The sequence below is a fragment of the Mycobacterium sp. NGS19 genome, from assembly GCF_059813155.1.
This window is the reverse complement of the sequence record NZ_JCALEB010000004.1, coordinates 224,573-282,243: the sequence shown is the minus strand read 5'-3', so window position 1 is coordinate 282,243 and position 57,671 is coordinate 224,573. Positions and strand designations below refer to the sequence as shown.

Here is a 57,671-nt window from a genome sequence, read left to right as displayed (position 1 = left end):
GCAGGATCTCGGGCGGCCGGTACGTGTCGCGGCCCGAGAGCAAGCCGACCAGCTTCACCCGGGTCGGCAGACCACCTGGCACCCAGAACACGCGCACCGGCACCACCGTCCGGTCCTCGTCGGCGCTGAGCTGCTCGACGAGTTGAGCAACCACCCCAGGGTCGGGCTCGTCCTCAGCGGGCAGCCGCAGCACCTCCACCTTGGCCTCCGGATGCTCGCGGCGCTGCTGGGCGAGCCAGTTGTTGAGCAACTCCACCTCGGCCGCCGACGACACGGAAGCAAGCACCAACGCGTCGTCGGTCGCGGTGAAACTGTCCAGGTCGTCGGTGCGGGCGCTCATCGCTGCCTTTCCGCCCTGTCACCGACCTGTGAATTACCCCCTGCCACAGTCTTTTTCACCGCAGCTTTCTTAGCCGCAGCCTTCTTCGCCGGCGCCTTCTTCGCTTGCGCTTTCTTCGCCGGCTTCTTTGGCTTGCCTCGCAAATTTTCAGGTAGTTCCGGAACCTTGTCGTGCGGCCAGTTCTTCAGCGTGTCCAGATAGAGTTGGCGCACCTCGGCGATGTGTTGGTTGAGATTGTCGTGCGTCCAGTCGTCGATCGGTATCGGTGGGTAGACGACGACGTCGACGGTGCCGGGGTTGAAGGTGCTCGAATCGCGCGCGGCGATGACTTCGGCGTTGCGAATGACGATCGGCACGATCGGGATCTTCGCCGCCATCGCGATCCGGAACGGGCCCTTTTTGAACGGCCCCACCTCCGTGGTGTCCAGCCGGGTGCCCTCCGGGGCGATGACGATCGACAAGCCTTTGCGCGCGAGTTCCTCGACTTTGTGAAGCTCTTCGACGGCGGCCTGAGTGTTTTCGCGGTCGATGAACACCGCATCCATGACCTTGCCGATCGGGCCCATCAGCGGGTTTTTCTCCAGCTCCTTCTTGCCCACCGAAGTGAAGTTGTCGCGGACCAGATAGCCCGCGATGATCGGGTCCACCTGGTTGCGGTGGTTGAAGATGAACACCGCCGGCCGCTGCGCGGTGAGGTTCTCCTCGCCGAGCACGTTGAGGCTGACGCCGGTGGTGGCCAGAAGCAGCCTGCCCCAGTTCGTGGTGAAGAAGTTGACGCCCCGGCGCTTGCTGCCGGCGAGCAGGCCCACGCCGACGGCACCGGCGGCGACAGGCGCCAGTGACGCCACGCCGGCCAGTGTGCGCAGCGCCGAAACAGGGCTGCTGCCGCTGCGGCTGGAGAACCGCAGCACCGGCCAGCCACGCTTGGCCGCCACCGCCGCGAGCTTGCCTTCGGGGTTGGTGGGCCGCGGGTTGCCGACCAGGTACATCAGCGCGACGTCCTCGTCGCCGTCGGCGTAGAAGTAGCTCTTCGTCAGGTCGATGTCATGGTCAGCGGCGAACTTCTGCACTGCATTCGCCTTACCCGGACCCCACAGGATCGGCTTGAGCACACGGCCGGTGAGGATGCCGTTTTCGTCCACCTCGAAGCGGTTGCTCAGGATGTTGTCGATGCCAAGAAATCGAGCCACGGGTTCCACCTGGACGGTGAGCGCCGACGAGCTGAGTACCACGGTGTGCCCGCGGGCCTGGTGCGCCCGAACCAGCTCTCGCATCTCGGGATAGATCCGCGACACGATGTGCTGGACGAACAGTCGCTCGCCGAGCTCGTCGATGTCGTCGATCGAGCGCCCCTTCATCATCGCCGCGCCGCGGTAGATGAGTTGTTCGAAGTCAGCGCGGCCGAGACGGTGGTTCAGTGCCGCCTGGACGACTCCGAGGAACTCACCGATCCCAATCTCTCTGCGCCGGAATCGTTCCCGCGTCATGATCACGCCGGTGAAGCCGGCCACCAACGTGCCGTCGAGGTCGAAGAACGCACCGATGTGCGGGCCCGGCGGGCTGGCTTCCACTTCTGCCACAGAGCCGGGCAGCCTCATGTCCCGGCGATCGAGGGACCGATTGTCGGACGGGCTCATGACGGTGAACTCCCGTTGGGTGACGGCGCCTCGGCGCTGGACTTGGCAGACTCGGTGAATGAGGCGGGCGTGGCGCGGCCTGAGCCACCGAGGGCGAGCACCTCATTGAACCCCGCCAGCAGGCACCGCGCCCAGAGTTCGTCGTCGACGAATGACGCCCGGTCATAGCGGGTGGTGACAGTACAGATGCCGCCACGCGAAATCAGCACCGCCATCATCGCGACACCGGGCAGGGGCCCAATACCGTACTGACGCAACACTTTTGCTCCAGCGATGTAGGTGTCGCCGCCGTACACCGGCAGGTTGCTGGCTTGCACGTCTGCCGAAACCACTGATCCCGCCACCGATTCCAGCAGCGGGTCGGGCAACAGGCTGAGCAGGGGCGCGACGGCGCCGATCATGTCGATCGCGGGTTCTTCGCGCCGCTTGCACATTTGAGTGCGGACGTTGTGGATGCGTGCGGTTGGGTCTGAAATTCCCAGCGGCGCGGAGATCATCACGCCGGCGAAGCGGTTGCCCCCGGCGGGATCGGCTTCGGCTCGCAGATTGACCGGGATCGCCATCGGCAGCGAGTCGATGGGCACGCCGAACTCCAGGTGGTAGAGCCGCAGCGCGCCGCACAGCGCAGCCAGGTACGCATCGTTGATGGAGCCCTCGGCGGCTTTGGCGGCGGCGCGGATGTCGCCGAGCTCCATGTCGATGGCCTCGCTGCGGGAAGTGAGGCTGCGACGGCGAAGCAGCGGGGAATGGTCGGCGCCGGGCGACATCACCCGGGCGCCGGAGCGGGCGTACTCGACGACGCCCTCGACCGCCGACACCGGGTTGCTGAGCACGCGGCCGACCACCTGGGCGGCGCCGGTGACGGCCTCACGGACGCCGCCGAGGATGGCAAACGGCAACCGGTTGAGACCCTCGCGGGCGAGGTCGTTGCCGGTGAGGTCTTGGGGAATGGGCAGCGGCACCGGCTCGCGAGGCGGCGGATCGCGTTCCAAGTCGTAGATGTGGGCGAACATCTCCACTGCACCGACACCGTCGGTGACCGCGTGGCTCATATGCAGCAGCAGCGCGGCGCGGCCGTCGGGCAAACCTTCGACCAGCGTGACGGTCCACAGCGGACGTGAAATATCAAGCGGCGATTGAAGAATCACCTCGGCCAGGTCGAATACTTCGCGCAGCGTGCCGGGGTCGGGCACGCGGATCCGTCGTACGTGGAAGTTCAGGTTGAAGTCGGGGTCCACCACCCATCTGGGCGCGGCCGTCGGGACCGTCGGCACGACCACCTTCTGGCGCAGCCGCAGCACGCGGCGCGACGCATACTCGAAAACGTTCAGGAAGCGATTCCAGTCGGGCGTGGTGTCCAAGATCTCGACGGCCATGATGCCGGAGCGGGTCCGTGGGTTGGCCTCGCCGCGGTGCAGCAACATGTCGAACGCACCGAGTTCTTGAGGAAGCCCCGCCGCGTCTACTGCCTCAGCCACCGTCTCGTTCACTCCTCCCCGGTAAATCGCGTTCGAGGACAACGCTAGTCCGCTCGACTACCTCGTGGGAGAGGGATTGACGTGGCGCCGCGATCGGCCGGGAGGACCGTCGCTGTTGGATAGACTGCCCGCGCTGCCCCCGTAGCTCAGCGGACAGAGCAGCCGCCTTCTAAGCGGTAGGTCGCAGGTTCGAGTCCTGCCGGGGGCGCATAGGGGGGCCACAGGGGCGTGCCGAGCCCGATATGCAGTACGCAGGTCCTCTCCCCGAATCAGTGCACATCACCCGGCTTTGGCCGTGCGACGATTCTCGTGGAGGTACTGATGTCACAACGGATAGAAGTTCGTCCTGACCAGCTTGCCCGCGCGTCCAGTCGGGTGATGCAGTGTGCCGACGAAATCGCCGCCGGGTATGCCTCGGCGGACGCGCGGATCGCAGATGCGCAGAGCGGATGGGTCGGGCGGTCAGCTGGTGCACTGAGCGCCCGAGTGGGTTCATGGAAACAGACGAGTGCGGTCCTGCTCGAGCGTCTCGACGGGCACGGCACCGCGTTCTACGCCAGCAATCTGAGTTTCGCCACGACCGAAGACGACAACGCCCAAGCCGTCGCTGAGATCGGCGCCCTGGGTGCGGTTGCGACCGTCGACTGAGATATGGGCGGTTTGTCGGTAGCCGATATCGACCGGTGGAGTTCCGATGCGGTCCGCGACGTATTCAGTGCTGCGAGAGCACGCGCCGAAATCACGGTCGGCGCTTCAGAGCAATTGGAGTCGTTGACAGTGTTCGACGATTGGGGCGGCGACGCCGCGGACGCGGCGCGGGACGCGGTCGGCCAGACACGACGAGACCTCGACTCCCACGGCCGGGAGGCGCTCGCAGTCGCCCGCGCGGCCGATGCCGCCGCCGAGGGCATTGACAAGGTGAAGGAGCGACTGCGTCAACTCAGGGACAAGGCACCCACGATGGGTTGTCGGGTGAATACTGCTACCAACATGGTCGAGATTGACCCGAACACCAGGCTTTTGCCGTTCGAGGCGATGCTCAACGCAATCCAGTTAGACCGTGAGCTGAAACTCATCCTCGCCGCGGCGGACGAGGTAGACGATCAATTGGCGCATGCAATCGAAATGGCTGACGGCACCGATCCGATACCGGTCATGCCAGGGCCGCCGGAACAGGCGCCGGCCCGGTTGCAGAACCAGATCGAAGCCTTCAAGCAGGTTTTCGGTCGCGAACCTGAGTCATTGGCCGATTGGCATACGGCCGGCGTCCTCGACCCCCACACCTACGACCCCAAGAACCGTGGCGCCGTGTCGAACGTGGTCGTCGGTCGGATCAACCCCGTTCCCGGCCAGGGCATCGTTCGCGGCAATCTGTTCATACCGAGCGACTCTGTCTTGGCACCGAACTTCACAATCCCCAATCTGGTCGACCGCAACGTTGGCGACAACCGCGGCTTCGATCCGGGCGCCCTTCCGGAGAATTCGCGTGTGTCCTTTTTAATCGACTACGAGAACGGACTCGTGGTGGCACGGCAGAACCCGTCAATCAATCTCGACACTGGTGAGATCCAAGCCGGCTCACCACAAGTCAATGTTGCGCAATTGCGGGATGGGACGGTGTACCTCCGGTATGCGGCCGCGGATCCATTCTCGCCGGGCGGCGAGAACCTTGCCAAGGCGACCGTCGCCGTGAAAGGCATACTCGCGGTGCAGCCCGGCTCGTCAGGGCCGACAATCGGCGGCACTGCGACGGCATTTCCGGCCTTGGAGGTTTACAACGAACGCATGCAACTCAGGGACTCAATGACCATAAGCACGACAACGACGATGGCACAGGTATATCCAGACATAGACGACGAGTGGGGACCGATGTTGGGACTAATCCGCGACCAGCAAGTCGGTGACCAAGCGTTGGTCCCCCGCTTCTATGGCTACGACACCCAATTCCCCCTCATTCCGCCGACGACCCAACTGGGCTCACCGGTTAAACCGCCGACTGTGGCCATTCTCGGTAGGTAGCTTCCGTGACGCATCACAGAGGCGAAATCGTCTGGCTGCCCGCAACTTTCGCTGGTGCGGCGCTTGGCGGAATTATGTGGGCTATCGTTGTTCGTCTGACAATATTCGCCAAGTCGGGACCGCCCTCGCCGTTCGTTGCGTGGTCCATGATCGCTATCGCCTGGCTGTTGTTCACCGCAATCGGCGCGATTACCGCCGCATTCGCGCGCCGCTCCCTGTTCCGTAGCGCGGGGATTGCGCTGGCGATTGCCCCCAACACAGGTGTGGCGGTCTTGCTACTGGCCGGCCTGCTTACGCTCGTGAACTGGATTTTCTGATGTCATTTTCAGCTGCCGACGGCTCGAAACGCCCACATAGTCCGGTCTTTCTACTTCTCGGACTTCTAGTCGGCACCTGGTCGCTGGCCGTGTTCGGATTGGCGTTTTTGCCGCTCGCACCGTTTATCCCGGCGGTACTTGCAGGTGCAACGATTTGGTTTGAACGCCTTCGGACCTTCGCACTCGGCTGCTCGGCTGCGGCGTTCGGAGCATTCGTCGCGCTGCTAACCGAGTGGCTCCTGCTGGGTTTCTAAGTCATGACGCCATCTCGGCGATCTCCGCCCCGGTCTCCCATATCCATACAGAAGCGGGAGCGGCCGCTTCTCCTCGGATTGTTGGTGGGCACGTGGTCGCTGATCCTGTGCGGCATCTGGTTCTGGCCATATGCGTGGGTGTTCCCATCACTTCTGGCGCTCGCGACGGCCTGGTCGAAACGTACGAGAACGTTCGGCATCGGAGCGTCAGCCGCAGCATTCGGAGCCTTCGTCGCTGTGGTCACCGAGTGGCTGCTCATGGTCTTGTGAGCGATACGAGCGCATGAGCCCCAGTCACCCGACGATCCGCCCGCTCGTCGAAACATCTCCAGACTCCCGGCTAATCGGCCATAGCTCACCTCGCTTAGTCCCTCCCGACCGGCGCCCCGCGATGGTCCGGCACATCGGCGCCTGATGTGGGTGTCACCCCCGCCGCATTATTCTCAGCGGTCCCCCGCTCAACCCCCACTGCGCCGCAATTAAGCAAAAGAAGCAAAAAAGTTGTGGCGGCTAACTTTTCGGGGCCACAAAGAGCTGATTCGGACTTCCGAATTCGGCATACGGACCACGCATCATCGGAGGACACTTTGGCCTGTGCAGAACGGCACGATTTGGCGGCTCCTGCACAACCTTTACTAGTTCAGCCAAGTGCTAGGAGAATTCTGATGAAGTACGCCATGACGTGGACATCGCGGCTCGGCGCGTCCGGTAAAGACAACGAAGAGGCCTTGCGCCGCGCTCTTGAACTGTTTTCCAAGTGGCAGCCTCCGGCGGGCACGACCTTCCACCAATTCGTCGGACGGATCGATGGTGAAGGCGGTTTCGCAATCGTCGAAACGGACTCCGCCACAGAATTGCTCACCGAAACGTCAAAGTTCCTTCCCTTCAACTCATTTCATATCCATCCCGTGGTTGACATGAATGAATGGGCAGATGCGGCGCAGACAGGTATCGACTTCAGAAACAAGATCGGCTGAGCCGCGCAGACGGGAGGGGGCCGCTCGTCACGGGTGGCCCCTTTCCGTTGCGTCGAGGCGTCCGATGTCCCTGCCGGTTCGCTATGGCGCGGGCGAGGCCAGCGGCGTCAGGGTGAAGTTTGCGGAAATCGGCCCCAGCACGTCACCGCATTCGCCACTATTCACGGCGCTGACCATGCCGTTGCCGTTCTCGTCCCAGTTGTACTGCGCAGCGGCGGCCACCTTCCTGCCGTCATCGCAGGTGATGAAATCCAGCCGGTTGACGAACATCGTCCAGTAGCCGTTCAACGCGTACGCGTCGGCCTCCCACGGCTCCGTTTGGCCGCCCGTCTCGGCAATGTGCAAACACTGGACCCCGCAGTGCGTGACCGCCCATGTGGTAGGGCTGGTCCCACCAACCCAGTTGAATTGGTAGAACTCCGCCGGCGGCGGCGCTGGAGCTACGTAGTCCGCGCCGTCGTCCGCGTGTGCCGGGCACGCGAACATCCCGGCGATTAGGCCAGCGCCCAGAACGGACGCCGATATCCACCGCTTGATCACCGCGCTCCTCCCCCTGCACCGTTCGAATTGACAGCCGGAGCATACGGGGATCGGCACGGTCAGCGCGCCGTTTCGGGCGCTACCTCGGCGGCGGCTCCTGGGTACCGTGTTCCCGGGCGTAACGAACCATGCGCTCACTGAGCCGAATGAGCGGGTCTTCTTGACCCCCGGGCATGGTGTACGCAAGCTTGCGCAACTCGATGGCAAACCCGTAGAGGTCCTGACTCAGCGACGCCACACTCATGAGCGACCCCCCGTTCGAGGAGTAGAAGCAATTTCCAGCTTTTGGGCGAGCACGGGACTCGCGGACGGCTTCACGAGCACCCGCGTCATAAGAAAGTTTGCTCCTGCGTATTGCTGATGTGAAGTCCAATTTGCTGTCTCCATCCCGCCGTCGACGCGATATGACGAATCCGTCCCGCCGCCCCGTCGTCGCACCCACCACCCTCTTCACGCTGGAGCCGCCGGTCTGTGAAATGTCACCGAATGGCGGGCCGAACCGCAGTCCTCCGGATGCGAATAGGGCCATTGGTCCTCTCAGACAAGGGCTTTGCGCACCGGTTCCCGACGCCGCAGAACTCATACGCTGTGGGCATGACCTACGTGATCGGCAGAGAATGCGTCGACGTGATGCACAAAGACTGTGTCATGGAGTGTCCGGTCGACTGCATCTACGAAGGCGACCGCAGCATGTACATTAATCCGTACGAGTGCGTCGACTGCGGCGCCTGCCGAATGGTGTGCGAGGTTGGCGCAATTTACTACGAGACCGACCTTCCCGAGGACCAGCTGCAGCACCTGGCCGACAACGCGCGTTTCTTCGACGAGCCGCTGCCCGGTCGCGGCACCCCACTCGGTTCACCCGGCGGCGCAACCGCGCTCGGGTGCGTCGGCGTCGACACCTCGTATGTCGCCTCCCTGCCTTACCGGGAGTAGGACTTGTCTGCCGAGGCCATCGCCGTCATCGCCGAACCGGAATGCTGGCAGCTGCTGGCTAGCAAGACGCTGGGGCGACTGGCGACCAGCGTGTCGGGTCAGCCCGAGATCTTCCCGGTGAACTTCGTCGTACAGCGCCACACCGTGTTGTTCCGCACGGCGGAAGGAACCAAGCTGGCCTCCACGGTGGCCAACAGTCGGGTGGCGTTCGAAGTCGACGATCACACCTTCGAAGAAGGCTGGAGCGTGATCGTGAAGGGCCAGGCGCACCTACTGCGCACTGAAGCCGAGATCGCGGAAGCCGAACGCGCGCAACTGCTCCCGTGGACAGCGACGGTGAAGCGGCACTACGTGAGGATCGTCCCGTCGGCAATCAGCGGGCGACGCTTCCGCTTCGGCGCAGAACCCGAGACAGACCACGGCTGGGCCTGACCCGCTATCGTTGCCCATCGTGACCGTCAGCGACACCCGCGAAATCGTCATCGAAGCCACCCCTGAGGAAATCATGGCGGTGCTCACGCAGCCCGAGTCGCTGCCGGAATGGTCGGACCTGCACTTGAGTTCGGAGGTGCTGGAGCGCGACGACGAGGGTCGTCCGGTGCGCACCAAAATGAAGGTCAAGACCGCCGGGATCACCGACGAACAGATTTTGGACTACACATGGCATGACGACGGGGTGTCCTGGACGCTGAACAGCGCCAAACAGCAACGAGCCCAAGACGCGCGCTACACGCTGACCCCGGACGGCGACAAGACCCGCGTCAGGTTCGAGCTGTCCGTCGATCCCGTGGTCCCGCTGCCCGGGTTCCTGATCAAGAAGGCCACCAAAGGCGTCATGGGTACGGCCACCGAGGGCTTGCGCAAACGCGTGCTGAGCCAGAAGAACGCCGGTTAGCGTCTGAGCCGAACCGTCCGATAACCGCCGTAAAGCGTTGCGGCCACAACTAACCCGACGAAATACGCGGTGTCGGCGCCGTGCCATGCCTGTGCCACCGGACCCACGATCAGTGACGTGTTCATGAACGGCACCGCAGCGCCATAAGCAACGACGAACGCCACCAAGGCCACCACAGCGTCGAGACGGTCCGTGTGCTCGCTGTCGGGGTCGAGCAGGTGGCGACGACGGGTGCGGATTATCCAGTCGACCCCCGTGACCGCGACGAAACCGGGAATCCAGTAGCTGACCAGCAGCAGCAGATCCTGGAAACGTTTCGACATGTCCCCGGAATGCAGCCAGAGGATCAGCACGAACGCGAGCACCGTGACGACAAGCGCTGACACCGGTCGGCGCACGCGAATGCCGACGGTCTGCAGTGCCAGCGACCCGCTGTAGTCGTTCATCGCCGCCGACCCGATCGCCGCTAAGGCGATCACCAGCAGTGCGACCGCTCCGAGCACACCGCCGCCCATCACCGAGCGCACACCCTCCGACGTCTGTTCCGACAGCACCGGTGCCGCCGCAATACCGATGCCCTGGACGAAGACGTAGGCCGACGCGATGCCGGCGAACGTGAAGCCGAAAACCGCTGACAGCGACGAGTCCGCAGGCAGATAGCGGCTGAAGTCTGCTGCGTAGCTGGCCCATGAAATGGCAAGGCTCAAAGCCACTGTCACTTCCAGGACGAACGCCCCGGCGAGGTCGTGCCCTTCGACAGCGGCGGGTGTGACGACCTGATGGCCGCTTGCAAGTTTGACCGCGAACGCCACGAACGTGATGAGCAGCACGAACGTAAGCACCGCTTGCACGCGATGGATGACTTCGTACCCGAAGAACCCGACCAGACCTTGCACCGCCAACAGGATCAACACGGCGATCCAGAACGGAAGGCCCAGCAGGACGGCGAGCGCGTCGGCGCCGAAAAGGCCGACCAGCCCGTCCCAGGCGATCGACGACAGCCACTGCAGCCCGGCGGGCAACACCACGCCGGCGCCGAACGCCATCCGGGAAATCGGCAGTTGCGCCGCACCGGTACGGGGTCCCCAGGTCGAAAGGTAGCCGACCACGAGAGAACCCAGCACTGTGCCGATGACCATGGCCAGCAGCCCCAGCCAGAAGCCGAGCCCCAGCGTGATCGCCAGCGTGCCGGTGAAGACGCCGGTCATGTTCACCTGCGGCGCAAACCAGACCGTGAACAGCCGCGCGGGCTTGCCGTACCGCTGATCGCGGCCAATGGGGGCGATGCCGTGCGTTTCAACCGCGAGGTCTCCCGAGCGGGTGGGCCGGCGGCCGTGAAAGGCCGATGCGCGCAACGGGCTAGCCGTGTCCGGGGAATCGGTCATCGCGGCGTGGCGAGAGTCAGGCTCGACGCTGCAGGCGCGGGTGGGCGCGGCCTGCGACGAGTGGCAGGTCCAGCGAGGTCACGATCCCCGGGGGCGCTGCGCACACATACGGCACCGCGTTGACGCAATGTGCCGCTGTCGCAACGATTCCCGGATTGCTCACCAGCCCGGCCTCCACGGTTTCCGGTTGCCAGCCCTTGATGGTGACGAACGTGTCGGGGTTGCCCTTCACCTCCACTTCGAAGCGCTCACCTTCACTGCCGAACGACCATGGCGGATCGAGGTTCTCCTCCCCCATCAGCCAGTTCACGCCGGCGCGCACCACCACGTCGCCGTCGACAACCGCCTCCCAGGAGAACCGCTGGGCGGCGACCTTGCCGGGTTCGATCGGTCCGATCGGCGAGTCGATGGGTGCGGTCGCGACGGCCGAGTCGTGCGCCGTGCGGATTTCCGCTCGGCCTGCGAGCCCGAGAGCCTGCAGCACCATGTGAATCGACTGCTTGAAGCCACCGGTCAACAGCGTGAGCATCGGTCCGTTTTCGGCCTCCTCGGGTGTGCCGCCGAAGCACATGATGTGCCGGACCACGTCTGCGGCGCCGTACGTTCTGATGTCCGAAAACTCTTCGGCGCGAACGAAGGTCACCGCTGACGACATGGCGGAGAATACAAGCGGCAAGATCTCGGTGACGCCGCCGGGATGGATGCCTGTGCCGTGCAGGCTCACCTTCGCTTCTTCGCACGCGACGGCCAGCGGCGCCGCCTCCTGGTCCGGTGGGTAGAACCACCCGACCGGGGTGACGACGTTCTTGCCGGACCGAAGCAACGCGACGACCTCGTCGGCGTCGGGGATGAGCGGCGCGTACACCACCGCGTCGGCGTCGGTGGCGAGGATGTCGTCGATGCTCGACGTGGCTGCTACTCCGAGGGGTGAAGCGCCGATGATCTCCCCAACGTCCTTGCCGTGCTTGTCTTTTGAGTGCACCCAGCACCCGGCCAGCTCGAGTTCGGGATGAGTGAGAATGCAGTCGATCGCGGCCTTGCCCACCGATCCGGTGGCCCACTGGATGACCCGCAACGCCATGTCCGCTCCTTTGCGCCTCGACGCGATGCGCACGAATCTAGCCCACCGCTAGTGTTGACCGGTGTCTGATTCCGTCCTGTTCGACGTTCGCGACCGCGTCGCGCTGATCACCGTCAACGACCCGGATCGCCGCAACGCGGTCACCGGCGAGATCTCCGATGCGTTGCGCGCGGCCGTGGCCCGCGCTGAAGGCGACGCCGACGTGAACGCGGTCGTGGTCACCGGAGCGGGCAGCGCGTTCTGCGCCGGCGCTGACCTGTCGGCGCTCGGTAGCGCCGGTGAAGAGCAGGGTCTACGGCGGCTATACGACGGATTCCTGGCCGTTGCCGAATGCGGGCTGCCCACCGTTGCGGCCGTCAACGGCCCAGCGGTCGGGGCCGGGCTGAACCTGGCGCTGGCCTGCGATGTGCGGATCGCCGGGCCGGGGGCGTTGTTCGACCCGCGGTTCCAGAAGCTGGGCATCCACCCCGGCGGCGGCATGACGTGGATGCTGCAGCGGGCGGCGGGGCCGGAGGTGGCGCGGGCCGCGCTGCTGTTCGGCATGCGGTTCGACGCCGACGCGGCGGTGCGTCACGGGGTCGCGCTGAAGGTTGCCGACGACCCCGTCGCGGCGGCGTTCGAGCTCGCGGCCGGTCCTGCGTCGGCACCTCGCGACGTGGTGATCGCCACCAAGGCGACGATGCGCGCGACGATAAGCCCAGGGTCCGTGGACACCGACCAGCATGCGTTCGCGGTGGAAGCCGAAGTGGGCCCGCAGGCGGAGTCGATTCGCTCGCCGGAGTTCGCCGCCCGGCTGGCGGGCGCCCGGCGCCGCTGAATTCCTGCCGCGAGCGTGCGCCGCGTGCCATGCCGCCCAGGCGTGTCGGCGGGCAGACGCGCACGCTCGCGGGAAACGGGCTAGAGGTCGAGCAGGGCGGCTTCAGGTGTCTCGACGAGTTGCCTTAGCTCGCAGAGGAACTGGGCGGCTTGGGCTCCGTCGGCGATGCGGTGGTCGAACGCACAAGTCAGCCTCACCGTGGGCCGCACCTCCACTGCGCCGTCGACGGCCACCGGCCGTGGCTTGAGCGAACCCATCCCGAGAATCGCGGCCTCGGGATAGTTGATCACCGGCACACCGTCGTCCAAGCCGAGAGCGCCGAAGTTAGAGACAGTGAACGTCGACCCGTGCAACTCCGCGGGTTTGATGCTGCTGTCGCGCGCGGCGCGCACCAATTCCGCCAGCCGCGTAGCCAATTCGCGGGTGCTTTTGGTCTGCGCATCGGCGATCACCGGCACCAACAGCCCGCGATCGGTGGCCACCGCGACACCGAGGTTCACGGTGCGGTGCGTGTGCACCTGCGGCTCGCCCTCACCGTCCACCCATGTCGAGTTCAGCACCGGATGCCGGGTCAGTGCGAGCGTGACGAACCGCAACATCACGGCAAATGGCGACACGTCGACACCCATCGCCGAGAACCGCTCGCATAACAGCACCAGCCGCGTGGCGTCGACGTCCACGCATGCGTGCGCATCGGGAATTCGACTGCGGGACAGCGTCATTCGCTCTGCCATCCGGGCGCGAACGCCCGAGACGCGGGTCACCTCATTCGCCGGACCCGCAGATGCCAGCACATCCTCGCGGGTGATCACGCCGTTGCGACCGGACCCGGGCGACAACGCGGAGAGGTCGATGTCGAGATCTTTGGCGAGCTTGCGGACGGCCGGCGCCGCGCGGGGCCGCGACGACCTCCTGCTGACGTCCATCGAGTCGTCGGCTCCGTAACCGACCAGCACCGGGTTACGCGACGGCGGCTCAACGCTTTCCGTCTCGATGCGCACCAGGACAGAGCCGACCGGCAGCACGTCGCCGGGCTCGCCGCAGCGCTCGATGACACGGCCCGCGTACGGGCTGGGAATCTCGACTTCTGCCTTGGCCGTCTCCAGCGTGCACAGCGTCTGATTGAGCTCGACGACGTCGCCCACCTCGACGCTCCAGCTGGTCAGCGTCGCGTCCTCCAACCCCTCGCCGAGATCGGGGACCCGAAACACGTTGTCCTTCATGGTGACGCGAGCACCTTTTCGACGCAGTCCAGCAGCCGGTCCGGCCCGGGCAGCCACAGCTTCTCCAGCCGGGCCGGCGGGTAGGGCGTGTCGAAACCGGTAGCACGCAATACGGGAGCTTCCAGGTCGTAGAACAGCTCCTCCTGGATGCGGGCGGCCAACTCGGCGCCGAAACCCAGGGTGCGTGGGCCCTCGTGCATCACCACCACACGTCCGGTTTTGGTGACCGATGCGGCGATGGTGTCGAAATCCAGTGGGCTCAGCGACCGCAAATCGATCACTTCGAGCTTCCAGTCGTGTCGCTCCGCAGCGATGTCGGCTGCGCTCAGCGCGGTCTGTACGACGGCTCCGTAGGTCAGCACCGTCACGTCCTCTCCGCTACGTCGCACCGCGGCGCGGCCGATCGGCGGTGTCGGTTCGGTGAGGTCGATGTCGCCTCGTGTCCAGTACCGGCGCTTCGGCTCGAGGTACATCACCGGGTCGCGGCTCGAGATCGCGTGACGCAGTAGCCAATACGCGTCGGCGGGTGTCGACGGCACCACCACCTTGAGGCCCGCCGTGTGGACCCAGTAGGTTTCGGTGGATTCCGAATGGTGTTCGACGGCTCCGATGCCGCCGAACGACGGCAGGCGAACGGTGACCGGCATGTCGACGTCGCCGTGAGTGCGCATACGGTACTTCGCCAGGTGGCTGACGATCTGATCGAACGCCGGATAGCTGAACCCGTCGAACTGGATCTCCGGCACCGGGATGAAGCCGCGCAGTGCGAATCCGACGGCGATGCCGACGATCGCAGACTCCGCGAGTGGCGTGTCGAAACACCGCTGCTCGCCGAATGTTTCAGCCAGACCATCGGTAACCCGGAAGACACCACCCAACCGCGCGACGTCCTCGCCGAAAACCACCACCCGTTCGTCGGCGGCCATCGCGTCGTGCAGCGCACGATTGATAGCGGCGACCATGGTGACGTTGGTGGCGGACCCCACCTCGGTGAGTTTCGGGCGCCTCGGTTCCGGTGTGGCCGTGGGCCGGTCGATCATCTGCGTCATGTCACACCTCCTTCGCCACCTCGCTCAGAAGCTGCCGTCGCTGCTCGGCGAGTTCGGGGGTGATGTCGGCGTAGGTGGTGTTGAACATGTCCGTGACGTCGAGGTCCGCCGCGTCTACAACCGCCGCACGCAGTTCGGCGCGCATCCGTGCCGAACGCGCCGCCACTCGCGAGTCCAGCCGCTCGGTCCAAATCCCCACATGGCAAAGGTATGTGCGGTAGCGCGCGATGGGATCCAACGTCTCCCACTGCCGCACCTCGTCGGCGGACCGGTAACGCGTCGGATCGTCGGAGGTCGTGTGCGGTCCGATTCGGTAGGTGATCGCCTCGATCAAGGTGGGTCCACCACCACCACGGGCGCGGTCGGCCGCCTCGGCCATCACGGCGAAGCAAGCCAGTGGGTCGTTGCCGTCGACGCGAACGCCGGCAATCCCGTAGGCCATCGCGCGGTGCGCGATCGACGGGCCGGCCACCTGGCGGCTCACCGGTACCGAGATCGCCCACTGGTTGTTCTGCACGAAGAAGATGCATGGCGCCGCGAATAGTGCTGCGACGTTGAGTGCTTCGTGGACGTCGCCGGTGCTCGTGGCGCCGTCACCCAGATAAGCGACGGTCACGGAGTCCTCGCCGAGGCGTTGCGCAGCCATCGCGGCACCGACGGCGTGCAGCCCATGCGTGCCGATTGGAATCGCGATTGGTGCGCAATGCTTGGCGGTGAATTCCAGTCCGCCGTGCCATGTTCCCCGCCAGACGGCGCCGATCTTGCCGGGTGCGATGCCACGCAGGAGGAATACGCCGAGTTCGCGGTATTGCGGAAATAGCCAGTCGGTCTTGCGAAGACAGGCCGCCGAACCGATCTGCGCCGCCTCTTGGCCGTGACACGAGGCGAAAAGCGCCAGCTCACCCTGTCGCTGCAGGTTCACGAACTCGGTGTCGAGGTCGCGGGTGACGACCATCATTTCGTAGAGCCACGCCAGCGTTTCCTCCGGCAGCGCCCGGCTGTACCTGGCTTCAGATGTCGGCAGCCCGTCCGGCTTGATCAGCCTGACCGGTTCGAGATCGACCGTTGCCGGCACGCCGCCTCCTCACGTTGCACCTTGAGTCGGCGTCACTGCCCCGGCGGGTTCAGCAAACCCGCCACACGCCTACGTGGGAACTTGGCAGTCGGTCCGCCGAAGCCCGCCGTAGCACTGGCGCTGCCGCCATTATGCGCTCAAGATCAACGACTTCGCCGGATGATGCGTGCCGGCCGACCGTGTCGTGACCAGCAGGCGGCTTCAACCTGGGCCGTTACCGCGGAGCAATCAATTCGTTACAGTCCGGCTTCTCGCGCGATCAGCAGCAGCTGCACTTCTGTGGTGCCTTCCCCGATTTCGAGGATCTTGCTGTCGCGGTAGTGCCGCGCTACAGCGAACTCGTTCATGAAGCCGTAGCCGCCGAAGATCTGAGTGGCGTCGCGGGCATTGTCCATCGCGGCTTCACTGGCCACCATCTTGGCGATGGCGGCCTGCTTCTTGAACGGCTTGCCCGCGAGCATGAGCGCGGCGGCGTCGTAGTAGGCGGTGCGCGCGGTGTGTGCACGCGCCTCCATGCGGGCGATCTTGAACGCGATCGCCTGATTGCGCCCGATCGGCTGGCCGAACGCCTCCCGCTCCTTGGCGTATTTCACCGACTCGTCGACGCAGCCCTGCGCGGCGCCAACCGACAAGGCGGCGATTGCGATTCGGCCCTCGTCGAGAATGCGCAAGAAGTTCGCGTATCCGCGGCCGCGCTCTCCCAGGAGGTTTTCTTGCGGCACGCGCACGTCGTCGAAGCTCAGCGGGTGGGTGTCGGATGCGTTCCACCCGACCTTGTTGTAGGCCGGCTCGGCGGTGAAGCCGGGAGTGGGGACCGGCACGAGGATCGACGAGATCTCTTTGCGCCCATCGGTGTTCCCCGTGACCGCGGTGACGGTGATCAGCTTGGTGATGTCGGTGCCCGAGTTCGTGATGAACTGCTTGCTGCCGTTGATCACCCAGTGCCCGTCGTCGAGCCGAGCAGTGGTTTTCGTTGCGCCCGCGTCGGTTCCGCCGCCCGGCTCGGTCAACCCGAAGGCCGCCAACGCCTGCCCGCTGGTGAGCTGCGGCAGCCACTGTTGCTTCTGCGCGTCGTTGCCGAAGCGGTACACCGGCATCGCGCCAAGCGACACGCCGGCCTCCAACGTGATCGCCACACTTTGGTCCACCTTGCCCAGTTCTTCGAGGGCCAGGCACAGCGCGAAGTAGTCGCCGCCCATCCCGCCGTACTCCTCGGGGAACGGCAGGCCGAACAGTCCCATGTCGGCCATGCCGGCAACCACCTCGTAGGGAAACGAATGCTCCGCGTCGTGGCGGGCAGCCACCGGTGCCACCACGCTTTGCGCGAAGTCGCGCACCGTCTTTGCGAGTTGCTGGTAATGGTCAGGCAGCGTGCCGGTGGACAGGAAGTCCGTCATGATTGCTCCTCTTCGGCCTTCGATTGTGCGGTTTCGTATGCGACACGCCGCTGACGGCGTCCAAATCCGCACAGTCGCGATCGGGCGGCCTCGTTGTCAGCTGTCGCCATGTCCGCGCTGAGTGATCCGGGCCAGCGCCTGACCCACCTTGACTTGGTCGCCGACGCCGACCAAAAGTTCAGCCACCCCGTCGATCGGCGCCGTCAGTGCATGCTCCATCTTCATCGCTTCCACCGTGACCACGACCGTCCCTGCGGCGACCGGCTGTGCGGTCTCGACGCCGACGGCGACGACGGTGCCGGGCATCGGGCTGCTGAGTTGGGCGTCGCCGCTGTGCTCGTCGTCGGGCCGCACCGCCGCCTCTTGCACTTCGGCGATCTCGACGGTGCCGCCGGGGCCGGCCAACCAGATATGCCCGTCGGTGCTGGCGACCGCGTACTCGCTGCGTACCCCGTCGAGCGTGACGGTCAGGTGCCGACCCGCCAAAGTCGCTGTCAGCGAATGGGTTTCGCCGTCCTCGACCCGAGCGGTGGCATGCTGGGGACGCCCGGTGAGGTGGACGTGATCGGTACGGTCGCCGGTGCGCAGTCGGATACTCGTGGGTGCTGTGTCGCCGACGCGCCACCCCGACGGCTGAGTCCACAGGTCATCGGTTGCGCTGCCCCATGCGGTGAGCCAGCGGTATGCGGCCGCGGCGATCAACTGGTCGTCCGACGGTGCGGCCGCGGCGAAGTCGCCGACCCGTCGGTCCAGCAGCCCCGTATCGAGCCGACCCGCGACCACGTCGGGATCGCTCAGCATGAACCGGAGGAACTCGACGTTGGTGACCACGCCGAGCACAGAGGTGTTGGCCAGCGCACGGTCGAGCAGCCGCAACGCAGCGGTCCTGTCAGCACTGAAGGCAATCACTTTGGCCAGCATGGGGTCGTAGTCGCTACCGATCTCCATGCCGGCGACCAGACCGGAGTCCACCCGCACGCCCGGCATCTGGGGTTCGACGACGTCGAGCACCGGCCCGCCCGTGGGAAGGAACCCCCGCGCCGGGTCTTCGGCGTACACGCGTGCCTCGATCGCATGCCCTTGCAGCGTGATGTCGTCTTGGGCGACGGGAAGCTTCTCCCCCGCGGCGATGCGGACCTGCCATTCGACGAGGTCGGTGCCGGTGACCATTTCGGTCACCGGGTGCTCGACTTGCAGGCGTGTGTTCATCTCCAGGAAGAAGAACTCGTCGGGGCGGTCGGCGGAGACGATGAATTCGACTGTGCCGGCACCGGTGTAATCCACGCTGCGGGCGGTGGCGCACGCTGCGGCGCCGATCCGGGCTCGGGTGGCGTCGTCGAGCAGCGCCGACGGCGCTTCTTCGATCACCTTCTGATGCCGACGCTGCAAGCTGCATTCCCGCTCGCCGAAGTGCACAACGTTGCCGTACTGGTCCGCCAAGACCTGGACCTCGATGTGCCTGGGCGACAGGACATATCGCTCCAGGAACAAGGTGTCGTCACCGAACGCGGCGGCCGATTCCCGGCGTGCAGAGACCAGTGCGGCTGGAAGGTCGTCGGGATTGCGCACCACGCGCATGCCCTTGCCGCCGCCGCCAGCCGACGGTTTGACCAGCACCGGAAATCCGATGTCCGCGGCGGCGGCAATCAGGTCATCGTCGGTCAGGCCCGGCCGCGCTACCCCGGGCACCACCGGCACCCCGAACTCCGACACCGTCGCCTTCGCGGCGATCTTGTCGCCCATCGTCTTGATCGCCGCGGTCGGCGGCCCGATGAACGCGATGCCCGCCGCGTCGAGAGCCGCGGCGAATTCCGCGTTTTCGGAGAGGAAGCCGTAACCCGGGTGAACCGCCTGTGCACCGGTGCGGCGTGCGGCGGTTACGACGGCGTCGATGTCGAGGTAGCTGTCGCGAGCGGGTGCCGGTCCGATCCGCACGGCGACGTCGGCTTCGGCGACGTGACGCGCGTGGGCGTCGGCGTCGCTGTAAACCGCGACTGAGCGGATGCCCATCTTGCGCAGTGTGCGGATGACTCGTACCGCGATCTCACCGCGGTTGGCCACCAGTACCGTGTCGAAGTCCATGATCACATCCGGAAGACGCCGTAGGAGACCGACTCGACCGGCGCTTGACCGACTACTGAAAGCGCCAGGCCCAGAACGGTTCTGGTGTCGGCCGGATCGATCACGCCGTCGTCCCACAGCCGGGCGGTGGAGTAGTACGGATTGCCTTGCTCTTCGTACTGCGCGCGGATCGGCGCCTTGAATGCCTCTTGCTCGTCCTCCGACCACGTCGTACCGGCCGCTTCCAGGGCGTCGGCGCGGACCGTGGCGAGCACCGATGCGGCTTGCTCGCCACCCATCACCGAGATGCGCGCGTTGGGCCACATCCAGAGGAACCGCGGCGAGTAGGCCCGGCCACACATCGAATAGTTGCCTGCGCCGTAGGAGCCGCCGATCACGACGGTCAGCTTGGGCACCCGCGCGCATGCCACCGCGGTGACCATCTTGGCGCCGTGCTTGGCGATGCCACCGGCCTCGTAGTCGCGGCCCACCATGAACCCGGAGATGTTCTGCAGAAACAGCAACGGCACCATGCGCTTGTCGCAGAGTTCGATGAAATGCGCTCCTTTCAACGCGGATTCACTGAACAGCACGCCGTTGTTCGCGATGACACCGACCGGATGGCCGTGTATCCGAGCGAAGCCGGTGACCAGCGTGGTCCCGTATTCCGCCTTGAACTCCGCGAATTCGCCGCCGTCGACGATGCGGGTGACGACGTCGTGGACGTCATAGGGCACTCGTGAGTCGATCGGCACGACGTCGTAGAGCTCGGTCTGGTCGGCGATCGGGTCGACGGTCGGCGCGACGTCCCACAGGTAAGGCTGGCGCGGACCCAGCGTCGACACGATCCGTCGCACGATGCGGAGCGCGTCGCGGTCGTCGTGCGCAAGATGGTCAGTGACGCCGGAGGTTTTGGAGTGCAGGTCGCCGCCGCCGAGATCTTCAGCGGTCACCACTTCGCCGGTCGCTGCCTTCACCAGCGGCGGGCCGCCCAGAAAGATCGTGCCTTGATTGCGGACGATCACCGCCTCGTCGCTCATCGCCGGCACGTAGGCACCGCCCGCGGTGCACGAGCCGAGCACCGCGGCAATCTGTGGGATGCCTTCGGCGCTCATGGTCGCCTGGTTGTAGAAGATCCGGCCGAAATGCTCGCGGTCCGGGAACACCTCATCTTGCCGGGGCAGAAACGCGCCGCCGGAGTCGACCAGGTAAATGCACGGCAGCCGGTTCTGCCGCGCGACTTCCTGGGCGCGCAGGTGCTTTTTGACCGTGATCGGGTAGTAGGTGCCGCCTTTGACGGTCGCGTCGTTGGCGACGATGACACATTCGCGGCCCGACACTCGGCCAATCCCGGTGATGATGCCGGCACCCGGGGATTCGTCGTCGTACATGCCGTTTGCCGCCAGCGGTGACAGCTCCAGGAACGGGCTTCCGGGGTCGAGCAGACCGTCGACACGCTCACGCGGCAAGAGCTTGCCGCGGCTGACGTGGCGCGCACGGGCGCGTTCGGGGCCGCCGAGTGCCGCCGCGGCCAGCTTCTCGCGCAGTTGAGCGACCAACGCGAGATGCTCGTCGCGGTAAGAGGCTCGAGGTGCCACGTCTGTGTCCCTGACAGTGAGTTAATGATGACTAACCGGGCATATGTTAGTTACGATTAACTGAAATGTCTACCGCCGCCCCCGCTGAGTCGCGCCGCAGCCGGTTGAAATTCGACCGGCGCGGCAAGCTGTTGGCCGCCGCTGAGCGGTTGATCGCCGAACGCGGCTTCCTTGCCGTGCGGTTGGAGGACATCGGGGCCGCGGCGGGTGTCAGCGGGCCGGCGATCTATCGCCACTTCCCGAACAAGGAAGCTCTGTTGGTGGAGCTTCTGGTCGGCGTCAGCACCCGACTGCTGGCCGGCGCCCGAGCGGTGGTGTCCGAGGCGCCGGACGTCGACGCGGCGCTCGACGGGCTGATCGAGTTCCACCTCGACTTCGCGTTGGACGAGCGGGATCTCATCCGGATCCAAGATCGCGATTTGGCGCATCTGCCTGAACCGGCCAAGCGTCAGGTGCGCAAAGCGCAGCGTCAGTACGTGGAACTTTGGGTCGACGTGTTGCGGGAACGCAACGGAGTGGACGAAGCCGATGCGCGGCTGATGGCACACGCCGCCTTCGGCCTGTTGAATTCGACACCGCACAGCCTCAAGGGGTTTGGCACCAAGGACGTGGCTTCCCGCTCACGTGGCGTCTTGCGGACGATGACTGCGGCCGCGTTGGACGGCCACCGCGATTAAGACCCGATCCCTTCGCCGAGAGTGACATTTTGCAGGCTTGCAGTCGAACGTTCCCTGGAAAACGTCACTCTCGGCGATTACCCAGACATACGAAACGCCGTCCGCGGCAACGACATCGGAGCCTGACGTCGTGATCGACAACGAGATCTGTGACCGCCCCGTCCGGAGCGGCCACAGATTCGGTGACGACTGACAGCTAGTACCAGTAGCGGCGGCCGCCGACGGGACGGCCGACAGAGCCGAGGATCCAGAGGACGGCGCCGATCACGATCAGGATGATGCCGATCACCCATAGGAACTGCAGACCGAATACCCAGCCAAGGATCGCAAGGATCACCCCAAGCACAATCATGACGCGACTCCAATCGTTGAGTTGACGGGATGCGGGCTGAACAACACGCCGCTGCTGGAGGGCTGCGGCACCCGAACGTTCTCGCATGTGACCTTCGGATTGACCCCGAAGTAGTTGAGGGGCCCGGCCACGACCGTCAGCGCGACCCGCGCCGCCGTCGCGCAGTTGGTTTCACCCTGCTTGAAGTAGCCCCGCTGAAATGCTGCGATCGCCCCGATGATCAACCAGATCACGACGATCGTTCCGATAATTCCGGTGCCTCGCATTGTCGCGCCTCCATCCGGCCGGAGTCAGGTTCAATGCGGTTACCCAACCGTGAAATCCACTAAACCGCGGCCCGCGGGAAAGTGGATTCATGACGCGGCGCGAGCCGCCGAAAACGCATGGGTGAGCCAGTCTTGGATGGCGGCGCCCATCACGTTGCGGTTTTCGCGCTTGTCGATGCCGTGACCGTCGTCGTCGAACTTCACGAACTTGACCGGCCTGCCTCGTTCCCGCAGCGCCTCGACGATCTGCTCGGATTCGCTCACCGGCACGTTGGTGTCATGGGCGCCGTGCACGACCAGCAGGGGTGCGGTCAACGCATCGACGCGGCGAAGCGGTGAGAGTTGTTCGAGCAGTTCCCGATCACGCACCGGGTGCCCGTATTTCGGGTAGGCGGCAGCCGCGATCCACGGTTCGGTGTTGCGGTAGAAGGTCAACAAGTCGCTCATCCCACAGATGCTGATACCGGCGGCGAACAGCTCTGGGTGAAATGTCAACGCCGCCAACGTGAGATAGCCGCCGTAAGACCATCCCGCACACGCGATGCGAGCGGGGTCGGCCAACCCGCTGTCGACCAGAAACCGGACGCATTCGGCGACGTCGTCGATCGCGGCGAATCGGCCGGCCTTGTCGTCGGCGTGCATGAAGGTGCGGCCGAATCCGCCCGAGCCGCGGACATTCGGTGTGAACACCGTGATTCCGGTGTTGAGTAGGCGTGGGAAAAACTCGTCGTACCCGGGTCTTGACTGGCCCTCCGGCCCGCCATGCAGATATATCAGTGCGCCCATCGCCGGCGCGCCCGCCGGTGGCCGGTACAGCCAGCCGGTGAACTTCATGCCGTCGCGGCCGGTGAGGGTTTCCAGCGTGGGTCCGACGGAGAATCCGCTCACGACGGGGCCACGGCTTGGTTCGCGGTCGATCCGTTGCCATTCCCGTGATCGCGGGTCGACGAGTTCGACGGTGCGCGGCATGGACGGACCCTCGACGGTCACCGCGACCATCGACCCGCCAGCGCTGATCGACAACTGCTGAGCCACCGGGGCCGGCAGCGGGATGGGTTCGTGCAGCGTGTTGTCGGTGTACTCCAGGATCTGTAACTCGCTGCGCCCCTGCAGGTTCCACAGCAGGGCAACGGTGCTGAGGTCGTCGCTGACCACGAACTCGTCGAGATCGCAGTCCGGCCGTTCGGCCACCACGTAGTACGAGACGCCGTCCGCGGTCGCGATCACCTCGAGCAGTCGGGCGTGGTCGCAGCCGTTGTCGCTGCGGACGAGGGCGCGGATATACCCCTGAGAGCTGTTGACGCCGTAGGTTTTCGCCGGGTAGTAGAGGCGCATCTCCTCTCCCGTGGGGCCACAACGAACTCGGCGGGGATGCTGGTCGTCGAGGATGTAGCCGACATCCGTGGTGGAACCGGGGTCCGAAGGTAGCAGCGCGTGCTCGGTCAGGCCGTGCAGCAGGATCAGCTCTTGATAGCCGCGGGGGCCGACCCGCACCAGCGCCGCGCCGGCCCAGGCGTCCACAAGCCGACCGCCCGAACGACGGTCCAGCACAACGCGTTCCCCGCCGGCCGGGTCGAGCAAACATGACTCGCCGACGCCGTCCTCCCCCATCAGCATCGCCGCGACCCGCCGACCGTCCCAACCGACCAGTTCCGCCATTCCGGCGTCCTCGTGGTCGATGCGACGAGCCATCCGGTCGTCCGGATCGGTGGTGACCACCCAGATCTGGGAGCGTTCACTACCTTCCGGCGCCACCTGACACGCCAGCCAGTGACCGTCGGGCGAATGCATGACCCGCTCGACGGGACCCTCTACCGGCAACACCACGTCACGCGACGAGCTTGCCCGCCAACCGCTCAGAAAGCGTTGCACCGCACGGGGATAGCCGCCGTCGTCGACGATGTGCGCAAATGCGGTGGCGTCAGGAGACAATGACGCGCCATAGTTCTGGCGCACCGTGCCGCCCACCGACATCAACCCTCCATGCTCTGCAACCACATCTCCAGCACAGCCAGTTGCCACAGCGAATTGGCGCCGAGCGTGGTGCGTCCGTCATTCGGTGAGTTCAGCAGTCTCTCGACCGTTTCTCGCCGATACAGACCTCGCGAGCGTGCGGCATCATTGGTCAACGCCTCACGCACGAGGTCGTAGACCTCACCTTCGATATGACGGATCCCGGGCACCGGGAAGTAACCCTTGGTGCGGTCGATAACCTCGGCCGGCAACAGTGACCGCGACGCGTCCTTCAACACGCCCTTGCCACCCGACTCGAGCTTGAGTTCCGGCGGGCAGGTGGCGGCCAACTCGACGAAATCGTGGTCCAGGAACGGCACTCGGGCTTCCAGACCCCAGGCCATCGTCATTGTGTCGACACGCTTGACCGGGTCGTCTACCAACATCACTTCTGTGTCGAGCCGCAGCGCGGCGTCGACAGCGGTGTCCGCACCAGGCGCCGATTGGTGTGCTGCGACGAATTCGCGGCTGACGTCGGTGTCGACGCAGTACTCCGGGGTGAGAATCGACATCACCTCGCCGTGGTCGCGGTCGAAGAACACCTTCGCGTAGACATCGGTCACTTGAGCGCGGGGAATATCGGCCAGCGGCGGATACCAGTCATAGCCGGCCAGGATTTCGTCGGCACCCTGCCCGGATTGCACCACCTTGATCGACTTGCTGACTTCCTCAGAGAGCAGATAAAACGCGACGCAGTCGTGGCTGACCATTGGTTCACTCATCGCCGCAATGGTTTTCGGCAACGCCGGCAACAATCGTGAGTTGTCGATGTGGATCTTGTGATGGTTCGTGTCAAAGGTCTTGGCCACCATGTCCGAGTAGTAGTACTCGTCACCGGACTGGCCACCCGCCGGATCGAACCCGATGCTGAACGTGGCCAGGCCGTGCTGGCCTTGTTCGGCGAGCAGCGCGACGACCACCGACGAGTCGATGCCTCCGGACAGCAGCACGCCGACGGGCACGTCGGCCACCATGCGGCGCGAGACGGCAACGCGCAGCGCGTCGATCAACGCCTCCTGCCAGTCCTGCTTCGACCACCCCGCACGGTCCGGGTCGCGGCGGAATTCCGGCGACCAGTACACGGTGTCGCGGTAGCTGCCGTCGGGCTGGATCACCCGCACCGTGGCCGGCGGCAGCTTGCGCACGCCACGGTAGATGGTGTGCGGGGCCGGGACGACGGCGTGAAAACTCATGTAGTGGTGCAGCGCAACGCGATCCAGTTCGGTGTCCACACCACCGGCGTCGAGCAGCGCGCGCACGGATGACGCAAACCGCAGCTTGCCTGGCGTCTCGGACAGGTAGAGCGGCTTGATGCCGAGCCGGTCGCGGCCCAGCGTCACCACGCCGCTGGCGCGGTCGGCGATCGCGAACGCGAACATGCCCTTGAACCGCTCGACGCATTGGGTTCCCCACTTGTGGAAGGCCTTGATGATGACCTCGCTGTCAGCGGTCGAGAAGAACCGGTAGCCGGCGGCCTGCAGCTCTGCGCGCAGCTCTTTGTAGTTGTAGATACAGCCGTTGAACACCAGTGTCAGCCCGAGTTCGCTGTCGACCATCGGCTGGCCTCCGCATGCGGTCAAGTCGATGATCGACAGCCGCCGGTGCCCGAACGCCACCCGCCCGTGCGCCACGAGCCCGTCGTCGTCAGGGCCACGGGCGACCATGGCAGCGGTCATTCGCGACACCGCCGCCACATCGGCCGATTGCCCGTCGAACCGGATCTCTCCGCAAATACCGCACATGCTGGCAGACCATACGCCTGTGAGCCTTGCCCCGGCGCGCCAGCGCGTTACGCAGGTACCCTCGCAGCCATGAGGTGGATATGACCGATTCGCCGCGGCCGGGATCGCCTTCGGATCCCTCCAGCCCGAATCCGGCCTATTCCGATCCGGCCTATGCCGGCAACATGCCGCCGGCCTACTCCCCGATCCCCGCCTCCGGCCATCCGGGCTCGACCGAGCCACTGCCTCAGTACTGGACCCAGACGTATCCACAGACGGGCGCGCCGACGCCGGCCAGCGAGCCGCCGCCCGAACCGCCTCGCGGCCCGCGGCCCTGGCTGTGGGCGACGGCTGGCTTTGCGCTGGCCGTCGTCATCGGGCTGGTGATCTGGATGCTGTTCGTCACCACGAACCCTTCCCGCCAAGAGACGTCGATTCCGGCGATGCCGTCGAGCACCACCACCCGCACGCCCACGCCCACGACGTCGGAGCGTTCGATGCCGTCGATCTTCCCGATTCCTCTTCCCACGCTGTCGGTTCCGAACCCGACAACTAGCCCCAACACCTCGGGTGAGACGGAGCCGGTGGTCTACGAGGTGACCGGCCAGGGCCGAGCGATCAACATCACGTACATCGACGAAGGCGGCCTTATGCAGACCGAGTTCAATGTGCTGCTGCCCTGGCACAAGGAAGTGAATCTGCCTAAGCCTGCGCAGAATTCGGCGAGCGTGACCGTGATCAACTCCGGTCGCAATGTCACCTGCAAGATCAGCATCGGCGGCGTGCAGGTGCAGCAGCGCACCGGTGCGCTGCTGACGGTGTGCAGCCCGTCGGGCTAACGGGCCGGCGTACGGACCGCCAGCATCGCCGAGAATCCGACGGCCAGCACCACCAGCAGCCCGCCCATCCCGGCGCGGTCGGTGCCGAACGCGTCGACGAATGTGAAGAACATCCATGGTGCGACGAACGCGACCGCCCGGCCCGTCGTGGTGTAGAGGCCGAACGCCACGCCTTCCTTGCCGTGGGCGGTCATCCGCAATAACAGGGTTCGCGCCGACGCCTGCGTGGGGCCGATGAACAAGCACAGCAGCAGGCCGCAAACCCAGAAGGCGGTCGCGCCCGACAGCGACATCAGCACCAGACCGGAGGCGATCATCGCCGACAGCGAGCCGAGGATGACGGTCTTGGATCCGATCCGGTCGTCGAGCAGGCCGCCGATCACCGCCCCGACGGCGGCCACCACGCTGGCCGTCACCCCGAACAGCAACACGTCGGCCCGAGAGATGCCGTATACCGCGACGCCCAGCACCGCACCGAATGTGAACACGCCACTGAGTCCGTCCCGGAACAGGGCGCTGGCCAGCAGGTAGTACACCAGGTTGCGGTCGCGGCGCCATTCCGCGACGACGTCGGACCACAACGCGCGGTAGGCGCCGAACACCCCGGTTCGCGACGGACGGGCGGCGTCGACGTCGACGGGCGGCGGGGGCGCGATCAGAACGGGCAGCGCGAACAGCGCCAGCCACGCCGCTGCCAGCAGCATGGCCGCGCGGACGTTCAAGCCGTCGGCGGTCGTGACGTGCAGCAAGCCTTGGGTGGGCCCGTCGCCGGCGATGAATGCGCCGTACACCAGCAACAGCAGTGCGACGCTGCCGACATACCCTGCAGCCCATCCGAATCCGGAGATTCGGCCCGAGGTCTGCGGGGTGGCGAGCTGGCGCAGCATCGCGTTGTACGGGACGCTGGCCAGGTCGCTGGCGGCCGCTGTCAGCCCAAGCAGGGCCAGACCGGCCCACAGATATCCGGGATCGTCGCGGATGAGGCTCATCGCCGACGTGAGCAGCACCACCGTCGCGGTCAGCGCGCCCAGCACGCGTCGCCGCCGCTGCGGCACATCCACCCACACGCCGATCGCCGGAGCGAGCAATGCGACCGCCAGGCCCGCGACAGTGAGCGCCCGGCCGAGCCAACTGGCCGGCGTGGTGCCGCCGGGCATGCCCGCGCCGACGGCGTCAGTGAGGTAGACGGAGAAGACGAACGTGACGACGATCGCGTTCAGCCCCGTCGACCCACAGTCCCACAACGCCCAGGCCAGCACGCGCGAGCGGGGAGCGGCCATGGTCGCCGAGCCTATCGAGCCGCTTGCGCGAAGAGCAGAACCTATCTGTCTACGATCGTCGGCATGCCAGTACCCGCACCCAGTCCCGACGCGCGCGCCGTCGTTACCGGAGCGTCCCAGAACATCGGCGAAGCGCTGGCCACCGAACTGGCCGCCCGCGGCCACCACCTGATCATCACCGCCCGACGCGCAGACGTGCTGAACGCCCTAGCGGAACGGCTCACCGACCGATACGGCGTCACCGTCGAGGTGCGGCCGGTGGACCTCGCCGATCCGACTGAGCGCACCAAGCTGGCCGACGAGCTGGCGTCGCGCAACATCTCGATCCTGTGCGCCAACGCCGGGACGGCGACGTTCGGCCCGGTGGCGTCGTTGGATCCGGCGGGCGAGAAAGCTCAGGTGCAGCTCAATGTGCTTGGCGTGCACGACCTTACGCTCGCCGTGCTGCCGGGCATGGTCTCGCGTCGGGCGGGCGGCATCCTGATTTCCGGTTCGGCAGCGGGCAATTCACCGATCCCGAACAACGCCACCTATGCGGCGACCAAAGCGTTCGTGAACACGTTCAGCGAATCGCTGCGGGGCGAGCTGAAGAAGACCGGCGTGCATGTCACGCTGCTGGCGCCCGGACCCGTGCGCACCGCGACGCCCGACGAACAGGAGGCGTCGCTGGTGGACAAGCTGGTGCCCGAATTTCTCTGGATCTCAACCGAGCACACGGCGAAGCTGTCGCTGGACGGCCTGGAGCGCAACAAAATGCGCGTGGTGCCAGGTGTCACGTCCAAGGCGATGTCGGTGGCCAGCGGCTACACCCCGCGGGCGATCGTGGCCCCGATCGTCGGCGCGTTCTACAAACGCCTAGGCGGCGGCTAGTTCTGCGCCGAAACGGAATTCCGCGAGGCGGCTTGTCGATATTCGCCGCGCCAGTTACCGCCTCGGGCGCTCAGCGCCGGCGGCGGCTGCCTGTCCCGAGAATGCTGCGCGTGATCTCGCGGCCGAGCACTGTTCCGGCTGACCGCATTGCGCTCTTGAACGCCGGGCTCTCGAACATCTTCTCGAAGAATCCCGGCTCGGCGGCATCACGCGCTGTAGCGGTGCCGGAAACGGTCGCCTCGCCCGGCTGTTCGGCCGGCGGCGCCAACCGCGCGTTGAGCCGTTCGTAGGCCGACTCCCGGTCGATGGTCTCGCCGTAAACCGCTTGCAGTGGACTGGATTTCGCGGCGGCGGCGATGGCGTCGGGGCCGATGGCATCCATCAGCGAACGCGGCGAGCGCATCCGCGTCCACGCCACCGGCGTCGGCGCGCCGCTTTCCGATAGCACGGTGACTACTGCCTCGCCGATGCCCAGCGACGTCAGCGCCGACTCGAGGTCGTACGCCTTGGTTTTCGGAAAGGTGCGGACGGTCTTCGCAAGCGCCTTCTGGTCGTCCGGGGTGAACGCGCGAATCGCGTGCTGGATGCGGGCCCCAAGTTGCGAGAGCACGTCGTTGGGCACGTCGGTGGGCATCTGGGTGCAGAAGAAGACGCCGACGCCCTTGGACCGGATCAGCTTGACGGTCTGTTCCACCTGCTCGAGGAACGCCTTCGAGGCGTCGGTGAAAAGCAGATGAGCCTCGTCGAAGAAGAACACGAGCTTGGGCTTGTCCAGGTCCCCGACCTCGGGAAGGAAGGTGAACAAATCGGCCAGAACCCACATCAAAAACGTCGAGAACAGCACCGGCCTCGTCGCTTGGCTGCCCAGTTCGAGCAGTGTGATGACGCCGCGGCCCTGCGAATCCAGCCGGAACAGGTCCTTGGGCTCCAATTCCGGCTCGCCGAAGAACGTGTTGGCGCCTTCGGCTTCGAGGTTCACCAGCGCGCGCAGAATCACACCGGCGGTGGTCGGTGATACCGCGCCGAGCGCCTTGAGCTCGGGTTTGCCTTCGTCGCTGGACAAGAACGTGATGACGGAGCGCAGATCTTTCAGGTCGAGAAGTGACAGGCCCTTCTGGTCTGCCCAGTGGAAGATCAGGCCGAGCGTCGACTCCTGGGTTTGGTTGAGCCCCAGAACTTTTGACAGCAGGATCGGCCCAAAGCTGGAAATGGTGGCGCGCACCGGTACGCCGACGCCGCCGGTGCCCAGGGACAGAAACTCGACGGGAAACGCGGCAGGAGCCCAGTCGTCACCGGTGTCCTTGGCGCGGGCAATGGTCTTGTCGGTCGCCAAGCCGGGTCGTGACAGCCCCGACAGGTCGCCCTTGATGTCGGCCATCACGACCGGCACGCCCGCCGCCGACAGCTGCTCGGCCATCACCTGCAGCGATTTCGTCTTACCGGTGCCGGTCGCGCCGGCCACAAGGCCGTGGCGGTTGACCGTGGCCAGCGGAATGCGAATCCGGGCGGCGGGATCGACTGCCCCGTCGACCACCACCGTGCCCAGCTCCAGCGCTTTGCCCTCTACTGCGTACCCGGCGGCGATCTGCTGGGCGGGCGACAGCGACGGTTCTGTGCTCATCGGACCTGACACTACTGCCATCGAGCAGCCATGACGGCTTACTGTTGAGCGCTGTGCGTGACGAATTGGTGTGGATCGACTGCGAGATGACCGGCCTCGACCTTCGAAAGGACCGGCTGATTGAGATCGCCGCGCTGGTCACCGACGGTGAGTTGAACGTGCTGGGCGACGGCGTGGACGTGGTGATCCACGCCGATGACGACGCGCTGTCCGGGATGCTCGACGTGGTCGTCGAGATGCACAGCCGCTCGGGGCTGGTCGACGAGGTGCGAGCGTCGACGGTCGACGTGGCGCAAGCCGAGGCGATGGTGCTCGACTACATCAAAGCCTTTGTGCCACAGGCCAAGACAGCGCCGTTGGCGGGCAACTCGATTGCCACCGACCGCGGATTCATCGCCCGGGACATGCCTGCCCTCGACGACTACCTGCATTACCGGATGATCGACGTGAGCTCGATCAAGGAACTGTGCCGGCGGTGGTATCCCCGCATCTATTACGGCCAGCCGGAGAAGGGGTTGGCGCACCGCGCCGTCGCCGACATCCACGAGTCGATCCGCGAGCTGAAGTACTACCGGCGCACCGTGTTCGTGCCCCCACCAGGGCCGTCGACCAGCGAGATCGAGGCGATCGCGGCGGAAATCAACGGACGCGCCGGCCCGTCGAGGGATCTGGATTCGGCTCCGGAGGCCACAAGCGGCTAATATCGCGTTCGCCGCCCGCACGTGCAGGCGGCGATGGTGAGTGTAGTTCAGCTGGTAGAGCACCAGGTTGTGGTCCTGGAAGTCGCGGGTTCGAGTCCCGTCACTCACCCCGAGGTCAGGGTCGTTTTTGCCAGCGACTCCGCGACGCTACGTGTTGGCGTTACCGGCTTTCCACTGCTCCCACGGAATGTTCCAGTCGCCCAACCCGTCGGTACCCGGCAACGTGGCCCCGACGGTGTTGACGATCTGGACGATGTCGCCGCGTTTGGTGTTGTTGTAGAACCAGATTGCATTGCTGGGGCTTACGTTCAGGCACCCGTGACTCGTGTTGGTGTTGCCCTGCGCGCCCACCGACCACGGCGCCGAGTGCACGAAGATGCCGCTGTAGGAGATTTGCGTCGCCCAGTCGACGTCGGTGCGGTATCCGTTGGGTGAGTTGACCGGAACGCCGTAGGTCGACGAGTCCATGATGATGTGCTTGAACCGGTCGCCGACGATGTAAATACCGTTGTTGGTCGGCGTGCTGTTCTTGCCCATCGAGGTGGGTATGGTCTTGATCACTTCGCCGTTGCGACGCACCGTGATGGTCTTCGTGTTGTCGTCGGCGGTAGCGATCACCTCGTCACCGATGGTGAAGTGCGTCTTGACGTCGTCCTGGCCGAACAGGCCGTTGCCCATGTCGACGCCGTAGATGTCAACCGCGACGTCCACTTGGGTGCCGGGCTTCCAGAATTTCTCGGGCCGCCAACGCAATTCCCGATTGTTCAGCCAGTAGAACGCTCCCTCGACCGGAGGATTCGTCGTGATCTTGATCGCGCGCTGCGCGGCCAGCCGGTTCGGGATGTTCTCGTCGAAGCGGATAGCCACCGGCTGCCCGACGCCCACCACCTCGCCGTCATTCGGCAAGACATACGCCGATGTCAGGTTCTCAGGCGAGTGAGTGCGAAACGTCATGCGCTGACGGGAGATGCCGCTGAGCCCGAGTGCCTCTGCGGTCAGCGTGTACTGCTTGTTGTAGCCCAGCGGTTCGCTGGTCGACCACGTGAGCCCGTCAGGACTCAACTTCCCCTCCACCGAGGTGCCGTCGGACCTCGAAAGGCTCACCGCCCCCAGCACACCGTCTTCAGCGGTGACGGTGACCGGCTGATCCACCGCGACACCGACCGCCCCGTCTTTGACAGATGCCTGCAGCTTGGGCACCAGAAGATCGGCGTATGGAGTGCCTTTGTCGGTGATCACCTTCGGCGCGTCGGACGCGGAGTTGCTGCTGCAGCCGCAGAGGCCCAAGGCTAGTGCCGAAACCAGGGTGAGAGCGATCAACCAGGACCGATGCCGACGCCCATGCGTCGCTGAACGGACCTGCCACATACGTCGTTCCACCTCACAGCCACGGCTAATTCGATACCGTTCTTTGGCAATAGTCTAAGGGCAACCTGGGCGTGCAGCGTGCCATCGACGGGTAACGCCGTTCCGTTGGCAGGTGCCTGCTTTGGCTCGCGCTGCGCTAGCCTGTTATCGTCGCCTGTCGACGCGCCGTTAGCTCAGTTGGTAGAGCAGCTGACTCTTAATCAGCGGGTCCGGGGTTCGAAACCCTGACGGCGCACTGTTGTTTCGTTATTTGCCTGCGCGCGAACATCGTTGGCCGCCTCTTCTTGTGACGCTCGCGACACGGCCGGCTCGTCGTTCGCCCGTTATGCCAGGTCAAGCCAGCAAATCCCAGATCCACCACGATCGTTGCTCGGCAATTTCTGATTGTTTGCTTGTGGTTCGCCGGGCACGAGGGTAGGTTTGCGAACATCATTAACGGAATCGATACGTTCATACGGCAAATAGCCGGTGCACGTAGGGAACCGGGGTCTTTGTAGATGTCAGGGAGCCAGCCGGAAGGTTCGGGGCCAGTGGGTTCCGGCGGCACCTCAGCCATTGCTGAGCAATCGCGCAGCAGGTACACACAGCTACCTACTACCGTCTACACCTGCAACAGGCTCGGGCGCGTGGGCACCATGCGCGTCCGTGCGCTTGGATTCGTCGGGTGGTGGCGGCGGCGCACCAGCGCCTAGCCGTCGCGCTGCTGTCAACGGTTGCGGACCCGGCGGATCGCCAACACCACAGTGAGCGCTCCGACGCCGATCAATGTGTACGTCACGGGCGGCTTCTTCAAGAAGGTGACGGTGGCGACTTTGAGGTCGTTGACCAACCGGCGCGGATGGGCCCGTTCGGTCAACGTGTCGACGGTGGCAGCCAATTGGTCGCGGGCACGGTCGATGTCGGCTTTGATGGCCTCAGGGTCACGGTCCGCCACGATGTCCTCCGCCTGTGAAGGGTTGCTGCCTGCCGCACTACCCTAGATCAGCCGAGGTGCGAACCAGCGCACTGGTGTGTGACGAAGGGAAGATCCAGCAGATGAGCGCGACGACACGGCTCGAGGTGGGCGAGAAAGCCCCCGACTTCAGCCTTGAAGACGCCGACGGCAACACCGTGTCGCTGGCCGACTACCGCGGCCGCAAGCTGATCGTCTACTTCTACCCGGCAGCGTCGACTCCCGGCTGCACCAAACAGGCGTGCGACTTCCGCGACAACCTGCACGAACTGAACAAAGCCGGACTGGACGTCGTCGGTATCTCGCCGGACAAGCCAGCCAAGCTGGCCAAGTTCCGCGACGCCGAAGGGCTGACTTTTCCACTTCTGTCGGATCCTGACCGCGAGGTGCTAACGGCCTGGGGTGCCTACGGCGAGAAGAAGATGTACGGCAAGACGGTGCAAGGTGTGATCCGGTCGACGTTCGTCGTCGACGAACAGGGCAAGATCGCGCTGGCTCGGTACAACGTCAAGGCCGCACATACGGCGACATTGGTTAACAAGATCCTCGTCGACCTCGCATCGAACAAATAGGCTGGCTGCGTCTTTTATTCATCGACGGTAATTCGACTCCAACCAGGCCAGATCTGCTCGCCAGTCTAAAATGGCCGCCCCGTAGTCAGCTTTCCTGTGACCGCTCTTAAGCTGAATCTGTCTCCGAAGGTGTCCCATTATCGCTTCCAGACGCTGCGGAGTGCTCGGGCCGCCCCAACCGTCGATCTTCTTCTCGGAGCGATAAACTTGGTCTAAAATGCGCCGTCTTACAACCGGGTCTTTACCTTGCTGTCCTACTTTGTAACCCAGCCTGCTCAACTCACTATCGGCCGACCAAGAATTGGTGTTGAGTTGGTTGATCACTGAAGGGATTCGCCTAACAGGTAGCGATTTCGGCAACTCGGGCCGTTGTTGCTGAACCTCTACACGAAATGGCGGTTGCTCCAGGATATGGCCGCGCCTTTTCAGTTCATCCTTGGCATATTTGACCAGCGCGGATAGTGCAGATCCCCGAAATGGGTAACCATGGTCTTGTAGCGCACGCTCCAGCCGTCGGCGTTGTTCGGGCGTCAACTCGTCGTTCCAGTACTTAGCCATGACGACAGCGACAGTTTTTTCGCAGATCTTTCCGGTTTGCGGGACGGCATTGAGTGCCACCGACTTTGCGGCCATCAGTGGATCCGTACGTACATCCAGTTCCTTCTGTTCAGAACGCCGTCGAGCGCGACGTCTTCTCTTGGCGGCCAGGGATCTCGCTTGCTTGTCTTTCGAAGGCTTGCGCAACCGAGGCGCTGACCGATTGGTGCCGCCCGATGTAAGTTCACCCATCCGATCGCTCCCCAAGACTTAAGTCTGGCTGCGCACAGCGCTTATTATGCGCCTCTTCGTCGCGTAGCGGCGTTAATCTTCTGATCGAACGTTGCTTGGCCGGAACTTGTATGGCGGCGCATCTCGCGTCTCGCCTTGCGCAGTACAACGTCAAGGTGACCGGCCACGTCGACAAGCTGCGGCGCGACTTGTCCGTCTAACCCAGCTTCGCCAGCAACAGCGCCTCGGCGATCGCGGCACGTTCCAGCACGCCGAGGTACAGGCTTTCGTTGACGCTATGTGCTTGTGTCGCAGGGTCTTCCACTCCGGTGACCAGAATCTTCGCGTTGGGAAAGGCGTCGGCGAATGCGGCGATGAAAGGGATTGAGCCGCCGACACCCATGTCGACAGGCTCGGCGCCCCACGCCTCGCGGAACGCTGCCCTCGCAGCGTCGTAGGCCGGGCCGGTGGCGTCGATCGCATACGGCAGGCCCATATCCCCCGGTGTGACAATCACTTTCGCGCCCCACGGCACATGCTCCTGGAGATGACGCGTGAGCGCATTGAGATGTGCTTTCGCGTCACTGCCCGGGGCGATGCGCAGACTGATCTTTGCCCGAGCACTGGGGATCAGTGTGTTCGACGACTTCGCGATGGGAGTGGCATCGATTCCGATGACGGTGATGGCGGCCTTGGCCCAAAGCCGTTGCGGCACAGTGCCGCTGCCGATCTCCCGAACGCCGTCGAGCAGGCCGGTCTCCTGCCGCACCCGCTCGGGTGGGTAGTCGAGTTCCGCGGCAGTGCCTTCATGCAGGCCGGCGACGGCCACGTTTCCCTCGTCGTCGTGCAGGCTCGCCAGCAGCCGGCTCAGCACCATCAGCGCGTCGGGCACGACGCCGCCCCACATGCCCGAGTGCAGGCCGTGGTCGAGTGTCGCCACCTCCACGACGCAGTCGACGAGCCCACGCAGCGACACCGTGAGCGCCGGCACCTCGGTGCTCCAGTTCATCGAGTCCGCCAGCAGGATCACATCGGCCGCCAGCTTGTCCTTGTGGGCGTCGAGCAACTTGTGCAGTGACGGCGAGCCCGACTCCTCTTCGCCTTCGACGAACACCGTGACACCCACCGGCGGATTGCCTTGGTGCGCACGGAAAGCAGCCAAATGCGTTGCAATACCTGCCTTGTCGTCGGCGGTGCCGCGGCCGTAGAGCCGGCCGCCACGTTCGTCGGGCTCGAACGGCGGTGAAGCCCACTGCGCGTGGTCGCCCTCGGGTTGCACGTCGTGATGCGCATACAGCAGCACCGTCGGCGCGCCGGGCGGGGCCGGGTGACGGGCGATGACGGCCGGGGCGCCACCTTCGGCGACGATCTCGACGTCGTGGAATCCGGCCGCTGTCAACAGGTCGGCGACCGCTTGCGCACTGCGCTGCACTTCTGTGCGGCGGCCCGGGTCGGCCCATACCGACTCGATGCGCACCAGGTCCTCCAGATCGCGGCGCACCGAGGGCAGGAGATCGCGGACGCGCTCGACGAGATCGCTCATGGCATCGAGGCTAGCCGCGCGAGCAGACGCTGAATCGCATAATCCTAGGTCGCGAGATGCGAGTTAGCGTCTGCTCGCGGGATCAAGCGGGGGCCTCGAGGACCGCGACAGCGGCGGCGGTGTCGCCCTCGTGGCACAGCGACACGTGGATCGTGACGTCAGCGAGATGCTCGGCGATCGCGCCGGACAGCCGCACCTTCGGCCGTCCCCACATGTCCGTGACTACCTCGATATCGCGGTGGATCCCCTCCGGCAGCACCGGCCGCTGCGCGAACCGTGACCCTGACCACGCTTTGATCACCGCCTCCTTGGCGGCCCAGCGCGCAGCCAGATGCCGTGCCGCCGACGAGCTCTTGTCGGCGGCGTCGCGGCGCTCCCCCGGCGTGAACGTCTCCGCGAACACCGTTCCCGGCTGGTCGACCTGCTCCGCGAAATCGGGGATGAAGACCAGATCGATCCCCAACCCCACTATCGCCATAAAGGCAACCTAGCGGGTGTAGACATCCCGGTCGCCGAGACGCGACGTCGGATCGAGCAGCATCTCGGCCTCCTGGCGCTTCTCGGACCCGTTGTGGTCGAAGCGGCGGTCCGCGGGCCGCTCGTAGAGCGGCTGCCCACCGGCGATCGCCGACACCAGCCGCCGCTGACCGGCCATCACCCGCGCATCTGCCCGCTGCTTGTAGTCACGCCGTTGCTCCTCCGACAGCGTGGCCAGGAACGCCTGCGGGTGCACCAGCGCGACCAGACCCGACACGTGCCCGAAGCCCAGGCTGGTGACCAGCCCCGCCTTCAGCGGGAATTTCTCCCCCAGCCGCAGCGTTTCGCGCGGCCACACGAAATGGGCGGAGCCGGCCATCTCGTCGTCGACGCAGTCCAGGCTGCGGTTCGGCGGAACGACACCGTCGCGCAGGATCTGGCACAGCCCCATGATCTGGAACACCGCCGCGCCGCCCTTGGCGTGGCCGGTGAGGCTCTTCTGCGACACCACGAACAGCGGCGCCCCGTCGGACCGGCCCAGCGACTCCGCGAGCCGCTCGTGTAGCTCGGTCTCGTTGGGATCGTTGGCCAGCGTCGAGGTGTCGTGCTTGGAGATCACCGCGATGTCGTCGGGACCCACGCCGAGCTTGGCCAGCGACCGCGCCAGCACCGACTGCTTGCCGCCTCGTCCGGCGCCGAGCGCACCCATACCCGGCGCCGGGATCGAGGTGTGCACGCCGTCGCCGAAGCTCTGCGCGTACGCCACCACCGCGAGCACCGGCAGCCCCATCTTCACCGCGAGGTCGCCGCGCGCCAGCAGGATCGTTCCGCCGCCCTGCGACTCGACGAAGCCCAACCGGCGCCGGTCGTTGGCGCGAGAGAACCTCGAGTCGCTGATGCCTCGGGCGCGCATCATCTCGGTGTCGGCAGTGGCCGCCATGTCACCGAAGCCGATGATCGCCTCCAGCGTGAGGTCGTCGAAGCCGCCGGCCACCACCAGTTCGGCCTTACCCAGCCGGATCTTGTCGACGCCCTCCTCGACCGACACCGCCGCGGTGGCGCACGCCCCGACGGGGTGGATCATCGCGCCGTAGCTGCCGACGTAGCTCTGAACCACATGCGCGGCAACGACATTCGGCAGCACTTCCTGCAGGATGTCGTTCGGCTTGTTCCGGCCGAGCAGGTTCCCGTGGTACATCGTCTGCATCGACGTCATGCCGCCCATGCCGGTGCCCTGGGTGTTGGCAACCAGGCTCGGGTGCACCCAGCGCATCAGCTCTGCCGGGGTGAAGCCCGATGACAGGAACGCGTCGACGGTGGCGACGATGTTCCACAGCGCCACCCGGTCGATCGAGCTGGCCATGTCCGGGGTGATCCCGTACACGGTCGGGTCGAACCCTGTGGGAATCTGTCCGCCGACGGTCCGCGACAGCTTGGTCTTGCGCGGCACGCGAATCTCGGTACCGGCCTTACGGGTCACTTGCCAATCCGTGCTGTCCGGCAGCGGCCGGATGACCGTGTGTTCGGGGTCGAACTGGACGAACGCCCGCGCGTCGGCCTCGCTGGAGACGACGAACGTGAAGTCCTTGTCCAAGAACACCGACACCAGAAGCGGCGATGCGTGATCCGGGTCGATCGCGCCGTCGTCGACGAACTCGCGGATGCCGGTGCGCTCCACGACCGCATCGTGGTACCGCTCGACGAGCTCGGATTCGTCGACCAGTTCACCGGTTTCGGTGTCGTACCAGCCGGGCTTCGGGTCGTTCTCCCATTTGATGAGCCCGGTGGTCCACGCCAGTTCCAGAACACCGGCCGCCGACAGCTCGTTGTCGATCTCCATCTCGTAGCGGGTACGCGACGAGCCGTACGGACCGAGTTCCGCGCCACCGACAATGACCACCAAATCGGCCGGGTCGACGTCGAGGTCTTCCCACGGCGGCGGCGGTGCCGCGGTGTAGCCACGCGGCGGCGACGGCAAGGCAGCGATGGTGCCGGCATCGTCCGTCGTCGATTCCGCTGTCTCGCTTGACATTTCCTCACGAGCCTTGGCGGCCAGCTCGGCCATGTCGAGCTGGGCGTCGGCCAGGCCGCCGGTCAGGTCGGCGCGCAACGGCTCCATCGACGCGGCCACCCGCGACTCCGGTTCGCACAGCGACAGCAGCATTGCCGCCATCTCGTCGGTGGAATACGTTGTGACGCCGGCTTCTTCGACCGCGTCGACGATCACGTCGTTGTGACCCATCAGCCCGGTGCCACGGGTCCAGCCGATCAGCGCATGCACCAGCGACACGCGCTGCGCCCACGACGTCTCTGCCTTCCACCGCGACACCACCGCGTCGAGTGCGGATTTGGCCTCGCCGTAGGCGCCGTCGCCGCCGAACATGCCTCGGTTCGGCGAGCCGGGCAGCACCACGTGCAGCCGCGACGCGATGTCGCGTTCGGCCCCGATGGTCGACAGCCCGCCGATGAGCCGCTGCACGGCCCACAACAGCACCTTCATCTCCATCTCGGCGCGGGCACCGGCCTCCGACAGGTCACCGGACACGCGCGGCGCCGCGAACGGGAACAGCAGCGTCGGCGTCTGCGCGTCCTTGACGTGAATGGACTGCGGCCCAAGGCTTTCGGTCTGCTCACTGCCGATCCACGACACCAGCGCGTCGATGTCGGAGTATGACGCCATGTTTGCCGGCACCACCCACAGCACCGCGCCGAAACGCGCGTGGTCGCGGTAAAGGGCGCGGTAGAACGCCAACCGGTCGTCGTCGAGCCGCGAGGTGGTCGCGATCACCGTCGCGCCGCCGTCGAGCAACCGCGCCACCACGGCCGCCGCAATCGAGCCCTTCGACGCGCCGGTGACCACTGCGACATCGTCGCTGTGGGTTCCCTTGCCGGGGTTCTCCGCCCCGGCCGCGGCACGGGCGAACAGCGACGCGTGAATGTTGCGGCCCGCAGCGAGCGCCTTACCCTGCCACCAAGTGGCCTGCGTGCCGACGATATGCCCGGCGCCCTCGAAGCGCTCGGCCAGCGCTGCCCAGTTGGCGTCGACCTCGTCGTCGTCCATCAGCCAGATCTTCACCAGGTCTTCGCGGGCGCTGGCCCAGCGGTCGTCGAACACCACGGCCTTGCGCCCGTCGAACACCGGCGCGACCAATCGCGGCCAGTCCGAACCGAGTTCGGCGGTGACGAGGTCGATCAGCTCTGCGTCGGTGGCCGTCGCCGGTGTGCTGACCGGGTCGTCGAGGCCGAGCTGGTTGAGCACCAGTCGGGCCGCGTTGGCCAGCACGCCGTCGCGTCCGGTGATCTGCTCGGTGAACTCCGAGAGTGCCGCCGCGTCGACGGTCGCGTTTCCGCTGCCGCCGGCCGACGGCAGCGCGACCGCGATGCCTCGGCGTGCGGCCACCGCGGCCACGGCCGCGTCGATCACCTTGTCGACCGACGCGGTGTCGGCGAGCGCGCCGTCGTGCAGGCCGCCGAGGCTGCCGCCGCGCACGCTGTTGCCTTCCCGAGTGCCGAGTGCCACCTCGACCGTGACGTGCTTGGCCCACCCGTCGCCGAGTTCCCACGTCTTGCGGACGCGCTCGGCGATGTAGTTGGGCCGCTTGCCCGACGGGCCCAGTACAGTGCGCAGCTGGTCGTTGATCGCGTCGGACAGCACGGGCCCGAACGGCTTGTAGGTGCGCGCAAGCTTGGTCAGCTGCGACTTGAGCGTGGACAGGTCGGCCTCCGCGGCGCCGTCGATGGCGCCGAGGTTCAGCTCGGACCCGAGGTCGACCAGCAGTTGGTTGCGCCGCGACGACGCACCGTCGGTGATCGACTCGATGGAGTCCAGTGGCTCGATCTGGTCGATGCGCATCTTGGCCGACAGCGCGATCAGCGCGAGCGTGGCGTCGGAGGCGTCGAACGGGATGTCGTCCGGCCGCGGCGAATTAGCCGGGGCAGTCGGTACCGCCGGTGCGGGCGCGGATTCTGCGGGCGCAGAGGCTGTTTCGACGACCTCGTCGATATCCGCCTCGGGTTCGGGGTCGGTGTCCGTCGCGAACAGGACCGCCGCGTCGCGCTCAGAGTTGAGCACTTCGACTGTGCTGTGGGCATATTCGGTCAACTTCAGCGTGTTCGACGCGAGTCCCGACACCGTCGGCGAGGACTTCACGCCGATTTCGACGAACCGCTCGACCCCGAGCCCACCGGCGGCCTCCTCGGTGAAGAGCAAATCCTGCGTCTCGATCCAGCGCACGGGACTGGCGAACTGCCACGCCAACAGCTCGATGACGACCTTGCGGCACAGCTCACGCGGCCGCTCGTTACGCCACGTGTCGTAGTCGGCGAGAACCTCGTCGAGCGGCTCGGCCGGCACGAGATCGCGGATCTCCTGGATGAAATCGCGGTCCAGGGAGAACGGCCGCGGCACCAGGTTGGGGATGTAGCGCCCGATGATCAGGTCCGGGTCTTTGTCCCGCGGCATGACCCGCTCGAGCGAGCGGCGGAACTCCGGCACGCCGACGCGCAGCACCGAGCTGTGGAAGGGCACGTCGATGCCGGGCACCAAGATGAACGACCGCTTGCCTCCGGTGATCTCGCGGCGTCGCTCGACCTCTTTCTCCAACTCCTCCAAGCCGCGCACCGTGCCGGCGATCGCATACTGCGAACCGCGCAGGTTGTAGTTGACGATCTCCAGGAATTCGCCCGTGCGCCTGGCTATCTCGTCGATGAACGCCGGAACGTCCTTGTCGGCCAAGTCGATCTGCGACGGCCGGATGGCGGCCAGCCGGTAGTTGGACCGGCCCAGCTCGTCGCGCGGCACGATGTCGTGCATCTTGCTGCCGCGGTGGAACACCACCTCCAGCAGCGCCTCGAGTTCGTAGACCCCGGACACGCATGCCAGCGCGGTATATTCACCCACCGAGTGCCCGCACGCGATCGCGTCTTCGACGAACGCGCCCTTCTCCCGCATCTCGGCGACTTGCGCGGCCGCGACAGTGGCCATCGCGACCTGAGTGAACTGTGTCAGATACAGCACACCGTCGGGGTGCTGGTAATGCACCCCGGCGGCGATCAGGCTGGTCGGGTTGTCCCGAACCACATGCAGCACAGAGAAACCCAGCGTCTCGCGGGTGAACCTGTCGGCGGAGTCCCAGACCTTGCGGGCGGCCTTGCTGCGGGCCCGGACCTCCATGCCCATGCCCTTGTGCTGGATGCCTTGGCCGGGGAATGCGTACACGGTCTTCGGTGCGGCCAGCCGTGCGGTGGCCGACATGACGAGCTCGGAGCCGACGCGGGCCGCGACCTCCAGAACCTCCGCGCCCTGGTCGATTCCGACCCGGTCGACGCGGAAATCGATTTCGGCACCGGGCTTCACCATGCCCAGGAACCGCGCTGTCCACCCGATCACCCGTGCCGGCGGCCTGGCCTGCCCGTCGGTGGCGGCGGCGACGTGCTGAGCCGCCGCGGACAGCCACATCCCGTGCACGATCGGGCCTTTCAACCCGGCCAGCAATGCGGCGGCGAAGTCGGTGTGGATCGGGTTGTGGTCGCCCGACACGACGGCGAACGGCCGCATGTCAGTGGGTGCGGTGACGGTGACGTCGCGGCGGCGCCGACGCGGCGTGTCGGTGGCGTTGTCCGACACCGCGCCTCCGGCACGCAGGGGATCGGTGAGCTCCAATGAGCCGGTGCGGCCGCGGATCGCGAACCGCTCCTGAAGCGTGGCCAGCAGCGTGCCGTCCATCGTGGTGACGGTGACCTCGACCGGCACCACCCGACCGACCTCGGTGTCGGTGGCTTCGGAAGCCGTTGCGGTGACGCTCAATTCGACAGCCTGCGTCGGCAACGTGGTGTGCAGGTGCGCGGCATGGTCGAGGTGCACCAGGCTGAGCAACCCTTCGACGACGGGGAAGCCGCTGCTGGTGGTGGCCGCGCCGATCGCCGCGAACACCGCGGGCCAGCAGCGGCCGACGAGCGCGTCGGGTACGACGCTCAGCGTCGGCGCCAGCGGCGCGCCGAACGTCGCCGTGACGCCGGTGTGGTCGGCGACCTCCTCGGGATTCCACGCGACCGTGATCCGGGCAGCACCGTCCTCGACGGCCGGCATTGCATCGGGGCTATCGACGCCGGCGGCGATCGCGAGAACCGAACGCATCGCGGCAGAGGCGTCTTGAACGGACACCACAGGCGCGCCGCCGTCGCGTACCACGTTGGTGAGCGTCAATCTGATGTCGACCCAGGTGCCCGACAGCGGAACAGACAGCACCACCTGGTCGTCAGAGGTCACTTCGAGCCGGGCACCGGTGGAATGGTGTGTGGCAGAACGGTTGTCACGCACCTGCCAGTCGGACGGGTCGGCGATGCGGTGCACTGGATTGCTGGCCATGCGGCCGGCCCAGACGACGTCCGGGGCGTCCAGGACCACGGCCAGCGGGCCGGAGACGTCCTTGCGAACCTGCCGCCGGGACAGCACCGGTCGGGGCTGGGTGCCGGACGCCAGCACCTGGTCGATGGCCGCCTGCTCGAACCGGTCGAGCAGCTCGCCGACGGGTTCGTCGACGCGGGTGATGCCCGAAACCGCTGCGGTACCGGGAATGATGCACACCGCATCGGCGTCATAGCGGGCGTCGTGGGCCTGCCACAGCGAATCGCTGCGCCACCACCGGCGCACGTCCTTGTCGATGACAGGGACGAAGTTGACCGGCTTGCCCAGGGTCTTGCACAGCTCGACAAAGAACGGCACGTCGGCCGGATGGAGCTGGATGGTCTGGGCGTCGGGGAAGCGGGTCAGCAACGCGGCGATTGCGTCATGCGGCCGCTCCAACAGTTGCGGATCGTCGAACAGGGTCTCGATCGGCCCGAAATCCTTGGGATGCAAGCGCGCTTCGGTGCGCTTGAGCATCTGCTCGAAGCGGTCGCGCCAGCTGATGTCGAGCCACGGTGTGCCGGAAGAAGCGGTGTCGGCCGTCGAATTCCCTTCTCCCACAGCCAATTCGACGTACCGGCGCAGCCACTGCGCGTACGTCATCTCGCCGACATCACCGAAATACGGTTTGCAGGTGGCGGCCATCGCGGCGATGATCTCGTCGCGGCGCGCCGCCACGGCGTCGGCGTCGCCGGCCACCTCGTCGAGCAGCCGACCGCACCGCGACGCGGCGTTGTCGATCTCGTGGATGTCAGCGCCGAGCTGACTGCGGCTGGAAGCCATGCCGCCCTGAGCTTTTCCGGCGCCGATCCACTGGTCGGTGCCCTGCGTGGCCACGAGCATCTGCTTGACCTGCGGCGAGGTGGTGGCCTCCTTGGTGGCCATCGCCGCGGTGCCTACCAGGATGCCGTCGATGGGCATCAGCGGATAGCCATGGCTCAAGGCCCATTTCCCGGACAGGTATTCCGCGGCGCGCTCGGGCGTGCCGATGCCGCCGCCGACGCAGACGGTGATGTTGGAGCGGGCTCGCAACTCGGAGTACGTGGTCAGCAGCAGGTCATCGAGGTCCTCCCACGAATGGTGGCCGCCCGCGCGACCGCCCTCGATGTGCACGATCACCGGCTTGGTGGGCACCTCCGCGGCGATGCGGATCACCGAGCGAATCTGTTCGACGGTGCCCGGCTTGAACACCACGTGGGAGATGCCGACGCTGCGGAGTTCGTCGATGAGCTCGACGGCCTCTTCCAGCTCGGGGATGCCGGCGCTGACGACGACACCGTCGATCGGCGCGCCCGCCTGGCGCGCCTTCTGCACCAGCCGCTTGCCGCCGATCTGCAGCTTCCACAGGTACGGGTCGAGGAACAGCGAGTTGAACTGGATCGCCCGGCCGGGCTCCAGCAGCGTCTGCAATTCCTCGATGCGCTTGGTGAAGATCTCCTCGGTGACCTGCCCGCCGCCGGCGAGTTCGGCCCAGTGCCCGGCGTTGGCGGCCGCGGCGACGATCTTGGCGTCTACGGTCGTCGGCGTCATGCCCGCGAGCAGGATCGGTGAGCGCCCGGTGAGGCGGGTGAACTTCGTCGACAGCTTCACTGCCCCGTCGGGCAGCCGGACCACAGCCGGGGCGTAGCTGGCCCACGGCTGCGCGACCTCCGGAACGGCACCGACGGTGAACAGGTTGCGCTGTCCGCCGCGGGTGGCCGCCGGGACGATGCCGACGCCCAGGCCGCGGATCACGGGGGCCGTGAGGCGCGTCAGGATGTCGCTGGGCCCGAGATCGAGGATCCACTTGGCCCCGGCTCGGTGCAGCTTGTCGACCTCCTGCACCCAGTCGACCGGCCGCACGAGGATCGACTCGGCCATGTCGTGGGCCAGCTCGGCATCGAGCCCGATCGTCTCGGCCCAGCGGTCGATCATCGTCACGCCGTCGGACAGCCGCGGGGTGTGGAAGCCGACCTCCACCTGCACCGGCTCGAAGGTCGGGTTGAACACGGCGCCGCCACGCAGTTTGTTCTTGCGTTCGGCGGCCTCGGTGTCGGCGATCTGCCGGCAGTACAGCTCGAAGCGGGCCAGCTGCTCGGGGCTGCCGGTGATCACCGACGAGCGCCGGCCGTTGCGGATCGACAACGCCGGCGGCAGCACAGTACGGACGTCCTTGGCGAACTCGTCGAGCAGTTCTCGGATCCGTTGCGGGTCGGCGTTGGTGACCGACACCATCGGCGGGCGGTTACCCAGCGCCGAGATGCCGCGTCGGCGCGCCACCAGCGTGCAGGCGGCTCCGATCAGCTGGATGAGCACCATGAGCTCGGCGTCGCGGGTGCTGCCGGTGGTCAGCGACTCGACGGCCAGCACACCTTGGGAGTGTCCGGCGCAGGCCACAGGCGGTGTGGCGGCGAAATCCATCCCTTGGCGGGTCAGCGCGCGGATGGCCGCCAGTTGGGTGAGCAGGATGCCAGGCATCGACGTCGCAGCCGAAGTCAGCTGCTTGGCGGTGGGCACCGGCTCACCGGCGGCCAGCGCCCGCACCCAGCGCAGCGGCTGGAACCCGATCGGACGCACCACCACGAGTTCGTCGGCGATCGGCGCCAGCATCACCTCGGCTTCGGCCACCAGAGCCGCCAGGTCGTCTTCGATGCCGGCCGACGACACCAATTCCTCGAGGTTCTCCAGCCAGCCGCTGCCCTGCCCGCCGAACGCCACCGCGTACGGTTCGCCGGCGCTGAGACGATCGACCAGGGCGTGGCTGGACGCCGGCGTCGGGGAATCGCCGTCGCGGCCAGCGGGCACCCAGTCGTGTTCGTGGATCGTCACGTGTCGCGTCTCCTCAGCATCGTTTCCGTGTCTCGCCTGTGTCCTTGCGCTGCGTCGCGAAGGGTGCTGCGATTCCCCGTCGAATCTTCAGCGGTGCCTGCCGGCCGCGGCGCGCCGGCGACGGTCCGCCGCGGCTCTGCTCGCCCCGCTGACTGCAATAAGAGTGGCATAAGAAATTGGCCGGTCACGCCCACAAGAATGGTTACTGGCGAGTTCTACGCATAAGTAACCGTCGAGTTTGTAACAAGGCGCCGATTCGGGCTCCGGAGGTTGCGCGACAAACCGCCTGCGTGCCGGTGGTTACGGTCGAGTAGCTACAACAGCGCTGTTCACAGCATGATTGTTACCAAATCGTTATGAAGAAATTTATCGACGCCCGCGTCAGCTCGCGACGGCCGGGCAAGCACTTGCTCGGGCAATCAGTCGACAATTGTTCACTGAAATCGGTGAAAAAAGTTTGCTGGCGTTGTGTCCGAAACTGCTAGTTGCAGTTAATCCCACTGACCGAAGTTCGGCTTTGGGAATGCGATTGATGTCGACGGCCACGCTGGCCCGGTCCCCCCAGTCTGCGGATCCGAACGCCCCGACGGCGTGTCGCGGATGCGACGGCAGTGTCGGCACCGCGAAGCTGAGCCGATGCACGTGCACATTCAGCTCGACGCCCGCCCGGATCGAGCCGGCGAACGCGCACGAGAACTGGCTGCGACCGGCGTGGACGGCCTGTTCACCTTCGAGGGCCAGCACGACGTCTTCCTTCCGCTCGCCGCTGCCGCAGCCACCACGGATCTGGCGCTGATGACCAACGTCGCGATCGCATTGCCGCGCAGCCCGATGCACCTGGCGCATGCCGCCTATGACCTGCAGCTGCTGTCGCGCGGTCGCTTCCGCCTTGGTCTGGGCTCGCAGATCCGGCCGCACATCGAAAGCCGTTACGGCAGCAGCTGGAGCCGTCCCGCCGCGCGGATGCGTGAAACCGTCCTTGCCGTGCGGGCCATCCTGACCGCCTGGCAGCACAACGAACCGCTGCAATTTCGCGGCGAATTCACCAAGCACACGTTGATGACCCCGACGTTCGACCCAGGCCCGAACCCGCACGGAGTTCCGCCGATCTACCTCGGTGCCCTTGGCCCATTGATGACCCGGGCCGCCGCTGAGGTGGCCGACGGGCTGCTCGTGATGCCGTTTCATTCGGCGCGCCACTTCCGCGAGCGGACACTCGCGGCGGTCGACGACGGTCTGCGCCGCGCAGGCCGCCGCCGTGCCGACTTCGACATCGTCCCGCAGGTGATCGCCGCCGTCGGGCGCACAGAGTCCCAATTGGAGGCCGCCAGCATGGGAGTGCGCCGACTGCTGGCGTTCTACGGATCCACTCCTGCCTACGTGCCTGTGCTGGAGGTCGAAGGCCGCGGTGAACTGCAACCCCAGCTCAACCACCTGTCCAAGCGTGGCGACATCGCCGCGATGACCGATCTCGTGGACGACCACCTGTTGACCACGCTCGCGGTGCGGGGCACGCCGGAGGACTGCGCCGCCGAAATCCTGACCAGGTTCGGCGATGTGGCCCAGCGCGTCTGCGTGTACTTCCCGGGCTACGAGATTCCCAATGCCGACATCCGGGCCCTTACCGCGGCGCTGCACGCGGGTTAGCAAACGACGTCGCGTCCCGTGCGGTGTGTAAGGATTCCCGCGTGATCACCTCGCAGACGGGTGGCGATGCGTCACCGCGGGTCATGATCGATCCGCGCCTGCACGATGCCGTGATTTTCCAGGTGGCGCAAGGTGATTCGGTCGATCAACTGGTCGGCCGACTACACGGCGTCGACGTCCGCACAGCCGTTGCCGAGCCCGGTCCCTCGAATGCGTCGCGGCTTCGTGAGACGGCGCGGCAGCTGGGCGCCCGGGCCGAACGCTCCGTCGTCGTCGACGCCACCCCGGACGGGATAGCCGCGGCTCGAAACGGGGGTTTCTCGTTGGTGATCGGGCTCGACCGCGACAATCCCGCCACGCTGCTGGAACGCGGCGCCGACGCCGTGGTCGGCGACCTAAGCGAGGTCGGGGTGCGCACGGGCGACCGCCCGATGTCTCAGATTCCCGACGCGCTCGAGTCCTTTGGGCAGATTGCCGAGATCATCGACGGCCATCGCCCAGCGGTGTGTCTGGACTTCGACGGCACGCTGTCGGCGATCGTGCCCGACCCGGACACCGCACGGCTGGTCGACGGTGCCGCAGAGGCTCTTGCCCGATTGGCGACGCGGTGTCCGGTCGCGATCCTGTCGGGTCGCGACCTGTCTGATATCCGTGACCGAGTGGGGGTGGCCAGCCTGTGGTATGCGGGCAGCCACGGTTTCGAGTCCGTGGCGCCCGACGGCAGCTACCGCCGCAACGACGACGCCGCGGCCGCCGTGCCAGTGCTGGAGCAGGCGGCCGAGGAACTGCGCGAGACGCTGGCGTCGGTCAGGGGAATTCGGGTGGAGCACAAGCGTTTTGCCGTCGCCGTACACTACCGTGACGTCGACGACGAGCACATCGGCGAAGTCGCGGCCAGCACGCATCGCATCGGCCGGCGCGAGCGACTTCGTGTCACCAACGGCCGCAAGGTCATCGAGCTTCGGCCCGACGTCGACTGGAACAAGGGCACGACGTTGTCGTGGATCCGTCGGCAGATCGCGGCATCCGAGGGACCGGATGTGCTCCCGATTTATATCGGGGACGACCTGACCGACGAAGACGCGTTCGACGCCGTGCGTGACGACGGCATCGGAATTCTGGTGCGCCACAGCGAAGACGGCGATCGCCGCTCGGCAGCCGGATTCACCCTGGAGAATCCCGACGAAGTGCGCGAATTCCTCGACCGGATCAGCGATTTGGCAATGGCAGCGACAGCAGGCGATTGAGCTTCGCGGTGACTGCGTCCGGCAGGAACTGATTCATCGTGGCGGTGAGCTTGCTCATCGGCGACGACGCGACCACTTTCTGGTCGTCGCGCATCATCGCGTCGAAACCCTGTCGGGCGACCTTGGCGGGATCGTCCTTGGGCATGCGGCCCACCGGGGTGTCGCGCATCTTGGCCCGGGCGAAGAAATTGGTGTCGGTGGGCCCCGGCATCAGCGATGTGACCGTGACATCGGTGTCGCGCAGTTCGTCGCGCAGGGCCTCGGCGAACGACTGGACGAACGACTTCGAGGCGTTGTAGACCGCTTGGTACGAGCCAGGCATGGTCGACGCGATCGACGACGTGAACAGCACCTTGCCGGCGTTGCGGGCCGCCATGTCCCGCAACACCAGCTTTGCCAGATGCACGGTCGAGCGGACGTTGAGGTCGACGATGTCCAGCTCGTCGGCCAGTTCCGTGTCCACGAACTTGCCGCCACGTCCGACGCCGGCGTTCAGGGCCGCCGCGGCGATCGGTCGGCCGCCCTCGGTGGCCGCTTTGTACAGATGCTCGACGCCGTCGGCCGTGCGCAGGTCGACCTGGACGGGGTGCACACGCGCGCCGCCCGTGGACAGCCGGCGCACCGCATCATGGATACCGTCGTCGTCGGCGGCGGCCACCACGTCGTAACCGTGTTCGACGAACTGGGTGGCCAGCTCGAAGCCGATGCCGCTTGACGCTCCGGTGACCAGGGCTAGGGGTTTGTCGTCAACCATTGGGGTGGCCTACCCGGAGCCGGCAGAAGTCATTCGCCGCCGGGTAAGCCTCACAACGATTCAAATTCACCCGCCGCCGCGCCGATAGACACCACCACCCGTCCGTCTGATTTGCTGGCTTCGGAACGACCGGGAACCCGCTGGCCGACACGGCACCCAAAGCTGTTGACGCTGAGCGCGATCGCCCTTGTCACTAGTAATCCGTGCCGACAGACACCCTCCTCAAGCATTTTGCTGTTCCTGCTCCTGAGGACGTAGTGACTATTGGCAACTCCTGAGCCCACCGGGGCGAACCGCCGAGATGCCCGGCGGCGCCGCCGTGCGGCTACCGGGTACCCGGGTTAATTTCCTCTGGTGAACGACTCCGCGAGCAGGGACAAGTTCGAGGCCACCGCCTCGGAAGCAGCCGACCGCAGCCAGGGCGCCTACTTCCGTCGTCTGCTCATCGAGCAGCGCGCAGAGCTCGAGGTCGCGATCGCCAAGCACCTCGGCACGATCGCCAGCTACGAGGCCGCCGGCGATCTGGCCGGCATTCGTGACATCGCCCGCCTGGTCCGCCGTGCGCAGCGCGAACAGCAAGAGATCGACTGGATGGTCGCCGCGCTGGACCGGCGGTTCCGGCCGCTCTCCTCCGCCCGCCCGGCATCAGCGCCGGCGCATCGCGTCGTGCATCCCGACGGAAGGTCACTGCTGTCGGTCAGCCGGGACCGGCGCCGTGCTGTTGGCGGCACCCACGGAGAAACACGAGCCGGGTAGGCGTGATCGAGTTCGCCATCGGCCGGCGACTTGTAGTATGCGCCCATGCCGTTGGCCGATGGCCAGAGTTTCGCGGGCTATACGATCCTGCGGCACCTGGGTTCCGGGGGGATGGGCGAGATCTATTTGGCCCGACACCCCAGGCTGCCGCGCAACGACGCGCTCAAGGTGCTGCCGACGACGTTCACCGGCGACCACGAATATCGTCAGCGCTTCAACCGCGAAGCCGACATCGCCGCCACGCTGTGGCATCCGCACATCGTCGGCGTGCACGACCGCGGCGAGTTCGAGGGCCAGCTGTGGATTTCGATGGACTACGTCGAGGGCACCGATGCGGCACGACTACTGCAAGAGCGTTATCCGCACGGGATGCCGCCCGACGAGGTAGTCAGAATCATCATCGCGGTTGCCGAAGCGCTCGATTACGCACACCAGCGTCAGCTCCTGCACCGCGACGTCAAGCCCGCCAACATCCTGATGTCGCACCCCGATTCCGATGCGCGGCGAATCTTGTTGGCCGACTTCGGGATTGCGCGCTGGGTGGATGATGCCAGCGGTTTGACCGGAACCAACATGACGGTCGGGACGGTCGCGTATGCCGCGCCGGAGCAGTTGATGGGCGAGCCGCTCGACGGGCGTGCCGACCAGTACGCGTTGGCCGCCACGGCTTTTCATCTGCTGACGGGGACGCAGCTGTTTGCGCATTCGAATCCGGCGGTCGTCATCAGCCAGCACCTCAGCGCGCCGCCGCCAGCCATCGGCACTCGACGGCCTGCCCTGTCGGATTTGGGGCCGGTGTTCTCCAAGGCGCTGGCGAAGAGCCCGGCCGATCGCTACGAGAGTTGCACGGCGTTCGCGACGGCACTTGCCCATCGGCTGGGCACGGTGGCCGCCGAGACCGGCGCGACCGAGGTCACCACCGAGGCGCCCGCGGCATCGGGGCCCAGGCATAAATCGGAGCAGCCGAGCCCGGTGCGGAAGCGCTCGCGAGTCCGCCCGGTCATAGTCGTCACCGTGGTGCTGGCGCTGCTGCTCGTGGGCGTCTCCGCTGTCGCAGTGCTGCTGTTCGGCCGAGACCGCGAGCTGTCGGCGTCACCGAGCCGTGAGCCTGCGCGGCCGGCATCGCCGAGCGCAGCATCAGCCGGTCCGGCGGCGCCGGCGATGCCGGTGGTACTGATCGGCGCCGACTGCGCGACCCTGGGCGCCGCAGGCGTGACATCCACCGGCGCGCAGGCCTACTGCTCGAAGTTGCCGACGACGGGTGACACGGTGTGGTCGCTGTACACCAGCTCGGTGCCCGCCCCGTCGGCTGCCACCCCGGGTCCCACCGATCAGGTGTACGAGCCGGGCATCGAACAACAGGTGCGGGTCTGCGTCGAGGAAACCCACCAGACGAGGCTGAAGTGTCGCGAAGACATCCGGCGCGGCAACATCTTCGGGCCGCCGTGACCGTCAATTGCCTTGCGCCAGTGACCGGTTGACCGCCTCGGCCGCGTGCCGGTGACCGAGCACCTCGAAGCCGACGACCGTGACGACTGGCGCGAGCGTGACCACGACCAAGCACAACGGCATCGACACCCCCGCCGCCGCCAGGCCCACCGACGCCACGAGCACCACCGCGGTGAGCACCAGCAGCAGCACGTGGAACACATCACGCGTGTGCACCAGCAGCATGTACAGCAGATAGACCGCTGCGATGAACGCGGCCACCGGAACGGCCACCGACAGCACCGTGGCCACTGACCCAAGCTCGGCGTGGTGCTCGATATAGAACGCCGCCACGTGTAGCCCGGCCCCGGTCGCGACGATCGCGCCGATGACCAGGAGATGAAGATAGCCGAACCAGAACGAGCGCTCCCGGTGCGCGTGCAGCAGCGGCGCCGCCGGCACGACGTAGTAGGTCCACCACATCCCGAAGGTCAGCCCGATACCGGCCACCGCGACCAGTACGGCTCCTACGCTCCAGCCTTGCTGCGCCACGACCGCCGACAGCGATGCCACGGTGCCGATCACACCCTCGCCGAGCGCGATGATGGTCAGCAGACCGTAGCGCTCGACGATGTGATGGGCGTGCCACGGCGTACCCCCCTTTCGGGTTTCGGCGACGAACGGGCCCAACATCTCCACTGCGATGAGGACACAGACGAACACCAGCGTCGTACGAAACGTCGTGTGCGCCACGAACAATCCGACCCAGCCGATCTGTGCGACGGCGACGTTCGCCGCGTACGTCAGACACGCGGCACGGTGCTCCGTATCCTGCGTGGCTGCCCGCAGCCACTGGGCGATCATCGCGACCCGCATCACCACGTAGCCGGCGATCATGATCCGGTTGTCGATGTAGTGCCCTTGAAGCACCGAAGCGAACGTCTGCGGCAGACCGAGCGCCAGGACCACCACGCCGACCATCTGCACCATCGTGGTGAGCCGATACACCCAGTCGTCGGTGTCGTATGCCGAGGCGAACCAACTGAAGTTCACCCACGCCCACCACACCGCGAACGTCGCGAACATGAACGCCAGCAGACCCAGACCGACATGGTTCTCCGCCAGTGCATGCGCGAATTCTGAAGCGGCGACGCCGAATCCGACGACGAACGTCAGGTCGAACAACAGCTCCAGAGGTGTCGCGACGCGGAACTGCTCATGCGGGTCGCGCCCAGACATGCGGCGCAGGCGGTGCGCCGGTGCGGACTTCGTCTGGTCTTGCTGCGGCACGCGGTTCCTTCCTCGGACGACCATCAAGCGATGCGGTCGTGGCCCGATTATCGACCGCGCCGGAGCGGTTAGCGCCTTCCAGTGCGGCGTGGGGCGCGGGTGTCACCCGCCACGCTGACCACTTTGGTGTCGGATTGCCCTTGGTCCTGCAGCTGCACGACGCCCTCGGCGTCGCTGCCGACAGGTTTGGCCGCGCCCTCGAGCACTTCTCCGACGAAGCGCACGGCCTGCGGCAGGGCGCTGTTGGTGAGCACCTTGAACACGGGCACCGCCGCGATGAACACGGCAAGCGGCGGCTCGAGCAGGCCGAGACCGACTGCCGCGGCCAGGCCGCCGAAATATCCGACCGAGCGGGGTACGTCCACTTCGACTCGGCCAACTTGGATTTCGAGCACGTTGCCTGGCGCGCCGAACCTGATCTGTACCGCCTTATCGGTTGCCATCGCTACTCCTCGTGTTGTGCGGCAGGCGTTTTCATGCGTCCTCGAGTGCTTCGCCCAATTCCTGTGCCACCTTGCTGTGCTGGTTGCTGGCCAGCGCGTGACCGGCTCCAATGGCCAATGCGATGGGCCAGTCGATGATCTCGAGCGCGGCCAAGCCCGCCAGGGCGCCGTAATACGCCAGTTGTTCGGGCCGTGGTATCCGGACGCGGCCCAGCACGGGCAGCGATACCGCGAATGTGTCGGCGTCGCGCACTCGCTGTACCGCGGTGCGGTGTGGGACGTGGCGTCGTGAGTTTTCGGTCATTGTTCGCCTTCTCGTCATGGCCAATTCATTCGATGAGCGCTATGTGTCGGTCACAGTGGGCAGCGTGCCGATTCGACCTGCCGGTGTGAGCTCCGATCCGTTGACCGACGTGGTGGCGGGGCTGCTGGCCGTGCCGCTGCGCGAACTGTATGCGGCGCTTTGGCGCGCCGGCGTCGTCGAAATCGTCGATTGACCTGACACCACCCGACGCTGCCCGATTAGCCGCGAAATCGCTTCTGCGGCAAGCGTTGCCGCCGCTGCAGAGCCAAGCGCCTGCGCCCAGCCAACCGGTCCCAGGGGTGTGTTTCCCAGCAGCTGACTGACGCCGGGAGTGCTGACGAGAGTTCCCATCGCGGCCAGCGACCCGAGAGCGGTCAGCACCACCAACCGGCTGCGCGAGTCGAGCAGGGTCTGACCCAGCTGGGTGGCGACGAGCGCCACCAACGCCACGGTGGAGGCGCGTCGTGGCCGGCCGGTGAGGCTGGCCAGAGTCCAGGCCAGCGTCGCGCCCGCGGCGGTGGTGGCGCCCCGAATGCCGACGGTCCGCCACAACGCCGCCTCGTCGGGGCCGCGCAGCGCCGGGCCGGTGGTCGTCGGTTCGCTGACCGCAAGCGCCGCCGCCGGCAGCGCGTCGGTCAGCATGTTGACCAAGAGGAGTTGCCGTGTGTTCAGCGGTGAGCGGCCGGTGACGGTGCTGCCTGCGATCGCGAACAACACTTCGCCCGCGTTTCCGCCGAGCAGCACGCTCACCGCCGCCTGGACGCGCAGCCAGAGTTTGCCGCCTTCTTCAAGCGCGTCGAGCAGCGAGCTGATGCGCCCGTTCAGCAGCATGACGTCGGCTGCGGTGCGGGCCGGGTCGCTTCCGCGGGCGGCCACGCCGATGCCGACGGTGGCCGCGCGGATGGCCGCCGCGTCGTTGGCGCCGTCGCCGACCATCGCGCAGACCCTGCCCGTGCGTTCGAGCGTTTGGACCACCTGCACTTTGTTCTCCGGCGACATCCGGGCGAACACGAGGCGGTCTGCGACAGCCCGCTCCTGCCCGCGCCGTGACAACGCGTCCCATTCGGCGCCGCTGATGACTTGCTCGGCAGTGACGGCCACACCGAGTTCACGGGCAATCGCCGCGGCGGTGATCGGATGGTCGCCGGTGATGAGCCGTACCGCGATGTCCTGCTCGGCCAAGGCGGCCAGCAGCTGCGCAGCTTCGCCGCGCGGAGTGTCCGAGAGTCCGAGCAGACCGGTGATCCGCAGCCCGCGCCGGCACAGCCCCACCAACGCTTCGGGATCTCCTGCGGCGGCTCGTCGCTGGCGCGGCGTGAGCGTCCGCTGCGCCACCGCGATCACTCGCAGCCCTTGCCCGGCCATCGTCCGCACCGCCCGCCGGTGTCCGGGTCCGTCGTCGCCGCACGCACCTAGCACCGCCTCGGGGGCACCTTTGACGGTGAGCGTGTCACCCGCCAGCGTCGCCGAGAACGGGCGCCCCGACCGGAAGGGCACGTGCCCGATCACGTCATTACGCGCGGGAGCGGCGGCCGCCTCGAAGACCGCCGCGTCGGTGGCGTGTGCGAACCGGCCGTCGCCGTCGGGCAGCGGCGTGGCCTGCGCCGCGCACGCGAGGACGTCGTCGCGTGAGTGGCCCGAGGCGGCGTAGACCTGCGTCACCCGCAGCCGGTTCTCGCTGAGCGTTCCGGTCTTGTCGAAGCAGACGACGTCGACCCGCCCGAGCGCCTCGACCGACCGCGGAGTGCGAACCAACGCGCCCGCTCTGGTCAGCCGCCGTGCCGAGGCCTGCTGGGCCAGCGTCGCCACCAGCGCAAGCCCTTCGGGCACCGCGGCGACGGTGACGGCCACACCACTCGCGACGGCCTGCCGCAAGCCGCTGCCACGCAACAGCCCGAGCATGCTGACCAAACCTCCGCCGGCCAGGCTCACCGGCCACGCCTTGTCCGTCAGGTCACGCAGCTGCCTCTGCAGGCCGACGTCACCGTGGTCGGCTCCGGGCACCTCGGCGGCGCGGCGCGCCTCGGTCAGCGGCCCAGCGGCGGTCACTACCGCGACACCGGTGCCGGCGGCCACCGTCGTCGCGGCGTAGATCATGCACGCCCGCTCCGCGAGCGCGACGCCCGGGGTGGCGTCGACTTGCTTTGCCACGGGCAAACTTTCGCCGGTCAGCGTCGATTCGTCGATTTCCAGGTCGGCGACGTCGATCAGCCGGGCGTCGGCGGGTACGACCTCTCCGGGGCGCACTTCGATGAGCTCGCCCGGCCGCAGGCGGACGGCGTCGACGTCGACGTAACGGCGCGACCCGTCGCTGTCGACGCGCAGCGTTCGCGCCGAAGGGACCTGAACCGCAAGCAATCTGCGCAGCAACCGCTGCGCACGCACCTGCTGGGTTGCGGCGAGCGCCGAGTTGAAGGTAAGCACCGAGCCGACCAGCACCGCGTCGACGGGCGAGCCCAGGACGGCGCTGGCCGCCGAGCCGGTCGCCAAGATCGGAGTCAGCGGGTCGGACAGCTCGTCACGCAGTGTGGTGACGAACTCGCCCACAGCATCGCGTACCGACTTCAGCGTGTGCCGGGCCGCATGCGCGGACGTCTTCACCGTGCCCGCCGACTGCCGCACCGGTGGGTCCTGCGCGGGTGCGGGCAACAACCGCCGGACCTCCTCTACTGACATGGCGTGCCAGTCGTTGACGGCGGCCGGGGGAGGCACTGAAGACCGAATGACCTTGCGTGCCAAGGAATATCCGGTCCACAGCCCGGCGGCCGCACCGGCGGTGACCGGGCCGGGTCCACGTCCGCGCACCCCCGGCACCATCAGCAGCGCACCGAGCAGCGATGCCGCGGTGGAAAGCTCGACGCCGCGCCGGCTGGCTGTGCGAGCCCCGGGCAACGCGTGCAGCAGCCGCCATGCCGCCGCGAGGTCGTCGACCATCAGGTCCGCATGCCATGGCGGTGATAGTCCCTCACTAAGCACGCCGATCCCAACGTCGGCGAGCGACATCGCTTGCGGCGCATGGTTTCCCACGAACAACACCGTGCGCCCGTCAGCTTGGAGCCTGGCCACCGCGGCGTGCAGCCCATCGTCGAGTGAGCCGTCCACTGGCGCCAAGTCGTCGAACGACGACCGCAGATCGTCCAGTTCGTCGATGTCCAGCGACGTCACGGCGGCCCCGGACCGGCGGGCCTTGGCGATCAGCGCCGCGGCCAGCGGATGGTGCATGTGGCGCACCAGCACCTGCACAGCATGCGGCGAGGCTCCGTTACCGCCCCAACCCCCAGGGTTACCGCCCCAACCCCCAGGCACGGTGTTCCAGCCCGGTGCCAGTGCCCCGAGTTCCAGTCGGGTTTGCGCCCAACGCCATATCGCCGACCTGTCCTCGTCGGGCGCGCCTCGGATTCGGCTCACCCGCAAACCATGGGCGGCGAGTGTGCGCGGGTCGATCAGCACCGCGTCGACGCGGTCGAGCCGGCGAACTGCCTCGGCCCG

The 57,671-nt window shown here is 66.3% G+C and carries 46 protein-coding genes, 3 tRNA genes and 1 pseudogene (1 of these 50 cut by a window edge); 21 read left to right on the top strand and 29 right to left on the bottom strand.

Going from position 1 to position 57,671, the window contains the following annotated elements:
* The 3 genes in view from AC5Y4N_RS14515 to AC5Y4N_RS14505 are tightly spaced (each overlapping or abutting the next) and all read right to left on the bottom strand, a layout consistent with a single transcriptional unit that may run on beyond the window.
* Nucleotides 1–340: the beginning of a glycerol-3-phosphate 1-O-acyltransferase gene (locus AC5Y4N_RS14515; protein WP_499908790.1), read on the bottom strand. Its footprint begins 2,009 nt before the window's first position; the window shows 340 of its 2,349 coding nt (coding positions 1–340); the start codon lies at nucleotides 338–340; the stop codon falls past the left edge of the window.
* Nucleotides 337–1,977 carry an HAD-IB family hydrolase gene (locus AC5Y4N_RS14510; RefSeq protein ID WP_499908792.1) on the bottom strand — a complete coding sequence of 547 codons (1,641 nt, stop codon included), beginning with the start codon at nucleotides 1,975–1,977 and terminating at the stop codon, nucleotides 337–339. The genes AC5Y4N_RS14515 and AC5Y4N_RS14510 overlap by 4 nt, the downstream gene beginning before the upstream one ends.
* A complete protein-coding gene (locus AC5Y4N_RS14505) occupies nucleotides 1,974–3,455 on the bottom strand; it encodes a wax ester/triacylglycerol synthase family O-acyltransferase (RefSeq protein WP_499908794.1) in 1,482 nt (493 codons plus the stop codon). Before AC5Y4N_RS14505 ends, AC5Y4N_RS14510 begins: the two co-directional genes overlap by 4 nt.
* A gap of 135 nt (nucleotides 3,456–3,590) precedes the next feature.
* Between AC5Y4N_RS14505 and AC5Y4N_RS14500 the strand changes: the two genes are divergently transcribed.
* The 5 genes from AC5Y4N_RS14500 (at nucleotide 3,591) to AC5Y4N_RS14480 (ending at nucleotide 7,022) form a co-directional block, all read left to right on the top strand.
* Nucleotides 3,591–3,663, top strand: a tRNA-Arg gene (locus AC5Y4N_RS14500).
* A gap of 113 nt (nucleotides 3,664–3,776) precedes the next feature.
* Nucleotides 3,777–4,103 (top strand): WXG100 family type VII secretion target, encoded by a 327-nt coding sequence (locus tag AC5Y4N_RS14495; RefSeq protein WP_499908796.1) that lies wholly within the window; start codon nucleotides 3,777–3,779, stop codon nucleotides 4,101–4,103.
* A gap of 3 nt (nucleotides 4,104–4,106) precedes the next feature.
* Nucleotides 4,107–5,474: an Rv0964c family protein gene (locus AC5Y4N_RS14490; RefSeq protein WP_499908798.1), complete on the top strand. Its 1,368-nt coding sequence runs from the start codon at nucleotides 4,107–4,109 to the stop codon at nucleotides 5,472–5,474.
* Between the two features lie 5 nt (nucleotides 5,475–5,479).
* Complete coding sequence (locus AC5Y4N_RS14485) at nucleotides 5,480–5,791, top strand: hypothetical protein (RefSeq protein ID WP_499908800.1); 312 nt, start codon at nucleotides 5,480–5,482, stop codon at nucleotides 5,789–5,791.
* 919 nt (nucleotides 5,792–6,710) lie between these two features.
* Nucleotides 6,711–7,022, top strand: coding sequence for a DUF3303 domain-containing protein (locus AC5Y4N_RS14480; RefSeq protein WP_499908802.1), 312 nt, complete (start codon nucleotides 6,711–6,713; stop codon nucleotides 7,020–7,022).
* Nucleotides 7,023–7,103: 81 nt separating this feature from the next.
* On the opposite strand, the gene AC5Y4N_RS14475 is transcribed toward AC5Y4N_RS14480, so the two are convergent.
* Nucleotides 7,104–7,562 carry a hypothetical protein gene (locus tag AC5Y4N_RS14475; RefSeq protein WP_499908804.1) on the bottom strand — a complete coding sequence of 153 codons (459 nt, stop codon included), beginning with the start codon at nucleotides 7,560–7,562 and terminating at the stop codon, nucleotides 7,104–7,106.
* Nucleotides 7,563–8,156: 594 nt separating this feature from the next.
* Here AC5Y4N_RS14475 and fdxA point away from each other — a divergent pair.
* From fdxA to AC5Y4N_RS14460, 3 genes are read left to right on the top strand one after another with little or no spacing between them, the layout of a single operon-like run.
* Nucleotides 8,157–8,498, top strand: a complete 342-nt coding sequence (gene fdxA / locus AC5Y4N_RS14470) for a ferredoxin (RefSeq protein ID WP_499908806.1) — start codon at nucleotides 8,157–8,159, stop codon at nucleotides 8,496–8,498.
* Nucleotides 8,499–8,501: 3 nt separating this feature from the next.
* Entirely contained in the window at nucleotides 8,502–8,930 is a 429-nt protein-coding gene (locus AC5Y4N_RS14465) for a pyridoxamine 5'-phosphate oxidase family protein (protein WP_499908808.1), read from the top strand.
* Nucleotides 8,931–8,949: 19 nt separating this feature from the next.
* Entirely contained in the window at nucleotides 8,950–9,393 is a 444-nt protein-coding gene (locus AC5Y4N_RS14460) for an SRPBCC family protein (protein ID WP_499908810.1), read from the top strand.
* On the opposite strand, the gene AC5Y4N_RS14455 is transcribed toward AC5Y4N_RS14460, so the two are convergent.
* Together AC5Y4N_RS14455 and AC5Y4N_RS14450 are read right to left on the bottom strand one after the other, a co-directional pair.
* Nucleotides 9,390–10,778: a purine-cytosine permease family protein gene (locus AC5Y4N_RS14455; RefSeq protein ID WP_499908812.1), complete on the bottom strand. Its 1,389-nt coding sequence runs from the start codon at nucleotides 10,776–10,778 to the stop codon at nucleotides 9,390–9,392. The genes AC5Y4N_RS14460 and AC5Y4N_RS14455 overlap by 4 nt on opposite strands.
* 16 nt (nucleotides 10,779–10,794) lie before the next feature.
* On the bottom strand, nucleotides 10,795–11,859 hold the full coding sequence (locus tag AC5Y4N_RS14450) for an NAD(P)H-dependent amine dehydrogenase family protein (protein WP_499908814.1): 1,065 nt from the start codon (nucleotides 11,857–11,859) through the stop codon (nucleotides 10,795–10,797).
* 61 nt (nucleotides 11,860–11,920) lie between these two features.
* Here AC5Y4N_RS14450 and AC5Y4N_RS14445 point away from each other — a divergent pair, with 61 nt between their 5' ends.
* Nucleotides 11,921–12,676 (top strand): enoyl-CoA hydratase, encoded by a 756-nt coding sequence (locus AC5Y4N_RS14445; RefSeq protein ID WP_499908816.1) that lies wholly within the window; start codon nucleotides 11,921–11,923, stop codon nucleotides 12,674–12,676.
* A gap of 80 nt (nucleotides 12,677–12,756) precedes the next feature.
* Here AC5Y4N_RS14445 and AC5Y4N_RS14440 read toward each other — a convergent pair whose 3' ends face one another.
* The 6 genes from AC5Y4N_RS14440 to AC5Y4N_RS14415 form a co-directional block, all read right to left on the bottom strand.
* A complete protein-coding gene (locus tag AC5Y4N_RS14440; protein WP_499908818.1) occupies nucleotides 12,757–13,899 on the bottom strand; it encodes a dihydrolipoamide acetyltransferase family protein in 1,143 nt (380 codons plus the stop codon).
* A complete protein-coding gene (locus tag AC5Y4N_RS14435) occupies nucleotides 13,896–14,948 on the bottom strand; it encodes an alpha-ketoacid dehydrogenase subunit beta (RefSeq protein WP_499908820.1) in 1,053 nt (350 codons plus the stop codon). Before AC5Y4N_RS14435 ends, AC5Y4N_RS14440 begins: the two co-directional genes overlap by 4 nt.
* A gap of 1 nt (nucleotide 14,949) precedes the next feature.
* Nucleotides 14,950–16,023: a pyruvate dehydrogenase (acetyl-transferring) E1 component subunit alpha gene (pdhA, locus tag AC5Y4N_RS14430; RefSeq protein WP_499908822.1), complete on the bottom strand. Its 1,074-nt coding sequence runs from the start codon at nucleotides 16,021–16,023 to the stop codon at nucleotides 14,950–14,952.
* A gap of 236 nt (nucleotides 16,024–16,259) precedes the next feature.
* Entirely contained in the window at nucleotides 16,260–17,420 is a 1,161-nt protein-coding gene (locus tag AC5Y4N_RS14425; protein ID WP_499908824.1) for an acyl-CoA dehydrogenase family protein, read from the bottom strand.
* A 96-nt stretch (nucleotides 17,421–17,516) separates the two neighbouring features.
* Complete coding sequence (locus tag AC5Y4N_RS14420; RefSeq protein ID WP_499908826.1) at nucleotides 17,517–19,502, bottom strand: acetyl/propionyl/methylcrotonyl-CoA carboxylase subunit alpha; 1,986 nt, start codon at nucleotides 19,500–19,502, stop codon at nucleotides 17,517–17,519.
* A gap of 2 nt (nucleotides 19,503–19,504) precedes the next feature.
* Nucleotides 19,505–21,079, bottom strand: coding sequence for a carboxyl transferase domain-containing protein (locus AC5Y4N_RS14415; protein ID WP_499908828.1), 1,575 nt, complete (start codon nucleotides 21,077–21,079; stop codon nucleotides 19,505–19,507).
* 65 nt (nucleotides 21,080–21,144) lie between these two features.
* Here AC5Y4N_RS14415 and AC5Y4N_RS14410 point away from each other — a divergent pair, with 65 nt between their 5' ends.
* Nucleotides 21,145–21,756 (top strand): SACE_7040 family transcriptional regulator, encoded by a 612-nt coding sequence (locus AC5Y4N_RS14410; protein ID WP_499908830.1) that lies wholly within the window; start codon nucleotides 21,145–21,147, stop codon nucleotides 21,754–21,756.
* Nucleotides 21,757–21,952: 196 nt separating this feature from the next.
* Here the strand turns inward: AC5Y4N_RS14410 and AC5Y4N_RS14405 are convergent, their stop codons facing one another.
* The 4 genes from AC5Y4N_RS14405 to AC5Y4N_RS14390 all read right to left on the bottom strand — a co-directional run bounded on the left by AC5Y4N_RS14405 (nucleotide 21,953) and on the right by AC5Y4N_RS14390 (nucleotide 26,129).
* Nucleotides 21,953–22,108 (bottom strand): DUF6131 family protein, encoded by a 156-nt coding sequence (locus AC5Y4N_RS14405; RefSeq protein WP_499908832.1) that lies wholly within the window; start codon nucleotides 22,106–22,108, stop codon nucleotides 21,953–21,955.
* Entirely contained in the window at nucleotides 22,105–22,374 is a 270-nt protein-coding gene (locus AC5Y4N_RS14400; RefSeq protein ID WP_499908834.1) for a hypothetical protein, read from the bottom strand. Before AC5Y4N_RS14400 ends, AC5Y4N_RS14405 begins: the two co-directional genes overlap by 4 nt.
* A gap of 87 nt (nucleotides 22,375–22,461) precedes the next feature.
* The gene (locus AC5Y4N_RS14395; RefSeq protein WP_499908836.1) at nucleotides 22,462–24,348 is read right to left on the bottom strand and encodes a S9 family peptidase; all 1,887 of its coding nucleotides are present in this window, start codon (nucleotides 24,346–24,348) and stop codon (nucleotides 22,462–22,464) included.
* Nucleotides 24,348–26,129, bottom strand: a complete 1,782-nt coding sequence (locus tag AC5Y4N_RS14390; RefSeq protein WP_499908838.1) for an N-acetylglutaminylglutamine amidotransferase — start codon at nucleotides 26,127–26,129, stop codon at nucleotides 24,348–24,350. Before AC5Y4N_RS14390 ends, AC5Y4N_RS14395 begins: the two co-directional genes overlap by 1 nt.
* Before the next feature lie 80 nt (nucleotides 26,130–26,209).
* On the opposite strand from AC5Y4N_RS14390, the gene AC5Y4N_RS14385 reads away from it, so the two are divergent.
* A complete protein-coding gene (locus AC5Y4N_RS14385; protein WP_499908840.1) occupies nucleotides 26,210–26,947 on the top strand; it encodes an MmpS family transport accessory protein in 738 nt (245 codons plus the stop codon).
* On the opposite strand, the gene AC5Y4N_RS14380 is transcribed toward AC5Y4N_RS14385, so the two are convergent.
* Nucleotides 26,944–28,227, bottom strand: coding sequence for an MFS transporter (locus AC5Y4N_RS14380; RefSeq protein WP_499908842.1), 1,284 nt, complete (start codon nucleotides 28,225–28,227; stop codon nucleotides 26,944–26,946). The genes AC5Y4N_RS14385 and AC5Y4N_RS14380 overlap by 4 nt on opposite strands.
* Nucleotides 28,228–28,290: 63 nt before the next feature.
* On the opposite strand from AC5Y4N_RS14380, the gene cmrA reads away from it, so the two are divergent.
* Nucleotides 28,291–29,097: a mycolate reductase gene (gene cmrA / locus AC5Y4N_RS14375; protein ID WP_499908844.1), complete on the top strand. Its 807-nt coding sequence runs from the start codon at nucleotides 28,291–28,293 to the stop codon at nucleotides 29,095–29,097.
* A 70-nt stretch (nucleotides 29,098–29,167) separates the two neighbouring features.
* On the opposite strand, the gene AC5Y4N_RS14370 is transcribed toward cmrA, so the two are convergent.
* Nucleotides 29,168–30,718, bottom strand: coding sequence for a helicase HerA-like domain-containing protein (locus AC5Y4N_RS14370; RefSeq protein WP_499908846.1), 1,551 nt, complete (start codon nucleotides 30,716–30,718; stop codon nucleotides 29,168–29,170).
* Nucleotides 30,719–30,771: 53 nt separating this feature from the next.
* Between AC5Y4N_RS14370 and orn the strand changes: the two genes are divergently transcribed.
* Complete coding sequence (gene orn, locus AC5Y4N_RS14365; protein ID WP_499908848.1) at nucleotides 30,772–31,419, top strand: oligoribonuclease; 648 nt, start codon at nucleotides 30,772–30,774, stop codon at nucleotides 31,417–31,419.
* A 36-nt stretch (nucleotides 31,420–31,455) separates the two neighbouring features.
* A tRNA-His gene (locus tag AC5Y4N_RS14360) sits at nucleotides 31,456–31,528 on the top strand.
* A 38-nt stretch (nucleotides 31,529–31,566) separates the two neighbouring features.
* On the opposite strand, the gene AC5Y4N_RS14355 is transcribed toward AC5Y4N_RS14360, so the two are convergent.
* On the bottom strand, nucleotides 31,567–32,787 hold the full coding sequence (locus tag AC5Y4N_RS14355) for a L,D-transpeptidase (RefSeq protein WP_499908850.1): 1,221 nt from the start codon (nucleotides 32,785–32,787) through the stop codon (nucleotides 31,567–31,569).
* Nucleotides 32,788–32,949: 162 nt separating this feature from the next.
* Here AC5Y4N_RS14355 and AC5Y4N_RS14350 point away from each other — a divergent pair.
* Nucleotides 32,950–33,022, top strand: a tRNA-Lys gene (locus tag AC5Y4N_RS14350).
* A gap of 471 nt (nucleotides 33,023–33,493) precedes the next feature.
* Here AC5Y4N_RS14350 and AC5Y4N_RS14345 read toward each other — a convergent pair.
* Entirely contained in the window at nucleotides 33,494–33,721 is a 228-nt protein-coding gene (locus tag AC5Y4N_RS14345) for a DUF3618 domain-containing protein (protein WP_499908852.1), read from the bottom strand.
* Between the two features lie 101 nt (nucleotides 33,722–33,822).
* On the opposite strand from AC5Y4N_RS14345, the gene bcp reads away from it, so the two are divergent.
* Nucleotides 33,823–34,311: a thioredoxin-dependent thiol peroxidase gene (bcp, locus tag AC5Y4N_RS14340; RefSeq protein ID WP_499908854.1), complete on the top strand. Its 489-nt coding sequence runs from the start codon at nucleotides 33,823–33,825 to the stop codon at nucleotides 34,309–34,311.
* 18 nt (nucleotides 34,312–34,329) lie between these two features.
* Here bcp and AC5Y4N_RS14335 read toward each other — a convergent pair whose 3' ends face one another.
* The 4 genes from AC5Y4N_RS14335 to AC5Y4N_RS14320 all read right to left on the bottom strand — a co-directional run bounded on the left by AC5Y4N_RS14335 (nucleotide 34,330) and on the right by AC5Y4N_RS14320 (nucleotide 46,313).
* Nucleotides 34,330–34,944 carry a hypothetical protein gene (locus tag AC5Y4N_RS14335; protein ID WP_499908856.1) on the bottom strand — a complete coding sequence of 205 codons (615 nt, stop codon included), beginning with the start codon at nucleotides 34,942–34,944 and terminating at the stop codon, nucleotides 34,330–34,332.
* A 352-nt stretch (nucleotides 34,945–35,296) separates the two neighbouring features.
* Nucleotides 35,297–36,622 (bottom strand): dipeptidase, encoded by a 1,326-nt coding sequence (locus AC5Y4N_RS14330; protein ID WP_499908858.1) that lies wholly within the window; start codon nucleotides 36,620–36,622, stop codon nucleotides 35,297–35,299.
* Nucleotides 36,623–36,704: 82 nt separating this feature from the next.
* Nucleotides 36,705–37,100: a holo-ACP synthase AcpS gene (gene acpS, locus AC5Y4N_RS14325; RefSeq protein WP_499908860.1), complete on the bottom strand. Its 396-nt coding sequence runs from the start codon at nucleotides 37,098–37,100 to the stop codon at nucleotides 36,705–36,707.
* A gap of 9 nt (nucleotides 37,101–37,109) precedes the next feature.
* A complete protein-coding gene (locus tag AC5Y4N_RS14320) occupies nucleotides 37,110–46,313 on the bottom strand; it encodes a fatty acid synthase subunit beta domain-containing protein (protein ID WP_499908862.1) in 9,204 nt (3,067 codons plus the stop codon).
* 636 nt (nucleotides 46,314–46,949) lie between these two features.
* On the opposite strand from AC5Y4N_RS14320, the gene AC5Y4N_RS14315 reads away from it, so the two are divergent.
* Both AC5Y4N_RS14315 and otsB read left to right on the top strand, forming a co-directional pair.
* Nucleotides 46,950–47,960: a TIGR03617 family F420-dependent LLM class oxidoreductase gene (locus AC5Y4N_RS14315; protein WP_499908864.1), complete on the top strand. Its 1,011-nt coding sequence runs from the start codon at nucleotides 46,950–46,952 to the stop codon at nucleotides 47,958–47,960.
* Nucleotides 47,961–48,043: 83 nt separating this feature from the next.
* Nucleotides 48,044–49,207, top strand: coding sequence for a trehalose-phosphatase (gene otsB, locus AC5Y4N_RS14310; protein ID WP_499909314.1), 1,164 nt, complete (start codon nucleotides 48,044–48,046; stop codon nucleotides 49,205–49,207).
* Here otsB and AC5Y4N_RS14305 read toward each other — a convergent pair.
* Nucleotides 49,170–49,961, bottom strand: a complete 792-nt coding sequence (locus AC5Y4N_RS14305) for an SDR family NAD(P)-dependent oxidoreductase (RefSeq protein ID WP_499908866.1) — start codon at nucleotides 49,959–49,961, stop codon at nucleotides 49,170–49,172. The genes otsB and AC5Y4N_RS14305 overlap by 38 nt on opposite strands.
* 354 nt (nucleotides 49,962–50,315) lie before the next feature.
* Between AC5Y4N_RS14305 and AC5Y4N_RS14300 the strand changes: the two genes are divergently transcribed.
* Nucleotides 50,316–50,717 carry a hypothetical protein gene (locus AC5Y4N_RS14300; protein WP_499908868.1) on the top strand — a complete coding sequence of 134 codons (402 nt, stop codon included), beginning with the start codon at nucleotides 50,316–50,318 and terminating at the stop codon, nucleotides 50,715–50,717.
* A gap of 45 nt (nucleotides 50,718–50,762) precedes the next feature.
* Entirely contained in the window at nucleotides 50,763–52,166 is a 1,404-nt protein-coding gene (locus AC5Y4N_RS14295; RefSeq protein WP_499908870.1) for a serine/threonine-protein kinase, read from the top strand.
* Between the two features lie 3 nt (nucleotides 52,167–52,169).
* Here the strand turns inward: AC5Y4N_RS14295 and AC5Y4N_RS14290 are convergent, their stop codons facing one another.
* The 3 genes from AC5Y4N_RS14290 to AC5Y4N_RS14280 form a co-directional block, all read right to left on the bottom strand.
* The gene (locus AC5Y4N_RS14290; protein WP_499908872.1) at nucleotides 52,170–53,435 is read right to left on the bottom strand and encodes a low temperature requirement protein A; all 1,266 of its coding nucleotides are present in this window, start codon (nucleotides 53,433–53,435) and stop codon (nucleotides 52,170–52,172) included.
* Nucleotides 53,436–53,503: 68 nt separating this feature from the next.
* Entirely contained in the window at nucleotides 53,504–53,878 is a 375-nt protein-coding gene (locus AC5Y4N_RS14285) for a hypothetical protein (RefSeq protein ID WP_499908875.1), read from the bottom strand.
* 31 nt (nucleotides 53,879–53,909) lie between these two features.
* A complete protein-coding gene (locus AC5Y4N_RS14280; RefSeq protein ID WP_499908877.1) occupies nucleotides 53,910–54,182 on the bottom strand; it encodes a hypothetical protein in 273 nt (90 codons plus the stop codon).
* Nucleotides 54,183–54,198: 16 nt separating this feature from the next.
* Between AC5Y4N_RS14280 and AC5Y4N_RS14275 the strand changes: the two genes are divergently transcribed.
* Complete coding sequence (locus AC5Y4N_RS14275) at nucleotides 54,199–54,375, top strand: Rv1535 domain-containing protein (RefSeq protein WP_499908879.1); 177 nt, start codon at nucleotides 54,199–54,201, stop codon at nucleotides 54,373–54,375.
* Between the two features lie 92 nt (nucleotides 54,376–54,467).
* On the opposite strand, the pseudogene AC5Y4N_RS14270 reads toward AC5Y4N_RS14275, so the two are convergent.
* Nucleotides 54,468–56,858, bottom strand: a pseudogene (locus AC5Y4N_RS14270) (cation-translocating P-type ATPase); the annotation flags it as partial.
* Nucleotides 56,859–57,671: the final 813 nt, after the last annotated feature.

Bases quoted from the DNA above. Each gene is read 5' to 3' on its own strand.
- AC5Y4N_RS14315 (WP_499908864.1), top strand. From the start codon at position 46,950: ATGCACGTGCACATTCAGCTCGACGCCCGCCCGGATCGAGCCGGCGAA.
- cmrA (WP_499908844.1), top strand. From the start codon at position 28,291: ATGCCAGTACCCGCACCCAGTCCCGACGCGCGCGCCGTCGTTACCGGA.
- AC5Y4N_RS14295 (WP_499908870.1), top strand. From the start codon at position 50,763: ATGCCGTTGGCCGATGGCCAGAGTTTCGCGGGCTATACGATCCTGCGG.
- AC5Y4N_RS14435 (WP_499908820.1), bottom strand. From the start codon at position 14,948: ATGACGCAGATGATCGACCGGCCCACGGCCACACCGGAACCGAGGCGC.
- AC5Y4N_RS14455 (WP_499908812.1), bottom strand. From the start codon at position 10,778: ATGACCGATTCCCCGGACACGGCTAGCCCGTTGCGCGCATCGGCCTTT.
- AC5Y4N_RS14335 (WP_499908856.1), bottom strand. From the start codon at position 34,944: ATGGCCGCAAAGTCGGTGGCACTCAATGCCGTCCCGCAAACCGGAAAG.
- AC5Y4N_RS14285 (WP_499908875.1), bottom strand. From the start codon at position 53,878: ATGGCAACCGATAAGGCGGTACAGATCAGGTTCGGCGCGCCAGGCAAC.
- AC5Y4N_RS14280 (WP_499908877.1), bottom strand. From the start codon at position 54,182: ATGACCGAAAACTCACGACGCCACGTCCCACACCGCACCGCGGTACAG.
- otsB (WP_499909314.1), top strand. From the start codon at position 48,044: ATGATCGATCCGCGCCTGCACGATGCCGTGATTTTCCAGGTGGCGCAA.
- bcp (WP_499908854.1), top strand. From the start codon at position 33,823: ATGAGCGCGACGACACGGCTCGAGGTGGGCGAGAAAGCCCCCGACTTC.
- AC5Y4N_RS14480 (WP_499908802.1), top strand. From the start codon at position 6,711: ATGAAGTACGCCATGACGTGGACATCGCGGCTCGGCGCGTCCGGTAAA.
- AC5Y4N_RS14370 (WP_499908846.1), bottom strand. From the start codon at position 30,718: ATGAGCACAGAACCGTCGCTGTCGCCCGCCCAGCAGATCGCCGCCGGG.
- AC5Y4N_RS14410 (WP_499908830.1), top strand. From the start codon at position 21,145: ATGTCTACCGCCGCCCCCGCTGAGTCGCGCCGCAGCCGGTTGAAATTC.
- AC5Y4N_RS14380 (WP_499908842.1), bottom strand. From the start codon at position 28,227: ATGGCCGCTCCCCGCTCGCGCGTGCTGGCCTGGGCGTTGTGGGACTGT.
- AC5Y4N_RS14330 (WP_499908858.1), bottom strand. From the start codon at position 36,622: ATGAGCGATCTCGTCGAGCGCGTCCGCGATCTCCTGCCCTCGGTGCGC.
- AC5Y4N_RS14495 (WP_499908796.1), top strand. From the start codon at position 3,777: ATGTCACAACGGATAGAAGTTCGTCCTGACCAGCTTGCCCGCGCGTCC.
- AC5Y4N_RS14385 (WP_499908840.1), top strand. From the start codon at position 26,210: ATGACCGATTCGCCGCGGCCGGGATCGCCTTCGGATCCCTCCAGCCCG.
- AC5Y4N_RS14355 (WP_499908850.1), bottom strand. From the start codon at position 32,787: ATGTGGCAGGTCCGTTCAGCGACGCATGGGCGTCGGCATCGGTCCTGG.
- AC5Y4N_RS14305 (WP_499908866.1), bottom strand. From the start codon at position 49,961: ATGGTTGACGACAAACCCCTAGCCCTGGTCACCGGAGCGTCAAGCGGC.
- AC5Y4N_RS14490 (WP_499908798.1), top strand. From the start codon at position 4,107: ATGGGCGGTTTGTCGGTAGCCGATATCGACCGGTGGAGTTCCGATGCG.
- AC5Y4N_RS14425 (WP_499908824.1), bottom strand. From the start codon at position 17,420: ATGACGGACTTCCTGTCCACCGGCACGCTGCCTGACCATTACCAGCAA.
- acpS (WP_499908860.1), bottom strand. From the start codon at position 37,100: ATGGCGATAGTGGGGTTGGGGATCGATCTGGTCTTCATCCCCGATTTC.
- AC5Y4N_RS14420 (WP_499908826.1), bottom strand. From the start codon at position 19,502: ATGGACTTCGACACGGTACTGGTGGCCAACCGCGGTGAGATCGCGGTA.
- fdxA (WP_499908806.1), top strand. From the start codon at position 8,157: ATGACCTACGTGATCGGCAGAGAATGCGTCGACGTGATGCACAAAGAC.
- AC5Y4N_RS14405 (WP_499908832.1), bottom strand. From the start codon at position 22,108: ATGATTGTGCTTGGGGTGATCCTTGCGATCCTTGGCTGGGTATTCGGT.
- AC5Y4N_RS14400 (WP_499908834.1), bottom strand. From the start codon at position 22,374: ATGCGAGGCACCGGAATTATCGGAACGATCGTCGTGATCTGGTTGATC.
- AC5Y4N_RS14510 (WP_499908792.1), bottom strand. From the start codon at position 1,977: ATGAGCCCGTCCGACAATCGGTCCCTCGATCGCCGGGACATGAGGCTG.
- AC5Y4N_RS14440 (WP_499908818.1), bottom strand. From the start codon at position 13,899: ATGAAGGACAACGTGTTTCGGGTCCCCGATCTCGGCGAGGGGTTGGAG.
- AC5Y4N_RS14450 (WP_499908814.1), bottom strand. From the start codon at position 11,859: ATGGCGTTGCGGGTCATCCAGTGGGCCACCGGATCGGTGGGCAAGGCC.
- AC5Y4N_RS14390 (WP_499908838.1), bottom strand. From the start codon at position 26,129: ATGTGCGGTATTTGCGGAGAGATCCGGTTCGACGGGCAATCGGCCGAT.
- AC5Y4N_RS14395 (WP_499908836.1), bottom strand. From the start codon at position 24,348: ATGTCGGTGGGCGGCACGGTGCGCCAGAACTATGGCGCGTCATTGTCT.
- AC5Y4N_RS14275 (WP_499908879.1), top strand. From the start codon at position 54,199: ATGGCCAATTCATTCGATGAGCGCTATGTGTCGGTCACAGTGGGCAGC.